Here is a 57,671-nt window from a genome sequence, read left to right on the forward strand (position 1 = left end):
ATTTATGAATGGTGACGATTTTGACCAACTCCCGCTCGCTTTCCAAACGAATGATTTCTTCCGTTTGCGAGATGCCGTGGACTTGCTTTTCAAACCAACGCAATAACGCCGCTTCCCCTTCGTTCAGGCGCGCCGCTTGCTGTAATAATTCCGCCAAATGCAGCAAATCCGTGATCATTCGTTCGCCGTTCGGATTTTGTAGCAGACGCTCGTTCAGTTGCTTGTCTAATAATAAGTTATGCAACATTACTAACACGCCTTGCTTTTGCCAGATTTGACGGTAATGCATAAAACGATCGACAATTTGTTCCCAGCCGTCTTGCTTGATGGCATAAATTTCCGCCGCCGTTAAGCCGAATAATTCGCCAGCAATGGCATTCAAAATCAATTTTTCATTAAAAGGATCCAAACAGGCTTTTAAAATCACCAATAATTCTTGCGCAATAGTGCCTTCATAAACATTACTTTTATCCGATAAATACACCGCCGTAATGCCTAATTTTTGCAATTCGATTTTGACTAATTCCGCTTCTTTCCAATCTTTCACCAATACGGCGATGTCTTTTGCCTGCAGCGTTTTTTCGCCGAAAACAGCTTGATTTTTCACCGCACTTTTCAGCCACCGGTAGATGGATTGTGCGCAAGCCTGAGCGAGCTCGCGTTTATCGCCGCTTTCCGATAAGTAACAACGTAACGCCGGTTCGATTTTTCCGTCTAACACAAAAGGCGACAGCGTTTTGCCGGCTTTCACCGGTAAAAAACGGATCTCATCAAATAAAAACGGCGAGGGTTCGTCAAAATGAAATAGCGCATTCACACAATCGATCAAAGCTTGTCCGGAGCGCCAGTTGTGTTCTAAGGTGAAACTGTTATTCGTTCGGCGCGAGGCTTGCAAATAAGTAAAAATATCCGCACCTCTGAATTTATAAATCGATTGTTTTGGATCGCCGATCATCATAAATCCGGTCGGCGTTTCCGTTTGCACCATATAAACACTGGAAAAAATCCGATATTGCAAGGCGTCCGTATCCTGAAATTCGTCAATCATCGCAAAAGGATATTGGCAACGAATTAATTGCGCCAATTCCGCGCCCTGTTCGCCGCCTAGCGCTTCGGACACCAAACGCAATAAATCGTCAAAACCTTTTTGATTATGATGGGCTTTATAGTCGATTAAACGCCGTCGAATATCGCGAATGCAATGATATAACAACATTGCTTCGTCCAATGTCGGATCGCCGATTTGTTCGATAAAATTTTCCGTTTCCGCCAATAAATTATGTGAAAAAGGCACCGCACTTTTCTTCGTGTTTTCATTTACCGCCGATTGGGTGAAATATTTTGCCAGCTGTTCGGGCAGGGTTGAACAATCCTCGCTTGCCGCCCATTGGCGAACCGCGTTAAAGCGCGAATCATTATGGTCGTCACGATAACGAGAAATCTGCGCGCGATTTTCCTGAAATAACGCTTTAAGTTCGTTTTCTTGTTTTAACCATTTTTTCTTAAAGGCTTGAACCAGCGTGAGCCGCGAATCTAAATAATCTTGCAAAAATTGCGCTAAGCTCATCGCCAATACATTCGTCGGCGCAATATCGACGCGTAATTCCTCCGCCGAAACATAAGCACGAATTTTCCCCAACAGCGCGCTCGGCGAATCGAAACATTTTTTGATAAATTCGGCAATATGCAAGGGTTGAGAATAAAAATTTTCCCGCCAAAATTCATTGGTTATTTGTTCGAACAATTCGCTTTCGTCTTTGACTAGCGCCAAATTAAAGTGAATGCCCGAATTAAACGCATATTGCATTAAAATCCGGTAACAGAAACCGTGAATGGTGTAAATCGCCGCCAAATCCATATTTTGTTCGGCAAGAGTTAAACGGTGTACGGCTTGTTCGATATCCGGAATATGGTCGATCAGATCCGCTAAAAACGCATCTTCGATCATAGTGCGATCGCCGCTATACCGATAACGAATCAGCTGTTGTTTTGCCGAATAAATTCGTTCGCGAATACGTTCGCGCAATTCTTGCGTCGCCATTTCGGTGAAAGTCACAACGAGAATTTGTTCGACGGTTAAAGGTCGCGCAAAACAATGTTCGCCCGCTTGTAGTAGCAAGCGAAGATACAAGGAAGCAATGGTATGTGTTTTTCCCGTTCCAGCGGACGCTTCGATTAAACTGACCGCGTTCAACGGAACGGTGACGGGATTGAGGGAAGTGGGTTCGTTCATAGCTTACCGAAAAATAGAAAAATCAGCGAAATCAATAAAACGGCGTAATTAGAAATTTAAGACTTTATCCGCTTCAACCGTCCAATCCGCCAATTCGACTAAGGTGCCGATTCGAACGCCTTCGGCAAGCGGTAAGTCGGTGATTCCGCGTGCATTGGTGCAAGTTTTGCATAACTTAACGGTTGCACCTTGTGCGGTTAAAATTTCGATCATTTGTTGTAAATGATAGCCTTCCGCCGGTTGTTGTTTCGCCAATCCGCCTGTCACTGCATCCGACATAAAAAATAATTTTAATTCCACCGCACTTTTATGCTGTTCTTGTAATTGCAACGCTAAGCGTAATGCACTGAAAAAGCTTTCGTTGCCATAAGGTGCGGAATGCACGATAAATAAGATTTTTTGCATAATACATTCTCCCTGTTGCAGATAGAAACAGTGGGCTAAATGCCCACTTAGTTTATTGACAAAGTATACTTAAGTAGGATGGGCTTTAGCCCATCATATTGAAATAATTATATTTTTTGATGGGCTGAAGCCCATCCTACACATAAAATAAAATACGATTTAAATCAGGTCTGTCATCAGTCTGAATGGGCTAAACGCCCACTGAATTAATTTAACCGACCCATACGAATTTTGCAATAAACAGTAACGCCACTACCAAAACCGGTGCGTTAATTTCTTTCCAGCGCCCTGTGCCGGCTTTCATTATGCAATAACAGATAAAGCCGAAGGCGATACCTTCCGTAATCGAATAGGTAAACGGCATCATCGCGGCGGTGATAAATGCCGGTGCGGCTTCGGTTAAATCGTGCCATTGCACGCGAATAAGGCTGGACGCCATTAAAATTCCGACGAACACCAAAGCGCCTGCAGTGGCATAAGGCGGCACCAAACCAGCTAACGGCGAGAAGAAGATTGTCAATAAGAACAATAATCCGACAACCACCGCTGTCATTCCGGTGCGTCCACCGACGGAAACGCCCGCGCCGCTTTCGATGTAGGTACTGATCGCCGAAGTACCGATGTATGATCCGGTGACAGCGCTGATACTATCCACATAAAGCGCTTGTTTCATTTTCGGGAAACGTCCGTTTTCATCGCTGATACCCGCTTTGTCCGTAACGCCTAATAAGGTACCGGAAGAATCGAATAGATTGACCAACAAGAAAGAGAAAATAATGCCTAATAAGGCGGTATCCAACGCACCGGCAATATCTACTTTGCCGACAACAGCATCTAAGCTCGGTGGCATTGACACTACGCCGTTAAATACCACGTTATCGTCAAAAATTAACGCAAGTGCGGTCACTAATGCGATAGAAACCAATACGCCGGAATAAATATTTCGCGCCGCGAACACAACGATAATAAAAAAGCCTAAGATGCCCATTAATACTTGCGGATTATGCAACTCACCCAAGGCGACTAACGTTGCCGGATTCGCCACAACCAAGCCCATATTTTTAAAGCCGATTAACGCGATAAAGAAACCGATCCCCGCGCCGATACCAACTCGTAGCCCAAGCGGAATGGACGCCATTAACCAATAACGCACTTGGAAGATCGTCAACAGCAATAATCCGACGGAGCCCCAAAAGATCGTTCCCATTCCCACTTGCCAAGAATATCCTAATTTTCCGACGACCACATAAGCGAAAAAGGCGTTAAGCCCCATTGCCGGCGCCAGTGCAATCGGCAAATTGCTGAATAATCCCATTGCGATGGTTCCGAATGCGGCGATTAAACAGGTGGTGACGAACACCACTTGCTTATCCATTCCCGCATCGCCCAAGACCGAAGGGTTGACGAAAACAATATAAACCATTGTGAAAAACGTCGTAATACCGGCGATGATCTCCGTTTTCGGCGTAGTGTTGTGCTGATTTAACTTAAACAGTTTTTGTAGAAAAGATTGATTTTCCATTTTTATTCCAATTCGATGTGTTGAGAAAAAAAGATGAAAAACAATTCGTGAAAGAAGGGTGTTTTTCTTACCGATTTTAGCAAAATAACTCGGCTTTCGCGATCTGTTTTTCAAAAAATCTTATTTTTTCCACCGCACTTTCGAAACCTGCAAAAGCTGACGCGATCCAGTTCAAATTTTTTATTCATATCAATTTGGAATATAAATTTTTTGTGAAGTGTATAGCAAAATTTACATTTCGATATTTACGAAAAAATACTTCTAATATATAAATTTAAAGGAATAATTCTTCAACAACAAAGGGAATCACTATGAAAAAAACAAAAAAGACAAACCTACTTAGAAAAACTGCGTTATCACTCCTAATTTCTTCAGCCGTTTTATCCGGAGCATACGCATCAACTGCCATATTAGACTTCTCCAGTGTCGAGAGCTTTCAGCCCGTCGATATGACGGAACATTTCACCAGCAATAATGTGTTTAGTTTGAGTTCGGGTACATTAACGTTTCGTGTGAATCCGAATTCAGGTTTCAGCACCCTACTCGGCGTCAGTGATAACACGGCGGATGACAGATACATTATGTTTTACACGAATGTCACCGCCGCCGGTCAAACTTACGGGATTGAAATTAGAGACCGCACCAATTTGATTCCGAACAGTCAATTAGTCACACAAGCGCTTCCGGCTTCAAGTGACGGCTTTAGAACCGTTACTTACAGTTTCGATAAGGAAAATCAAACCATTAAGATCTATGTTGACGGTCAACTGCGACAAACATCGACCCAATCCAAGTTCTTTGAAGATATTTCAGGGTTGAATACCGCTTCATTAGGTTCGTTAAAACGTCCGAATAATCGTACGAATACCTTTACCGGCGCAATTTATCACGCGGGCGCGACGGATGAAGTGTTAAGCGATTCGGCGATTTTAAAATTGCACGAAGATATTGTGGCAAGACATAGCGTCGATTTGGCAAAACAGGCGGAAAAACTCGCTTATTTATCCGAAAAACGCGAGCGTATGGGCGCGTTTATGAGTGAAAAATACGAAATGTTTAAACCGGGTCAAGGCGGCGCGGCAAGTTATCGTATTCCGGGGTTATTAGCGACCCAAGAAGGTGTCGTTATCGCCGCGATTGACAAACGTAATCAACACGCTTCCGACTGGGGTAATATCGACCTTGCGATTCGTCGCAGCTTAGACGGCGGTGTTACTTGGCAAGATGATCAAGTGGTGGTCGATTTAGCCGAACAAACCTATTCTTCCTTAGGTGCTGCGGAATCTGCTTTGGTGATTGATGCCGTAATGGTGCAAGATAAACAAAACGGTCGTATTTCGATGGTTTTCGATATGTTTCCGGAATCTCAAGCTTTATTCGGAATGTTCAGTAACTCGCAAGCCAGTTTTGAATCCGAAGGCAACGGACATATTCAAGTGGACGGCAAGTGGTATCGCTTAATCACCGATGAAAGCGGCGCAAGATATACGGTTCGCGAAGAAGGTATCGTTTATAACCGAATGGGCGAGGCGCAAGATTATCGCGTAGTCATCGAAGGCGATCCTAACCGCTCTTTTAAAGATCTGGGCGATATTATTCAAATCAGCACCGGTGAAAGGGTCGGTAACATCTTTTTAAGATCCAGAAAAAGCGGTCACGACAGCGGTCCGTTTAACGCGCATTATACCAGCTATTTGTGGATGACTTACAGTGAGGATCAAGGTGCGACTTGGGCGAGCCCGATTGATATTACCACGCAAGTCAAAGCGGACTGGATGCGTTTCCTCGGCACCGGCCCGGGTACCGGTATTCAGTTGAAAAACGGCAATTTAGTCGTGCCGGTTTACTTCACCAATCGCGATAACAAACAATCCTCCGCAGTAATTATCAGTAAAGACGGCGGTAAAACGTGGGAACGCGGCGATTCGCCGAACGATGCCTATTTGGATGAAATCGGCGGTGCGAGATATTTAAATACTTATGATTATGAAATTACCGAATCCCAAGTGGTCGAAATGGATAACGGCGACATCAAAATGTTCTCGCGTAACCGCAGCGGCGCGGTGATTATTTCAACCAGTCACGACGGCGGGATGACGTGGGATAAAGGCGCAAGACTAAGAGAAGCCGCTTTATTGGATCCGTATTCGCAAATGTCGGTGATTCATTATTCCAAACGGATCGACGGCAAAGAGTATCTCGTTTTCGCCAACCCGCACGCAACCGGCTCTCGTAGCAACGGTATGGCTTGGTTAGGCGAAGTGCAAGAAGACGGTTCTATCCAATGGAAATATAATACCACTATCGACGCAGGCACTTATTCTTATAACAGTTTAACCGAATTACCGAACGGCGATATCGGTTTATTATACGAACAAGTGCAAGGTCAAAACGTTCAATACGTTCGATTCAATTTACAAGAATTATTCTGGAAAGATAATATTATTTATCGCGACAAACGTAATACCTCAAACCCGAATGTGTCACTTAACAGTATAGAAAGCGTGGAAGAAGAAACTTTCTATAAAATCGGCGACGGTGAAATGGTTAAAGTCGGCAGCGGCGTCAATAATGCAAAATTAGTGGTGAAAGAAGGTATCGCAACTTTAAATCAAACCGCCAATGATCAAGGTGAAAAACAAGCCTATCGCGAAATTACCGTCAAGGAAAACGGATTGGTTCGCCTTGGTGATGCGGAACAAATTAATTTCAGCAATTTAATCCTTGAACAAGGTACCTTAGATCTCTACGGTAATGATATTACCTTGGATAATCAGGGTGAAAATTCGGGATTACGCGCCGAAATCGTGAACGGTAATATTATCAACACGCAAGGCGATGTCACCCTCACCTATCGGCTTGACGATAATCACACCATCAAAGGTAATCTTGCTCAGGTCGGCGACAATAGTGCGCTTAACCTTATTTATTCACCAACTAATGCGGATTCCGCTTTGCGTTTGGAAGGCAATACCGCGTTGAATGCGCTTGATGTAAAAACCGGCACGCTCACTTATACGCCTAATACGTTCAACTTAGCGGAAAAAGCGACGGTTCGCACTAATGCAAATTTAGTGATTGAAGATGCCGTTCTTTCCGTCGGTAGCGTTTCCTTAGAAAATAATTCGAATTTAATCGCCGAGGTTAGCGAAGGTAAAACCGCAGCGTTATATGCGGATCAAATTGACGGCGAAGGTAACTTGATTAAACGCGGCGCCGGCGTACTCACGCTTTCCGGACAATTAGATCACAGCGGTAATACGGAATTGCAAGCGGGTAATATTCATCTGGATGACGCAACATTCAGCGCAAGCACCTTACGCCTTGCTGCCGATACCGCGTTAACCGGCTCGGGCGAAGTTAACGGCAAAACCGTTTGGCAAAACGGTAGCTTAATCGTACCGGGGTATTATTCATCCAATACCGGCTCGCAAACACGTTCCGCATCCGGCGGATTCACCGCACAACGTCTAGTATTTAATGATGTGGAAAATCAAGGCGGTACGGTCGCATTGCGTGTGAATAACAATGTAGCGGATATTACCCGATGGGGTCACGATGAAATCGTAATTAAAGGCAATCTTACCACCGAAAGTGCGGTGCCCGTCAGCATTAAATTAGCCGGAACCCAACAAGGTAAATCCGATACGAACGGCGACGGACAATATGATGCGGAAGAAGGTTTATCCCTCATTAAAGTCTATGGCGACGGAACAGTCAGCCAATTCGCCTTAAGCGAAGCCATCGATAGTCTAAACAGCCCTTATGATTTAACCTTAGTCAGCTTTGATAAAGGTGTTGCCGGCGACTATTACGATTATCAACTTCATAACACCCTGATTACCGAATCCGGCGCATTAGTCACTCCGGTGGTGTATAAAAAATCAACCGAAACGCCTGTAGAGGATGAACCGACCACCGAACCGGAAACTCCAACAACGGATAACGGTACAACTGCCGAAGCGGAAACTCCGGTAACGGATAACGGCACAACCACCGAAGCGGAAACTCCGGCAACAGATAACGCTACAGCCGTCGAACTGGAAACTCCGGCAACGGATAATAGCACAACCGCCGAACCGGAAACTCCGACAACGGATAATGCGACAACCGTCAAACCGGAAACTCCGACAACGGATAATGGTACAACTGCCGAAACTGAAACTCCGGCAACAGATAACGGTACAACTGCCGACACGGAAACTCCGGTAACGGATAACAGTACAACCGCCGAAGCGGAAACTCCGACAACGGATAACGCTACAACCGCCGAAGCGGAAACTCCGGCAACGGATAACGGTACAACCGCCGAAGCGGAAACTCCGGCAACGGATAACGGTACAACCGCCGAAGCGGAAACTCCGGCAACGGATAACGGTACAACCGCCGAAGCGGAAACTCCGGCAACGGATAACGCTACAACCGCCGAAGCGGAAACTCCGGCAACGGATAATAGCTTGGTAGAAGAAAAACCTACTACAACAGTAGAAGAAAAACCGGCTACGAATAACGCGACAAATAATGCGGCAACAAGTCCTGCGCGGACGAAACTTAACGATCACGTTCCGTCTTATTTAGTAGCGGGTACGGCGATGGTGAATCAAGGTAATACTGTAAGAGATATGTTCACCGACAATTTGTGGGCAAAACATAAAAAAGGTTTCTATGTCATTCAAAAACATAGTAACGCCGATTACACAACGGATCTCAGCTTCGTGAATTACGGTTATAACTATGATTCCAAACAAAACACCACATTATTCGGCGGTTATGTTCCGGTTTCAGCGAATACCGAATTACACGCAGGTCTCGGTTTCAGTAACCAAAAAGTGACACCTAAAGCGGTGGACGGTTATAGCTACGCACGTTATAAAACAACCTCGTTGCTTTTAGCGGTACATAACGAATGGGATAACTTACTGCTTAATACGCACGTCGGTTTACATTGGCATCGCGGTAAAGTTTCGACTCACGAGGTTTCCGATATCGCCCGAATCAAAGGTAATCAATATCAAATCGGTTCGGAATTGGGTTATAAATTTAACCTCGGTCAATTCTCCGTTACTCCGGTTGCCGGATTGAGTTACCAATATTTCGATATGGACGTCACCGATAAATCCCGTTATCAGTTGAATGTCACCGCCGAACCGTATCGCGTATTCACGCAATATGCGGGATCTTACGTCGGTTGGGATAATGAGATTGTCGCTTTACGCGTCGGTGCTTTATACGAACACAACAATGAAAGTCGAGATCAACTTGTCATCAACAATGAAGGCTTTACCACAGGTCGATTAGGCAATTCCGTCGTGCTTAAAGCGAATGCTGATTTCAGTATTTTGCCGCAACTAAAATTAGGCGTTCAATTCGAACACAGACACGCAGTGTCCGACGCGAAATTGAAACAAACCGATATTGCGGCGAAACTGGAATATAAATTCTAGTAGAACGTAGAAAACAAAACGGTAACTGTTCGTCAGTTACCGTTTTTTATCTTCATCAAACACAAAAACCGGATTTAATAACCCGCACGATAAATCGCTTCGGTCAATTTCACCGCCATTAACGCCAAGCTAAAGCGCTGTTCGTCGGCAACCGTCCAAAAACTGACCGCACTTTCCGTTGTCGCCAGATTACCGACGTGCAAAAACGCTTCGTCCGTTTCATTCTCCATTTCACCGTTAGTGACCGGTGTCGGTAATTTTTCCGGTTGGTATCGAATCCATTGATTTTGTTGCCACAAGGCAATTAATTTGTCCGCATCGATCGCATAATCGGAAAGTGCGGTGATTTTTTGCCCTGTTCCGTAAAAAACCGGTACTTGAATCGAATGAAAAATAAAATCCTCCGCTTGCGGGAAAATTTTACCGAGTTGCGAGGATAAATTCGCCGTTTGCAACGGGAATACATCAAACGCTAAACGTTGTTCTTCATCTTCTAACGGAATACCGTTTAACAGGCGCGCGGTTTGTCCGGCAAGTTTGCCAACCGCTTCTTCATTGTTATAAGCCGCCGGCAACAACGACGTAACCGTCGCGTGTTTTAGCGGAACTTCCTGCAATAAAGGCGCCAATGCCAACGCCGCTTGCGTTACTTGCGAATCCGGCAACGCGACGATATTACGCTGACGTAATTCCGTTAATTGTTGTTCGTTAATCCCCGGAATCACCACCGGTACATCGGATAAAGAGGCGCAAATTCCGCGCATATCCACCACAACAGTGCCCGCTTCCGACGCTTTCGCCGCAATGGAAACCTGATTAATATCACCGGCAAACAACAAATATTGAACATCGCTCCAATTCATTTCATCGGCGGCATATTGCGCAACGGCTTTATTCCGAAACCGAATGCCTTGCTCCTCATTAAAGGGATAAATCTCCGCCACGGAAAGTCGTTCGATTTCTAATTCGCTTTTTTCTAAGGTTTCTGCAATTTTTTCGCTTAATTCAAATTCTGCCGCAATCGCAATATGTAACATTTTTCTCCCATCCTTTTTCTAATCGGCGTAAAATAATCGGCACATTGTACAGAATAATAAGCGGAAAAGAAAATGACACCTGCGATTGATTTACTTAAAAAACACAAGATTCCTTTTACTTTGCATACTTATGATCACGATCCATCGAATACACACTTCGGTGATGAAGCGGCGGAAAAGCTCGGCATCGCGCCCGAACAATCTTTTAAAACCTTATTGGTTGCAGAAAACGGCGATCAGAAAAAATTGGCGTGTTTCGTGCTGCCGACCGCGCATATGTTAAGCCTAAAAAAAGCGGCAAAAGCACTCGGCGTGAAAAAAGTGGAAATGGCGGATAAAGATGCGGCACAAAAAAGCAGCGGATATTTGGTCGGCGGGATCAGTCCGTTAGGACAAAAGAAACGACTAAAAACTGTGATAGAACAGACCGCACTTGAATTCGAACACATCTACGTTTCCGGCGGAAAACGCGGATTAAGTGTCGAACTGGCACCACAAGCCTTGGCGGAAATCTTAAGCGCCGAATTCGTCGATATTGTTGATCACGAATAATAAAAAAGGCTCAAGCACAAAAGGGAAATGTCACTTGAGCCGAAAGGGAAGATTAACTAATCCCTTAGAATTCGATTTTAGAAGGCGGAAGTGTCTTGGAATAAGCCGACTTTCAGATCCGTTGCAGTATAAATAACGCGACCGTCCACTTCCACTTCGCCGTCCGCCATTCCCATTACCAATTTACGATTGATCACCCGTTTCATATTAATGCGATAAATCACTTTTTTCGCAGTCGGCAAAATTTGTCCGGTAAATTTCACTTCGCCGACGCCAAGCGCTCTGCCCTTGCCTTGCCCGCCGATCCAACCGAGATAAAATCCGACTAGCTGCCACATTGCATCCAAGCCCAAACAGCCCGGCATAACGGGATCACCGATAAAATGGCAACCGAAAAACGGTAGCGACGGTTTAATATCCAACTCCGCTTCAATATAACCTTTGTTAAACAAGCCGCCTTCTTCATTCATTTCAACGACGCGATCCATCATCAACATACTCGGCGCAGGTAATTGCGGGCCGTTTTGACCGAACAATTCACCGCGCCCCGATGCCAATAAATCTTCATAAGAATAACTGCTTTTCTTATTTGGTGTACAACTGTTCATAATTTTAAATTCTCCCGCTAATTGTTAATGCGATATTCATTAATCTAAAACGCATTGTAGCAAGATATTTTATTGATTAAAACAGCTAACACGTGTTAGCCTAACTTATCCGATCAGTTATCTCTTTTAGATTGATTTATTTTAACGGCATAAAAAAACGGCATCTTGCGATACCGTTTATGATTTAACGTTTGCGAAACAGTAGATCCCACAAACCGATTCGTTGTTGCTGTTCGGCACGAAGTTCGATTCGCCGTGAAATCACGCGTGAAAGCGGCTGATTTTCTTCCGTATAAGTCACGTTTTCTTCCTCGGTTAAATGGCGTTTAAACAGGATTTCGCAGGCTTGATATACGTCATCTACCGTCCAAATAGAAAATTGTCCGTTTTTGACCGCACTTATCACCGCTTCCGATAAACTCAGTTGGCTGACAACGGTAGAAGGAATGATCACGCCTTGCTCGCCGCTTAATCCGCGTCGCTCGCAAATGGTGAAAAATCCTTCGATTTTATCGTTCACACCACCGACGGAATGTACCAAGCCGAATTGATCGATCGCGCCGGTGATCGCGACGGATTGCGGCAACGGTAAATCCGATAAGGCGCTGGCAAGCACACAAAAGCTTGCTAGAGACGCACTGTCGCCGTCAATTTCGCTGTAAGATTGTTCAAACACAATCGACGCGGAAAACGGTAACTGACTCGGAAAATCCAAAATATTCGCCAAACACACTTCGGCGATCATTATGCCTTTGCCGTGAATATTGCCCGCCAGCTCGTTTTTGCGCTCCACGTCCACCACTTCGCCGTCACCGAATTGCACGATACAGCTAATACGCGAGGGTTCGCCGAAAGACAGCGGCGTGCCCGGATATTCGATGACGGACAAGCCGTTAATCTGCCCGACGATCTCGCCTTCCGTCGCCACATAAACCTGTTCGCGCAAAATATCCGCATAAGTTTGTTCGCGTAAGAAACCTTGTTGCTGCGATTTGGCGTGAAAATATTGCTCGAAATCCACCGCACTTAATTCGGATTTTGCCGTTAATGCGGCGGTATCGGTTAAAATTTCTTTCAGTTTTAGCGGCGAAACGTTAATTAAATCACGATCTTCGCTTTCGCGCACTAATAATTGATACAAACGATTCAAACCGTCCGGCGTCGGTTGGGCAAGTTGTCGCGCACGCGCATAGCCGACGACGAAATTCGCCCATTGCTGTTGTTTTTGTGCCGATTCGACGGAAAAATAACTGTCGATTTCCGCATAATCCGCTAAAGAATACAACCCCTCGTCCAGTTCTTCAAACATTGCCAGTTCCGTGCGGTTGCCCAATAAAATCACTTTTAGCGATAACGGACAGCTCGGAATATCGCAAGGCAAGGCTTTATACGGATGCAAGGCATACCAATCGAAGGTTTTCGTGGTCAATATATGTTTCAAACGAATCCATAAATCAAACTGCGCCAATAGGGTTTCGACGCTCAAAATCAGCACGCCGTTATTCAGTTGATGCACCAAACCGGGATGTAATTGAATATCTTGCGAACCGGGATGAACACGCACGGCGCCGAATAAGCGAGTGTGATCCGTGTGTAACGCCGTTGCGACGGATTGGGTTGCGGCAAAATTATCCTCATAAGATTGCGCCGGTTCGACAGAAACCGTCGGAAAAGAAAAGCTGTCTCCTTGTTCCACCACATAACGCACGCCGGAAAGCACCAAATCCTGTGCTTGTTGAGAACGAATATAATCTGCCAATAAAGGCGCATATTCGCTTTGATCGTCCGCTTTTAGCACCAATAAAGTGCGGTGATTATTTTGTAAGAATTGTTGAACGGCACAAACCGCGCGGGGTTGCAATGCAAAAAAATCCGCGTTCGGATCATTCACGGCGTCAACGGCTAAATTCGGCCGTAAGTCTTGCCAAGATAACGCTTGTTCGGATAAGGAAGATAAAATCACGCTGCCTCTCTCTGTTACAATAAGAACGGGCATTATCGCATATTTCCGTTCAAATAGAATCAAAATTTACTGGCAAAAATCGAAAGAGACGCGTATATTATGACGAGGTTACAATGTCACTTTAAACTGTTAAAAAACGATGAAATATCAAAAATTAGAAAACCAAGAAGCTCAGTGGAAATGGCTTTATTTGACCAAAAAACACCGTGAAGGCGAAAATATTACGCGCTATGAAGAACGCAGTTTAGCGCAAGATGTCGCGCAGCGCCTTGTGGAAGCACAAAATTATCCGCAACAAATCGAGGAATGGATCGCAACTCATATGTCCTTGGATTTGGTGATTAAATTGGATCAGGCGATTCGCGCCAGAAGAAAACGCTTTTTCAACGCTGAAAAACAATCCACCAAGAAAAAATCCATTGATTTGGAATATGCCGTTTGGCTACGGCTGTCGAAATATTCGCGCAAAATGAAGATGACCTTATCGGAAACCATTATGTATATGATTGACGAACGCGAAAGCAAAGCCTTATACGAAACGCAAATGTCCGCGATGAAAGCCGGATTGAAGGATTTGTTGAAATAAAATTTGTTAAACACTTCACAATTTTTGCATTTCGACCAAGCAGTCCGGTTTATTGTTGTTATAATGTTGTTAATTTATTGTAAAGGAACCACATTATGTCAACACAACACATTATTACAACGCTGACAAATATTGTCGGCGCCTCTTATATCATCACCGATCCGAGTAAAACCGAATCCTACCGCAGCGGCTATCGTTTCGGTACGGGAAATGCCATCGCCGTGGTGCGTCCCGGTTCTCTAGTGGAATTTTGGCAAGTGCTGAAAGCCTGCGTCGCTGCGGATATTATCGTTATCGCCCAAGCCGCCAACACCGGATTAACCGGCGGTTCCACACCGAGCGGTAATGACTACGATCGCGATATTGTGATCATCAATGCGATGCGCATTAACGGTATTCAGTTAATCAATCACGCCAATCAAGTGGTTTGCCTACCCGGTTCCACATTAAACGAATTGGAAAATCAGCTCAAACCGCACGGACGAGAACCTCATTCGGTGATCGGCTCCTCTTGTATCGGCGCGTCGGTTATCGGTGGAATTTGTAACAATTCCGGCGGTGCATTGGTTCAACGTGGTCCTGCTTATACGGAAATGGCGCTTTACGCCCAACTCAACGAGCAAGGCGAGCTTGAATTAAAAAATCATTTAGGCATTGCGTTAGGCAATACGCCGGAAGAAATTTTGACCAATTTGGAACATCAACGTTATCAGCCAAAAGATATTACGCAAGATTGCGGCAAAGGACACGATCACGCCTATTGCAACCACGTTCGCCAAGTGGATGAAGATACGCCGGCGCGCTTTAACGCCGATCCCGCCCGTCATTACGAAGCCTCCGGTTGTGCGGGAAAATTGGCGGTTTTTGCCGTGCGTTTAGATACTTTCCCGCTGGAAAAAGATACCGCTGTTTTTTATATCGGCACAAATCATACTTCGGTGCTCAACGATCTGCGTCGTCATATGCTGGCGCAATTCAAACAACTGCCGATTTCCGGCGAATATATTCACCGCGATGCCTTTGATATTGCCGCCGAATACGGTAAGGATACCTTTTGGGTAATCCAAAAATTCGGCACGCACCGTTTGCCGCAATTATTCGCCTTAAAAGCCAAAGTGGATCGCATTGCAAAGAAAAGTGCGTTTTTACCGAACGGATTAAGCGACAAAATAATGCAGGCTTTCTCGAAAATTCTGCCGAATCATTTACCGAAAAGCCTGTGGGATTATCGTCATCAATACGAACATCATTTGATTGTCAAAATGGGCGGCGACGGTATTCACGAAGCGCAAGCCTATCTGAAAGATTATTTTGCCGATAAACAAAAAGGTGCTTATTTCCAATGTGACGCACAGGAAACGCAAGCAGCAATGTTACACCGTTTTGCCGTCGCTTCCGCCGCCGTGCGTTATCGTGCCATTCACGAAAAAGAAGTGGAAGACATTGTTGCCTTAGACATCGCCTTACGCCGAAACGAGCAAGATTGGTTTGAAACCTTACCGCAAGAAATCGATGACAAACTCAGTCACAAACTGTATTACGGGCATTTTATGTGCCACGTTTTCCACCAAGATTATATTGTGAAGAAAGGCTATGATTGCGTCGAATTGGAGCACGAAATGCTGAAATTATTGGATAAACGCGGCGCGCAATATCCGGCGGAGCATAATGTCGGTCATTTATATGAAGCCAAACCGACCTTGCGAAAATTCTATCAACAGCTTGATCCGACCAATAGTTTCAACCCGGGAATCGGACAAACTTCAAAGAAAAAATATTGGAAATAATCGTTTCGCATAAAAAATCGCCCTCCGAATTTTCGAAGGGCGATTTTATCGAATCGTTAAGTCAGCCGATAAGCCGGGTTCTGTCGTGGACAATCATTCCTCTAGGCGCACATTTACACATACGCTCAAGCAACCTACCCGAACTCTGAGCGGGCCACCCATTGAGTTCCTATTTGGTCTTGCTACGAGTGGAGTTTACCCTGCCGTAAAATGTTACCACTTACGCGGTGCGCTCTTACCGCACCCTTTCACCCTTACCTGATCTCTTACGAGCCATCGGCGGTTTGCTCTCTGTTGCACTGGTCGTAGGCTCTCGCCTCCCGGACGTTATCCGGCACTCTGCCCTGCGTAGCCCGGACTTTCCTCCCGTTTACTTGTCCCGCTAGGTCGTCGTTCCTATCGGATTGACGGTTAAGGGCTTCAATAAACCGGCGATTGTCTGGCTGACTCGGGCGAAGTATAACTCAAAGCGGAGAGAAAATATAGAGTTAAACAAAAACTTGCGTTAAAATAACCGCACTTTTTAATCGAGGGATTCAACTATGGATTACTTACAAATCGCGCGCAATACGCTTAGCGTCGAACAAAACGCATTGGCGCAATTAAGTCAACATTTAGACGCTGAATTTAATGAAGTCATCGAACTGATTTTGAAATGTGAAGGTCGCTTAGTTATCGGCGGTATCGGAAAATCCGGCTTAATCGGCAAAAAAATGGTAGCGACCTTTGCCTCCACCGGCACGCCGAGCTTCTTTTTACACCCGACGGAAGCCTTTCACGGCGACTTAGGAATGTTAAAACCTATCGACATCGTAATGTTAATTTCCTACAGCGGCGAAAGCGACGACGTAAATAAACTCATCCCAAGCTTAAAAAATTTCGGCAATAAAATCATCGCCTTAACCGGCAATCGAAATTCCACCCTCGGCAGACACGCGGATTATGTGTTGGATATTAGCGTAGAACGCGAAGTTTGCCCGAACAATCTTGCACCGACAACCTCCGCCTTAGTCACCTTAGCCTTAGGCGATGCGCTGGCAGTTTCCCTTATCACCGCGCGAGATTTTCGTCCGGCGGATTTTGCCAAATTCCATCCGGGCGGCAGCCTAGGTCGTCGTTTATTATGTCGCGTGAAAGATCAAATGCAAACCCGCTTGCCGATTGCCGCGCCCGACACTAATTTTACCGACTGTTTAACCATTATGAACGAAGGCAGAATGGGGGTTGCTTTGGTAATGGAAAACGAGCGATTGAAAGGTATTATCACCGACGGTGATATTCGTCGAGCCTTAAGTGCCAACGGTGCGGAAACACTGAACAAAACGGCGCAAAATCTGATGACATCCAATCCGAAAACCGTTCATCAAAACACTTATCTTGCCGAAGCGGAAAACTTTATGAAAGAGAAGAAAATCCATTCTTTAGTCGTATTAGATGACGAAAATCACGTTGTCGGTTTAGTTGAATTTTCGAGTTAACTCTATGATTAGCAATGAAAAATTACAAAAAATAAAATTTGTCATTACCGACGTGGACGGCGTATTAACCGACGGTTTATTGCATTATAACGAACACGGCGAAGCGCTAAAAAGTTTCCACGTTCGTGACGGATTGGGCATAAGAATGTTAATGGAACACGGCATTCAAGTCGCCGTGCTGTCCGGACGCGATTCGGCGATTTTACGCAAACGGATCGCTGATTTGGGCATTAAACACTTTTTCCTCGGAAAATTAGAAAAAGAAAGCGCGTGTTTCGATTTAATGCGACAAGTGGACGTCACGCCGGAACAAACTGCTTATATCGGCGACGACAGCGTCGATTTACCGGCATTCGCCGTGTGCGGGTTATCTTTTGCCGTCGGCGACGCGCCGAGTTATGTGCAAGATTGCGCCGATTATGTGCTGGAACGCCAGGGCGGCAAAGGCGCTTTTCGTGAAATGTCGGATATGATCCTCACCGCCCAAGGCAAAACCGACGTTTACGCCACCGCGCAAGGTTTCCTCAAAACCGTTGAAAATATGAGTCAATAACGTTTCTTTTTTACACTGCACTTTGAGATAAACTGCAAAATTATTCTTTAAAGTGCGGTCGTTTTTTGTCGCGTTTTAACAGCCCCAAAGCATATAAACACCCCATAACCACCACCGTGCCGCTTATCGCCTGCGTGTAATTCAGTCGCTCGTCAAGCCATAAATAAGCGAATACGGCGGCGGTAAAAGGCACGCAAAGCTGCAACAAATTATAGGTCACAATACCCTGCCGCTGCACGATATGGAACGACATCAACATTCCGGTAATGATGCCGTAAATGCCGGCGAAAACCAATCCCAGTAATAATTCGCTGGAAACCGTCTCCAGCTGCGCTAGTTTTTGCGTGGATAAACTGATCAATAAATTGAAAATGCCCGCAGATAATGCGGTCAAGGAACTCAACACAATCGCATTAACGCGGTTATTCAGCCCTTTAATCAGTAAACTTTGAATGCTTTGCAGTGAAATAGCAATAAATAAAAACAATGCGCCGAGACCGAATGCCGCGCCAACTAACGAATCGGTGCGCACATTTTGCCAAACAAAATACAACGAACCGCACAAGGCGATAGCGCTTCCGAAATAAAAAGCGCTATTTTTCGTCTTTTGCCGTTCATCCGGATAAAAAATCGCCGCCAATCCGATCGCCAAAGGCATTGCTAAAATCGCAAACAGACTGCCCGTGACCGCATTGGTATAAGCCAAACCTTGCATAAAAAAATACATATTCAAGGTCATCAATACACCCAACAGCAACACGCGAACGGCTAAACGATAATCGGTAAATAAAATGCCGTATTGGTTACGAAAGCGCAGCATTCCGATCAGCAACAACACACCAGCGCCACTAAGAAACCGTACCGCGTTGTTATTATTGACATCAAAATGCAAACTCATATAACGCAGAATCGGAAAACCGGCGCCTAATAACATAATATAGGCAAAATTATAAACAATCAGGCTATTGGCTTTCATAGCGCAATATATTCAAGTTCAACCTCGCCCAAATACGCCAAAAGTTCTTGCACCGCACCTTGATAAGACAAGGTTAAAGGCTGTTCGACCATCACTACGCGCGCGATATTTTCCACTTCGTTACCGCTTAAAAGAAGATAATTGAGCGCTGTTTGCAACGCCGGTAAAGACGGATTAAAAGCAGCGTTTTCCGCATAGCTACCGGTGAAAATTTGTTGATCTTGTAACTGAATCGCCACGCCGGAACAACTGCGCGAATAAGGCGAATGGGAACGATTAGCGGCATTTAGCGCGCTTAATATTAACGGATCCGTCGTATCAAAAATTAAGCCGTTATCCTTCGGATCGAACAAGCGATTGTGTACTTTCAAATCTTTCGGTCCGAATCCGTTCGGTAAATATTGATCCAATAAATTATTTTGATCGTGCGGTAGATGAATGCGCAAACGCTCTGCCGTATTTAATTCGTTCAAAAACTGGCGACAATGCCCGCACGGCGTATAATTCACCGTAATATCGGTAACACCGCTTTCGCCGCGCATCCACGCGTGTGCGACGGCGCTTTGTTCCGCGTGAATGGTTTGCGAAACCGCTACGGCGCAAAATTCTTGATTCGCGCCGAAATAAAAGCTGCCGCTTTCGCCTTTCGCCACGGCACCGACGCTAAAATGCGAAATCGTCGGATTGGCATAACAAGCGGCGATCGGTAATAAAATCAGTGCCAGCCGTTTATCGGAAATTTGATGTTTTTCACATAAATGATTGACGACAAAGTGCGGTAGAAATCCTTGAAAATGTTGCTCGCTCAAAATATTCCAAATATCTTGCGCCAAGGCGGTATGTTCGATTTGATTTAATGACTGCCGAATACGTTCCGACATATGTTTGTTGCGAAAAATGCTCATCATCACCTCCCAAAGACGGAATAACACGCTATCTATCATAGAAGATTAGCCGATAAAAATCTTTCGCCGAAATGAAATTCTGTGAGACGTATCAAAGATTTAGCCCGCAAATGCGAGAGAATGAGGTATTTTTGACCGAACTTGAAAGCGTTCGGTCAAAATAAAATCAACCGTGACGATAGTCGTTGGCTTGTTGCAATAATTGGCGGCTTTCTTTTAAGAATTGCTCCGAATATTCGCCGAACCATTCGCGAACTTGGTTAAAACAGTCGATAAATCCTTGTTTATCACCGTTTTCAAAGAATTTTAAACTTTCTTCGTAGCTTTGTTTTAAGCTTTCGATGACCGCCAAATTTTCCGGCTTATCCATAATAATATCGGCGTAAAGCGCGCCGTCTTGCGCGAATAATCGCCCGATCATTGCTAATTCCAAGCGGTAAATCGGCGAAGACAACGCCAATAATTTCGCCAACTGAATCGGCTGTTTGGATAAATGGAAACCGTTCGCAAAGGTGGCGAAATGGCGCAACGCTTGTATATACGTCATACTTTGATCGTGTTCCGCCGCGTCCACTTGATAAACTTTCGCGCCCCACATTTGAATCTGTTCCAGCAACCACGCGTATTGTTCCGGATAACGTCCGTCGCAACGCACCACAACCTGTTTCGCCATACTGGCAATATCCGGCCCGAACATCGGATGCAATCCGACCACCGCACCGCGATGAACTTCTAACATTTTCGCCAACGGCGCGCGTTTAACCGAAGTTAAATCGGTCAACAACATATTCGGTTTAAGGTAAGGTTGAAGCCGTTCGATGGTTTCCACGGTTTTATCAATAGGCACGGACACGATTACCACGTCGGCGTCGGACAAAATTTGCTCCGCTTGTGCCCAATCCGTGCGCCCTAAGGCACAAACCGCATAGCCGGATTCCGTTAAATAACGGGCGAATAATCCGCCTAATTTACCTTTTCCGCCGACGATAACGATTTTTTTAATCGCCGGATTAACGGTCTTAAATCCGAATTGATTTTCACGCGTATAAGATTCGCGCATTAAACGACGCAAAACGTCCTCGATTAAATCCGCCGAAACGCCCATTTTTTCCGCTTCGCAACGTCTTGCCTGCAGCATTTCCGCTTCACGTTCCGGCACATAAATCGGCAACCCTTGTCGATGTTTCACTTCGCCGACTTTTCTCACCAATTCCAAACGTTTGGCAAATAGCTGTAATAATTCGCGATCTAACTGATCGATTTCGGTTCTTAATTCTTTTAACGCTTCCACCCGATAATTCCTTTCGTTTTTTACCCGCACTTTTCGCCGAATTATAGCAAGAACGGATAAATTACACCGCTTTTAATTTATTTATTGCGTAATTTTTCCGCCATTTGACGCAATAAGGTTTCCGTTGTGTCCCAATCGATACAAGCATCGGTAATGGATACGCCGTATTGCATTTCGCTTACCGGCTGCTCTGCGCTTTGATTGCCGGCAAATAAATTACTTTCGATCATTAAGCCGATAATAGAACGATTGCCGTTGACGATTTGTTGCACGGCATCTTCCGCCACCGACGGCTGACGGCGATAATCTTTATTCGAATTGCCGTGGCTGCAGTCGATCATAATTGCGGTTTCCAATCCGGCTTTGCTTAATTCCGCCTCGCATTGGCTAACAAATTCCGCTTGATAATTCGGCGCTTTACCGCCGCGTAAAATAACGTGTCCGTTCGGGTTGCCCGCGGTGTGTAATAAATTTACCTGACCTTGCTGGTTAATCCCGATAAAACTATGTCCCATTGATGCCGCTTTCATCGCATTAATCGCCGTCGCTAGACTTCCGTCCGTACCGTTTTTAAAGCCCACTGCCATTGATAAACCGGATGCCAATTCGCGGTGGGTTTGCGATTCCGTCGTTCTTGCGCCGATCGCCGACCAGCTGAATAAATCCGCCATATATTGCGGCGTAATCGGATCTAAGGCTTCGGTCGCCAACGGTAAACCCATCTCGGATAATTCTAATAAAAGTTGACGCGCAATGTGCAATCCGTGTTCCACATCAAAACTGCCGTCGATTTTCGGATCGTTAATCAAACCTTTCCAGCCCACCGTCGTTCTCGGTTTTTCAAAATAAACCCGCATTACCACATATAACTGATCGCGTAATTCATCGGACAAGGCTTTTAATTTCTGCGCATATTCCACCGCAGCAAGCGGATCGTGAATGGAGCAAGGGCCGATCACCACAAGCAAACGATCATCTTTTTTATGAATAATATCGGCGATTTCTTGACGAGATTGTTCGATTTGACGGCGCAATCCTTGCGGAAGCGGTAATTTTTCCTTTAATTCGTGCGGTGTGATCAATACTTTTTCGTTAACGATATTGACGTTATGGATGCTATCTTTATGATTCACAGTATTCATTTTGCTTTCCTTATTTGTTTTAAATTTTATATGTAAATTTTTATGTACATTAAATGTAATAAATAAATTACACTTTAAATTTTTAAAATTCAACCTTTTTATTCGGTTTTATGCATAAAAATAAAGCCGAACGGTTAATTCGGCTTAAATTGACAACAATTTTGCGCATAAAACGCCTTTAATCGCACCGAACAGCTTGTTTACGCACTGTTGCGCGCAAGTAATTTTACCGGTAGCGAAATAAAGTGCGGTTCGATTTCTTTATTTTTTTGGCGTAAACATTCGATTAATTTTTGTCCGGCGATTTTTCCCAGTTGTGCATAGGGTATTTCAATCGTCGTTAGCGTAGGATAAGAAATACTCCCGACCTCCAACCCGCCCAATCCTACTACGGCGACATCGTAAGGAATCGAAATATGTTTACGTTGCGCCTCGAATAGCGCACCGCACGCTAATTCATCCGATAAAAAAACCAAGGCGTCAACCTTTCCCCAAGTCGCCAACGCATCACTCAATAATTTCGCACCGGTGGAAAAATTCATCGGATCGGTACTGTGCAAAATTAAATGCGGATTTAAATATTTTCGTAATAAGGCTTTGTGCCAATTTTCCAAATATTGCTGCGAAATGGATAAATTTTGCTGTGCCGAAAGCAAGCCGATCTCTCGATAGCCTTTCCGAGCCAGATAATTCAACATAAGTTGCATTGTTTCTAAGGTGTCTATTCCCACATTAATCGCAAAGGAAGAAGGGCGTTTGGCACCGATATCGATGCAAGGAATATTGCTTTTCACCAACCACGTCATATCAATGTCGCTGTAATCCAAGTTCAGCAAAATAACCGCCAACGGCGCGTAGTTAATGAGTTCTTTCAGCCACTGCGAATTATTAGCGATGAGAATGACGAGTTGAACGTCCATTTGCGCAAGCTCTTGTTGTAATGCCGCTAAAATCAACGCATTTTCGGTAGAATGAATCGAGGACGTAATAATCACTATATTTTTGGACGAAACCGAGGCTAATTCCCTTGCCGCAAGGTTAGGAACATAACCCAATTCGGCGACCGCTCGCTCGATTTTTTCACGCAATCCGGCGGAAACTAATTCCGGCGTTCTTAAGGCGCGAGAAACCGTCATCGTACCGACGCCGGCATATTTGGCGACATCGGCAAGCGTGACTTTTTCCGTACTACGGCGTTTTCGAGTTAAATTCATCATCATAATCCTTCTTGCTCTAAATGCATTTTACCTGATAAATTTTATTCGACATATTTTTTTAACGAATTTGTGATAGCGCTCACATTTCAGTTAAATAGCTATTGATAGCGTTATCACAAATACACTAAACTGCGCTAAAAATCGTTATTCGGAGTGTGCGTATGCTAAATCAATATCTTCCACCGTCTCATATTCAAATCATCGAACAAGTCGCCGATTGGCAAAGTGCGGTGAAAATTTCCGCCGAACCGCTTTTACAAGAAGGTCTCATCGAACCTAGATATGTCGAGCATATTTTTGCGGCGCACAACGAAATCGGCCCTTATTATGTCATTGCGCCGCAAATCGCAATGCCCCATTCCCGTCCGGAAAACGGCGCCTTAGCTCAAGCGTTATCATTAGTTGTGATTAAGCAAGGGATCGACTTCGGCTCGGAAAATGATCCGGTTAAACTGGTTTTAATGCTCACCGCCAAAGACAACCATTCGCATATCGAAATGTTATCCGCCGTCGCCGAGCTATTTTCCGACGAAGAAAATATCGAAAAAATCATTCAATCATCAAGCGTGGCTGAAATTTCAGACATTCTTGCAACTTACTAACCTTTATTGAGGAGAATATATTATGAAAATTTTAGCCGTTTGCGGTCACGGTATCGGTAGTAGCTTTATGATGGAAATGAACATCAAAAAAGCCTTGAAAAATATCGGTGTTGATGCCGAAGTGGATCATACGGATCTCGCTTCCGTCACGCCGCACGACGCCGATGTATTTATTATGGGACAAGATATTGCCAGCAGCGCAACCAGTCTGCCGAGCGATAAAGTAGTCGTCGTGAAAAATTTAGTCAGCGTGGCAGAATTCGAAGAAAAATTAAGCGCTTATTTTAATAAATAAGTAAAAAGCGGAGGTGAATAATGGATTCCTTACTTTTCTTTATCCTTGATATTTTAAAAGTGCCCGCCGTACTGGTCGGTTTAATCGCCCTAGTCGGCTTAATCGCACAAAGAAAATCCTTACCGGATATTATTAAAGGCACGGTTAAAACGATTTTAGGTTTTATCGTATTGGGTGGCGGTGCCGGTGTATTGGTCGGCTCGCTCACACCTTTAGGCGGTATGTTCGAACATTCGTTTAACGTACAGGGTATTATTCCGAACAATGAAGCTATCGTTTCTATGGCATTGGAAAAATACGGTACGGCAACCGCATTAATTATGGCGTTCGGTATGGTCGCGAATATTATCGTCGCTCGTTTTACTCGCTTAAAATTTATCTTTCTCACCGGACACCATACATTCTATATGGCGTGTATGATTGGCGTAATCTTGACGGTTGCCGGCTTTGAAGGTGTGCAACTAATTTTCGTCGGTTCTCTTACATTGGGCTTGATTATGGCATTTTTCCCTGCTCTCGCGCATTTCTATATGAAAAAAATTACCGGTAGCGACGATGTGGGATTCGGGCACTTCGGCACATTAGGTTATGTACTTTCCGGCGCAATCGGACAAGCTGTCGGTAAAGGTTCCAAATCGACGGAAGAAATGGATTTGCCGAAAAACTTAAGTTTCTTGCGAGACAGTTCCGTCTCCATTTCCCTCACAATGGCGGTTATCTATTTTATTCTTGCCATTGCCTCCGGTAACGAATATGTACAAACCAATTTTAGTAACGGTCAACATTACTTGGTTTATGCGCTTATCCAAGCCATTACGTTTGCTGCCGGCGTATTTATTATCCTTTCAGGGGTTCGCCTAATTTTATCGGAAATCGTACCGGCATTTACCGGTATTTCGGAGAAATTAGTCCCGAATGCCAAACCTGCCTTGGACTGCCCGATTGTCTTTCCTTATGCACCGAATGCCGTATTAATCGGTTTCTTATCCAGTTTTGCCGGCGGTGTGGTCAGTTTGATTATTTTAGGTCAATTAAGTTGGGTCTTAATTTTACCGGGTGTCGTTCCGCACTTCTTCTGCGGCGCAACGGCGGGTGTGTTCGGTAATGCAACCGGCGGACGTCGCGGCGCGATTATTGGTGCCTTCGCACACGGCGTATTGATTACATTCTTACCTGTATTCTTACTGCCGGTTCTCGGCTCGCTCGGTTTTGCCAACACAACCTTCTCCGATGCCGACTTCGGCGGTGTAGGTATTATTTTGGGCTATATGGCGCAATATTTATCTACTAATATGATTACCGCAGCGATCATCGGACTTTTCGTGTTATTAGTCGCCCATAACTATTTAAGCAAAAAATCCGTCGAATAAACCTTAATTAGATTAATCATAAACCCGCTGTAAAAGGCGGGTTTAGTTTATTGAAGTAGGATGGGCTTTAGCCCATCATATTGAAATAATTATATTTTTTGATGGACTTTAGCCCATCATATTGAAATAATTATATTTTTGGATGAGCTAAAGCCCATCCTACACATAAAATACGATTTAAATCAGGTTTACCACCAGTTTGAAACCTCAAAAAATCATCAGAGGTTTTTGCGCCCGATACAACTAAAGTGCGGTGATTTTTTGATACATTTAACGCACTTTTCCGCAATTCACACAATATAAATATTGCCCTTTCGGATCGTTAAAACGGTTTAATAATCCGAGCGGATTATCGGTTTTTGTCAGTGCGTTCGGTAAACCGAATAATTCCGCCACCGCCGTTTTTAATTCGGTGCGAGAACTTTGTTTAAAATCTCTCATTAAACTGCCAAGCAAGGAATCATCTTCTTCCGTAAGCCATTCCAAAGAGAAATCGCTGATTTTTTGCGAATCCTCGCGTTTTTGATTCACCAATTCGCCGGCTTTATTCACCGCCGTATCAAAATCGCCCAGTTCGTCCACCAATTTATGTCGATAAGCTTCGCTTCCCAGCCAAATTTGCCCTTGGGCGACCTCGTCCGCTTGTGCTTTAGAAAGCCCGCGACCTTTGCTGACTAAGGATAAAAAGCGATCATAACCGTTTTCGATTTCTAGCTGCAGAATTTCACCTTGTGTTTTCGGCAAGGCGGAAAGTTGAGACATCGTGAGTTCCGTGGTGGAAACGCCGTCCGCCGACACACCGATTTTCTTAATGCTTTTCTCAAAGGTCGGGAACAAGGCGAAAATGCCGATAGATCCGGTGACGGTATTCGGATCGGCGATAATATAATCCGCCGTAGAAGCAATCCAATAGCCGCCCGATGCCGCCATTGCACCCATTGATACGACGACCGGTTTGCCTTTTTGCTGCAAGTGATCGATTTCTTGTCGAATGACTTCCGAGGCAAATGCGCTTCCGCCCGGGCTGTTTACTCGCAAAATCACCGCTAAAATATCATCGTCGAGATAAGCTTGACGCAATAACGCGGCAACCGAATCGCCGCCGACGCTTTCTTCTTCGCTTTCACCGTCGATAATCGCCCCTTCCACGTTAACGACAGCAATTTTATGCGCGCTCTCTGCACTCATTCTATCCGGCAACGCTGCTAAATAGGTATCAAATTCTAATAATTTGGCTTCATCGTTTTCATTTTTACCGAAAAGTGCGGTCAGTTTTTGGTCTAAAGTGAATCTATCCGCCGTTTGCGTAACCAATCGACGTTGTTTCACATACGCCGTCACATCGCCGTTTAAACCTTTCAATTCGGCTAAATAACGGGAGGCTTTCGGTAATACGTCATCATTTTTAATGTCACGATTGGTTGCGATCGTCGCTTTATAACTTTGCCACATTTCGCTTAACCAACGCTGTGCATTGGCTTTCGCTTCCGGCGACATATCGTCGCGCAAAAAAGGTTCGACGGCGGATTTATAAGTACCGACGCGGAAAATATGCGGCGTTACCTCAAGTTTATCCAGCAAGGTTTTAAAATATAAATTTTCCACCGCCATTCCTTCAATGCTGACTTGCCCGATAGGGTTCAGGTAAATTTCATCGGCGTAACTTGCTAATAAATACTGCTGTTGCGTGTAGTTATCCGCATAGGCGATTACCGGTTTTCCGCTAGTTTTAAATTCTTGGATAGTTTTACCAATATAATTCAACGCCGGCAAATCCGCCCCTTCGAATCGATTTAAATCCAAAACCAGCCCTTTAATACGCTCATCTTGCGCGGCGGAGAAAATCGCATAAACCACGTCAAAGGTAGAAATTTGACGCGGCACATATTGATTATCCAATTCTTTCAAGGTGTTACGCCAAGATAACGCATTTTCCCGATTATCCGTCAAATAACCGTCTAAATTCAGTAATAATGCGCCTTGATCACCGGTTAAATTCACCGATTCTTTCGAATGAAAATTCATCACCAGCCCGACGATTACCGTGAGTAATAAGACAAAAAATAGAAAAACCAGATTCATTACCGCGTCGCGGATGAAATTGAGTATGCACCAAAAAAATTTGATTAACCGAATAATGGGTTGCATAGAGACCTTACGTTTTTTGCTAAAAAATAAGTCGTTACCATAACACAAAGTCGCGACGCCATAAATCCGATAAGTTAAAAATTCCCACAATCTTCGGCGAAAGACGGAAGTTTATCGAACGCCTTAAATCCCTTTCTGAAATTATGCTATAATCGACCGCACTTTTAAGAGAATATTAGGAGATAAAATATGGATGCTTTAACCTTATTGACCGCTCGCCGTTCGGAGAAAAAACTGGCGGCGCCGGCGCCGAATAAAGCGCAACTGGAAACCATTTTTCAAGCCGCATTGCGCGCACCCGATCACGGTAAATTACAGCCTTATCGTTTCGTGGTGATTGAACAAAGCGGATTAGCAAAATTAGCCGATTTGCTGAAAAGTGCGGTTACGGAGTTTGATCTCGGCGAAGAGCGGTTAAAAAAAGCGGAGAATTTAGCAAGCAAAGCGCCAATGATTATCGGTGTGGTGGCGAAAATTAATCCGCATATCGCCAAAGTGCCGGGCTGGGAACAAATGTTAACCGCCGGTTGCGCCGCCTATTCCATTCAACTTGCCGCCAATGCGCAAGGATTCGATAACGTTTGGTTGACCGGCCCGTGGGTGGACGGCACGACATTGCGTCAGGCTTTTCAATGCGAGGCATCCGATAAAATTATCGCTTTAATTATGATCGGAACCGGCGAAGAAAAACTCGAACGCGAAGGGAAAAAAGCCGATATTAACGAATTCGTGCGTTATTTATAAGCACAAAACGCTGAACGATTGAGTTCAGCGTTTTTTGTTTTTATTTATTAATCAAGGTCAAAAATTCTTTGCGCGTTTCGCGATCGTCCAAGAAAACACCGCCGAATGCCGATGTCACCGTGTAACTATTGGTGTCTTTGATACCGCGACATTTTACGCAGAAATGCGTCGCTTTCACATACACCGCCACGTCTTCCGTTTCCAAAATCGTTTGAAACGCCAATAAAATCTGCTCGGTTAAACGTTCTTGCACTTGCGGGCGTTGAGCGAAAAAAGACACCACGCGATTAATTTTTGACAAGCCGATCACCCATTTTTTCGGATAATACGCCACCGACACCGTACCGTCGATGGTCACGAAATGATGTTCGCAAGTGCTGGTTAATGTAATGTCGTTCACCAACACCATTTCGCTGACTTTCATTCGATTTTCAATGTTCGTGATTTTCGGGAAATTGGCATAGTCCAAACCGCTGAAAATCTCATCGATGAACATTTTCGCCAGTCTGACCGGCGTTTCTTCCAAACTGTCATCGGTTAAATCCAATCCGATTAACCGCATTACTTCGCGCATATGCCGTTCGATTTCGGCTCGGCGCTGATCTTTGCTTTGCTGAAGCGCGATCATCGGGGTTTCGATACCTTTTTCCGCTAACGCCCGACGAACTTTTTCCGCTTCCGGTGAAATATTATTCATTTACCGCTCCCAAAATTATTCGTTCGGCTATTCTATCAAACTCTAAAACAATAATAAAATGAGAATAATCATTACAGTTTATCGACAAAGTATATTTAAGTAGGATGGGCTTTAGCCCATCATATTGAAATAATTATATTTTTTGATGACCTAAAGCTCATCCTACACATAAAATACAACTTAAATCAGGTTTGTCATCAGTCTAAAATTAGAATAATCATTAGTTATTATGAAATAAATTAGCGTAAAATAGTCGGGTTTATTATTTTTACATAAGGAAAGGTTATGCTAAGTCTTGAACAGGCGCTGGAACAAATGCTGGCGCAACTTCCCTCCCCTGCTGCGGAAAACGCACAAATATTACCTCTAACGCAAGCCGCCGAGCGCATTTGTGCGCAGGAGGTGATTTCGCCGATTAATGTTCCTTCTTTTGATAATTCGGCGATGGACGGTTATGCGGTGCGATTAGCGGATTTAGCCGCGTCAATGACCCTTAGCGTTGCCGGAAAATCCTTTGCCGGTCAACCGTTTCAAGGCGAATGGGCGCCGCAAAGTGCGGTCAGAATTATGACCGGCGCAATGATTCCGACGGGTGCGGATGCCGTAGTGATGCAAGAAAACGTGACGCTTAATCAAGACGGCACAGTGACCTTTAGCGAATTGCCGAAACAAGGACAAAATATCCGTTATATCGGTGAAGACGTCAAACAAGGCGATGTGGTGCTGAAAATCGGCGAAAAACTGACCGCACTTTCGCTGCCGTTACTTGCCTCTCTCGGCATTGCCGAAGTCGCCGTTTTTCCGCGCGTAAAAGTTGCCGTGCTTTCCACCGGCGACGAATTAGTGCCGGTCGGCAAGCCTTTGGAAAAAGGCAAAATTTACGACACGAACCGCTTTGCCGTCACCTTAATGTTACAAAAATTAAATTGCGAAATTTTGGATTTCAGTATTTTGCCGGATAACGAAGAACAATTCGAACGCGCTTTCCAAGCCGCGCAAGCGCAAGCGAATTTGGTGATCACCAGCGGCGGCGTTTCCGTCGGCGAAGCGGATTTTACCAAAACCGTACTGGAAAAAATCGGGCAAGTGAATTTTTGGAAAATCGCAATGAAACCGGGCAAACCTTTCGCCTTCGGTAAATTAGAAAACGCGTGGTTCTGCGGATTACCGGGCAATCCGGTTTCCGCCTTGGTGACATTTTATCAATTAGTTTATCCGGCGATTGCCAAATTAAGCGGTTATAGTGCTTGGCGACGCCCGCAACTTCTTCCTGCGTTTGCCGCAACAAAATTGAAAAAAGCCGTCGGCAGACAAGATTTCCAACGCGGTTTCTATCAAATCAACGCACAAGGACAAATCGAAGTTTCGCCCGTGGGTTTTCAAGGCTCGCATTTATTCGGATCTTTTGTGAAAAGCAACTGTTTTATCGTGTTGGAAGCGGAGCGCGGCAATGTGAATGCCGGCGAAACCGTGATGATCGAACCTTTTGACGCCCTATTAGGTTAAGCCGATGAGCGAATTATCTGCGCAAGAAGAACTCCGTTACAATCGACAAATCGTGTTAAAAGATATTGATTTCGACGGGCAAGAAAAATTAAAAGACAGCAAAATGCTGATCGTAGGCTTAGGCGGATTAGGCTGTGCCGCCGCGCAATATTTGGCGGCGGCAGGCATCGGCACACTCCTTTTAGCGGATTTCGATCGCGTTTCCTTATCGAATTTACAGCGACAAGTGCTGCACAACGACAGTCGGCTGGATATGCTGAAAGTCGAATCTGCCAAAATTGCCTTGCAACAATTAAATCCGTTCGTCCGGATTCAAACTTTCGACAAGGTGTTAAATGATGAAGAACTCGCCTCAATCATACAAACCGTGGATGTCGTGCTGGACTGCACCGATAATGTCGCTACGCGTAATCAATTAGATCAATGTTGCGAAAAAATGAAAGTTCCTTTGATTTCGGGGGCAGCGATTCGTCTGGAAGGTCAAGTTTCCGTCTTTACCTATGAACCGAACAGCCCGACTTATCGTTCGTTAAGTCGTTTATTCGGTGAAAACGCCTTAAGTTGCGTGGAAGCCGGCGTGCTTTCGCCGATTGTCGGCGTAGTCGGTGCGATTCAAGCCTTGGAAGCCATAAAAGTGCGGTTAAATATCGGCAAGAATTTATGCGGTCGATTATTAATGATCGACGGTTTGAATATGAGCGTGCGGGAAATGAAATTACCTGCGTAATTATTTCGCGTTTCTTAAGATTTTCTTCAGATTTGAGTGATGTAATCAACGAGTCAATACAAGACGATTCATTTTATGTTACTCGGAGGCAGTATGAAAAAATTTTTAGCGGTTGCAGTATTAACCGTTTTTTTAAGCGCGTGTTGTTTGCCTTGGCACGGTCACTGGGACGGCAGACCGGGCGGCGATCAAATGCAACAAGGTGGACATCACGGCGGCGGACAGGGTGGTCATCACCGATAAATAAAAAAGCAAAAGGGAACGAAATGCTCCCTTTTCACTTATTATTTCAAAAACATATCAATCGGATTTTTGTTCGTTTTCGCCCCAACGAGTGAAAAGATCCTGTTCCAATTTAATGCCGAATTGATCGCATAATCGATTTACGCTTTGATCAATAATATCTTCAATCTTTTGTGGTCGGTGATAAAACGCCGGCATTAAGGGCACGATTTGCCCGCCGATTTCGGCAACTTGTGTCATTAAACGCAAATGCCCCAAATGTAGCGGTGTTTCGCGCACGCACAAAACAAGCGGTTTGCGTTCTTTTAAACACACATCCGCCGCACGCGTAATGAGATCGTCCGCATAGCTGTGAGCAACGGCGGAGAGGGTTTTTATCGAGCAAGGCAGGATAATCATCCCTAAAGTGCGGTAAGATCCCGAAGATATTGCCGCACCGATATCGCGCACGTCATAACAATAATCCGCCAAGGCTTTAACCGCTTGCAGCGAATAATTGGTTTCGGCGGAAATCGTTTGTTTGGCAGCTTGGCTGAGGATTAAATGGGTTTCTGTATTGTCCGTTTGTTGTAAAACTTCCAATAAACGAATCCCATAAATTACGCCCGAAGCGCCGGTTATGCCGATAATCAGTCGTTGTTTATCGCTCATTATGAATTTCTAAATTGGTTGCGTCTTTCTCGCGTTTTTTCTTCGCGCCGTCGTTACGCAAGCCGGCAATGTTGTCCAAATATTCCGCCGTAATGTCTCCGGTGACATATTCGCCGGTAAAGACGGAACAATCAAAGGCTTTAATAGCCGGATTTTCTTGCTGAACGGATTCGGTTAAGGCTTGCAAATCTTGGAAAATCAATTTATCCACGCCGATTAAACGGGCGATTTCATCCACATTGCGTCCGTAAGCGATTAATTCGTGTTTCGTCGGCATATCAATACCGTACACATTCGGATAACGAATTTCCGGTGCGGCGGAGGCAAAATAAATTTTATTCGCGCCGGCGGCTCGCGCCATATCGACGATTTGTTCTGAGGTTGTGCCGCGCACGATCGAGTCATCCACCAAAAGCACGTTTTTGCCTTTAAATTCGGAAGAAATGGTGTTCAATTTACGGCGAACAGCACTCACTCGCTGAGTTTGTCCCGGCATAATGAAAGTGCGTCCGACATAACGGTTTTTCACGAAACCTTGGCGATAAGGCTTGCCTAAGGTATGCGCGATACGCAAGGCGATGTCGTTTGAAGTTTCCGGTACGGGAATAACGACGTCAATATCCAAATCCGCCCATTCGCGCGCAATTTTTTCGCCCAAACGTTCGCCCATATGCACCCGCGCCGCATACACGGATACGCCGTCGATATAAGAATCCGGACGAGCAAAATACACATATTCGAAAATACAAGGCGTTAATTGCGGATTAACAGCGCATTGTTCGGCATAAATTTCACCGTCGAAAGTCACATAAACTGCCTCACCCGGTTGAATATTGCGCACCAATTCGAATCCGACCACATCCAATGCGATACTTTCCGAGGCGAACATATATTCGGTTTTGCCGTTATCTTCACGTTTTCCCAATACCAACGGACGAATGCCGTGCGGATCGCGAAAAGCGACCATTCCGTGACCGATAATCATCGCCACGCAAGCATAAGCGCCGCGAATATCCGCGTGAGTTTGTTTAATCGCGCCGAAAATATCTTGCGGTGATAAATGTTGCGTATGCGTTTGATCCAAATGATAAGCCAAAATATTTAATAAGACTTCCGAATCGGAATTGGTATTGACGTGGCGTCTTGCTCGGTTAAACAATTTTTCTTTCAATTCATCGGAATTAGTTAAATTGCCGTTGTGCACCAAGGTTAAACCGTAAGGCGAATTGACGTAAAACGGCTGCGCTTCCGATACGCTGGAACTTCCCGCCGTCGGATAACGAACGTGACCGATGCCGGCGTTACCTTGCAAACGTAACATATGCACCTGTTGGAACACGTCACTGACCAAACCGTTCGCTTTGCGTAAACGGAAACGGTTTTCATCGTCAACGGTGACGATTCCGGCGGCGTCTTGCCCGCGGTGTTGTAATAACGTCAATGCGTCATAAATAGATTGGTTAACCGGACTTTGGCTAACGATACCGACAATACCACACATAGCTGTGTCTATCCCCTATTGATTGAGTGTTGAATTTAGTAAACTTGAATTCTCTTTCAGTTGTTGGAAAAACCATTCGACGATAAAACCAAAGTGCGGGATTAATTTGGATTCTTTCCACCAATCGCTTTGGCTGAAATTCGTAAAGGTATCCACAAAAAATAGCAACGCGGCGACAATCAACACCCCGCGTAATAAACCGAAACACGCCCCCAACACGCGATCCGTGCCGCTTAATCCGGTTTTGTCCACCAACTGACCGATAACATAATTGACCACGGCGCCGACAATCAACGTAGCAACGAATAAGATCCCGATTGCCGCACCGTTTCGAATATAGAGCGATTCGATTTGCGTTAAATAGTTTGCCAAATAAGGATAGAACTGATTTGCAACTAAAAATGCGACAACCCAGCTGGCAAGCGACATCACTTCACGCACAAAACCGCGTAACAAACTGATAATAATAGAAAAAGCAATAATTCCGATGATAATAAAATCAATATAACTGTTCATTAAAGACTCTCGAAAAAACGGAATAATTTACGACCGCACTATTCTAGCAAAAAACGAAAACGTTTGCGCAACTTTTAATGCGGTAAATTATCTTCTTTAGGTGAAAAAAGAAATCACTATAACATAATCATAAACGGGAAAAAATTAACTTAAAGATTTTGCCAAAAATCGCGATCCAATTTTTGTTGCGTCTTGCGTAACACTTGCGCCAAATCCAAATAAGTCGGTGCGCCGTTAAGCGGCATAATCACTTCGTTTTGTTGACGCAATAACACACAAATTTTCTCAAACCAGACCGCACTTTGTGCCGATAAAGGCGTATCGGCACGTTTTCCCAACCAATAAAGCCCTTGCAACGGCAAGCACAAAGCAAATACGGCAGTCAACACCGCAACGGCGAGCGCACCGATATCGCTTTTGGCATAAATTTGCTGCCAAACAACGGCGAAAACGGCAAAAAAAGGCATTAATTTTTGGGCGAATCCCGTTGCGCGGATAATGCGATTTTCCGGAAAAATCATTCCTAATTTAGGTTCTAACGGCCATAATTTCAGATAACGCTGTCCGGTTTTCAAGGTGGTAAAAAATGACATTGCAATTTCCTTAATTTACACTTTCCCCGCCATAATTTACCTTAAAATCATTTGCGCGTCGTCTTTTTTATTATCCTTTAACCCGCCGTTAAGCGGCATTAGCGCCTTGACGCTGCCGAATTCAGCCGCCGGCTAATCGTAACCGAATCAAGACGTTAGCGCATTAGAATAAGAAAATACGGATTTTCAAACTCACACAATCGGCACTTTCTACAAAGTGCGGTCGAAATTTTATAATTTTTTTTGAATTTTTAACAAATTTTTTGATAAAGATCGTATTTTTTGAACTTCATAATTTATTTTATCGTTCGAAAGGTGTATTCTATATTCATTAATAGACTTTTTATGTCTGGCTCTTAGGAGCTTATTCCTTTAACTTCAATCAAAGATAGGTCATTTATGTCTCAAAAATTAGTCCTAGTTCTTAACTGCGGTAGTTCTTCATTAAAATTCTCCATTTTAGATCCGGTCTCCGGCGAGGAAAAACTATCCGGTTTAGCGGAAGCCTTTCATTTACCCGATGCACGCATCAAATGGAAACTACACGGTGAAAAAGGTAACGCGGATTTAGGCGCCGGCGCGGCTCACAGCGAAGCGCTCGCATTCATCGTCAACAACATTTTCCCGTTGGATCCGTCATTAAAAGACGGCGTTGCCGCGATTGGTCACCGTATCGTTCACGGTGGCGAGAAATTCACATCTTCAGTGATTATCACCGATGAAGTTATCAAAGGTATCGAAGATGCCATTCAATTCGCTCCGTTACACAATCCGGCGCATTTAATCGGTATTCAAGAAGCGTTTAAAATGTTCCCGCATTTGAAAGATAAAAACGTAGTGGTTTTCGACACAGCATTCCACACCACAATGCCGGAAGAAGCTTATTTATACGCCGTGCCTTATTCTTTATACAAAGAACACGGCATTCGTCGTTACGGCGCACACGGTACTAGCCATTTTTACGTCAGCCAACAAGCGGCGCAACGCTTAAATGTGCCGGCAGATAAAGTGAACGTAATCACTTGTCACTTAGGTAACGGCGCATCCGTTGCAGCGGTTCGTCACGGTCAATGTATCGACACCTCAATGGGTTTAACTCCATTGGAAGGCTTGGTAATGGGAACCCGTTCCGGCGATTTGGATCCGGCGATCATTTTCTATTTACACAATAACCTCGGTATGTCCGTTGAAGAAATCAACACCCTATTAACCAAAAAATCCGGTTTACTCGGTTTAACCGAAGTAACCAGCGACTGCCGTTATGCGGAAGATAATTACGACACCGAAGTGCCGGCAAAACGCGCATTAGACGTATTCTGCTATCGTTTGGCGAAATACATCGGTTCTTATATGGCGGTTATCGGCGAACGTTTGGATGCGATTGTATTTACCGGCGGTATCGGTGAAAACTCCGCGCACGTTCGTGAAATTACCTTAAATCACTTAAAATTATTCGGTTATAAATTGGATAATGAGAAAAACTTGGCGGCACGTTTCGGTAATGAAGGTGTAATTACCGCAGACAACTCACCTGTCGCTCTTGTCATTCCGACTAACGAAGAATTAGTTATCGCACAAGATACAGCGCGTCTTTGTATCTAATAAAACGAACGAACTGCCGATATTCTCGGCAGTTTCTTTTTAATCATATAGTAAGGTTGATTATGTCTCGCACAATTATTCTTATTCCTATCAGCGCCGGTGTCGGTTTAACCAGTGTTAGCCTCGGTTTAATCCGCTCTTTGGAACAAAAAGGCGCTAAAATCGGTTTTATGAAACCGATTTCCCAGCCAAGCACGGATGAAGATAAATTAGATCGTACCACTTCGATTGTCCGCACTAGCACCGCGCTGGAAACCGCCGAGCCGTTTATGTTAAGCGTGGCGGAAAGTCTAATCGGTCAAAACCAATCCGATGTATTATTGGAAAAAATCGTTGAAAATCATCAACAATTAACCAAAAACAATGAAATCATTATTGTCGAAGGCTTAATTCCGACTCGTAAACACAGTTACGCGAACAGTATAAACTACGAAATCGCCCAAGCCCTTGATGCGGAAATTATTTTAGTCGCCGCACCGGCAACCGAAACACCGGCGGAATTAAAAGAACGCATTGAAGCGGCGGCATCGCAATTCGGCGGCAAAAATAACCCGAATCTTTTGGGTGTGGTTATCAATAAATTCAACGCACCGATCGATGAAACCGGTCGTACACGTCCGGATTTAAGCGAAATTTTTGATGCGTATCAACACAGCCATAACAATTCCGTTGAAGTTTATAAATTATTCGAAAAAAGCCCGATTAAAGTCTTAGCTTGCATTCCTTGGAATGCCGAGTTAATCGCAACTCGCGTAGTGGATCTAGTCAATCATCTGGGCGCGGCGATCATTAATGAAGGCGAAATTACTTCGCGTCGTATTCGCGGTATCACCTTCTGCGCCAGAACCTTACCGAATATGGTAGAACATTTCCGCACCGGCAGCTTATTAGTCACTTCCGCCGATCGCCCTGACGTTTTAGTGGCAGCAGCATTAGCGGCAAGCAACGGTATTGAACTCGGCGGTTTATTGCTCACTGGCGGTTATCGTATCGACAGCCAAATCAAAAAATTATGCCAACCTTCTTTCGAAGGCTCCGGTTTACCGATTTTCCGAATCGAAGGCAACACTTGGCAAACCGCATTAACCTTGCAAAGCTTCAATTTGGAAGTGCCGGTTGACGACAAAGAACGTATCGAAAATATCAAACAATACACCAGCCAACAATTCGACGCGCAGTTTATCGACTCCATCGTTGCGGCATCTTCTCGTTTACGTCGTCTTTCTCCACCGGCGTTCCGTTTCCAATTAACGGAATTGGCGCGTAATGCGAAAAAACGCATTGTATTACCGGAAGGTGACGAACCGCGTACCATCAAAGCGGCGGCATTATGTGCCGAACGCGGCATTGCCGAATGCGTATTGTTAGCTAATCCGGCGGATGTAAAACGCGTTGCCGAAGCACAAGGCGTACAATTAGGTCAAGGTATCACCGTGATCGATCCGGCGACCGTGCGCGAAAACTATGTGGATCGCTTGGTCGAATTGCGTAAAAACAAAGGTATGACCGAAGAAGCGGCTCGCGAACAATTAGAAGACACCGTTGTACTCGGTACGATGATGTTGGAAGCCAACGAAGTGGACGGTTTGGTCTCCGGCGCAGTACACACCACTGCCAACACCATTCGTCCGCCGATGCAAATTATTAAAACCGCACCGGGCAATTCGATCGTTTCTTCTATCTTCTTTATGTTGTTACCGGATCAAGTGCTTGTTTACGGTGACTGCGCGGTGAATCCGGATCCGACGGCGGAACAATTAGCCGAAATCGCGATTCAATCCGCCGATTCCGCTAAAGCCTTCGGTATCGATCCGAAAGTAGCGATGATCTCCTACTCCACCGGTACTTCCGGCAGCGGCGCAGACGTGGAAAAAGTGAAAGAAGCAACCCGTATCGCACAAGAAAAACGTCCGGATTTAATCATCGACGGCCCGTTACAATATGACGCAGCCGTAATGGAAGATGTGGCGCGTTCCAAAGCACCGAATTCACCGGTTGCAGGTAAAGCCACCGTGTTTATCTTCCCTGATTTGAACACCGGTAACACTACTTATAAAGCGGTTCAACGTTCCGCAGACTTAGTTTCTATCGGCCCGATGTTACAAGGTATGCGTAAACCGGTGAACGACTTATCACGCGGCGCATTAGTTGACGATATCGTTTACACCATCGCATTAACCGCAATTCAAGCAACACAATAAGTTTTGTCGATAAAAATACCGCACTTTGATTAAAAGTGCGGTCAAATTAATGGCAAACTTTCATTTATTGTCTTTACGGACGCACTGGTTGCGTCCGAATATACAATTCTCTCTGTCAATAAATCGACTATTTATTTAAGCAGTCTTTTTTATCCAATCTTTAGAAAAGTACAAAAAACGCTCGACATTTGTTTTTTTTTTGCTCAAATATGCCTGTTTTTTAATCTTATCTAAACAGGAGTTTTCTATGCAATTTTCTCGTATTTTTCGTTTAACTGCCTTGGCAATGTTATGTTTTAGTAGCGTTGTTCAGGCAAATGAATCTGCAGAGCCAATGTCTTTTGAGGATGCAGTAAAGGCTTATGAAGATAGACAATATGATAAAGCCTTAGAGGGTTTCCGATATTACGCGGAAAAAGGAGATACAGCAGCTCAATTTTATTTAGCTTTTATGTATGATGATGGGCGAGGTGTTACAAAAGATGATAAACAAGCGGTTTATTGGTACGAAAAAGCGGCGGAACAAGGAGATGCACAAGCTCAATTCAATTTAGCCGTTATGTATAGAAAAGGGCAAGGTGTCACGAAAGATGATAAACAAGCGGTTTATTGGTATCAGAAAGCTGCGGAACAAGGAGATGTAAAAGCTCAATTTAGTTTAGCCGTTATGTATAGAAAAGGGCAAGGTGTCGCAAAAGATGATAAACAAGCGGTTTATTGGTCTCAAAAAGCGGCGGAGCAAGGAAATGCAAACGCTCAATTTAATTTAGCAATTATGCTTGAGGATGGTCAAGGCGTCGTAAAAGATGATAAACAAGCGGCTTATTGGTATCAAAAAGCGGCAGAGCAAGGAAATGCAAACGCTCAAAATAATTTAGCTTTTATGTATGGGAATGGGCTGGGTGTTGCAAAAGATGATAAAGAAGCGGCTTATTGGTATCAAGAAGCAGCAAAGCAAGGAAATTCGGATTCTCAATTTAATTTAGCCATTATGTATAAGAAAGGACAAGGTGTCACAAAAGATGCTAAACAAGCGGCTTATTGGTATCAAAAAGCGGCGGAACAAGGAGATGCAACAGCGCAATTTAATTTAGGCTTGATGTATTTTAATGGACAAGGTGTAAAAAAAGATACTAAAAAAGCTAAAGCACTTTTTAAACAAGCTTGTGATGGTGGTGAAAGTGACGGTTGCAAAAACTATCAAATTTTATCTAAATAATTATTAATAGGTGTATTTATAATACGGACGCCCGCAGTGCGTCCTAATATACAACCCTCTTTGTCAACAACCTAACCGCACTTTGATTAAAAGTGCGGTATTTTTTTATATTTTTTTATAACAAGTTAACTAATGCTTGCCCGAATTCGCGGCGCCAATCGCATAATAATAACGGCAAACAATTCGGGTCTTGCTGTTGTAACCAGTGCCATTTCATTAGTTCTTCCAACGCACGTTTTCCCGCAATAACTTCCGCGGCTAGATCCGGCGGTGCGATGTCTTTAAGTTTTTGCTGCAAACTTTTTAGCGCTTTTCGATAACGCGGATCATCGGCAAGGCGGGTAACAAGCGGCGGATAATCCTTTTCATCAATACGCTTGACCTGATCCGCCAGTTGTAACAATTTTTTGCCGTGAATACGCACCTCGGCGGTCAACAATCCCATCGCCAACAATTCGGAGGTATGTTTCGGGTTGTTTTTCGCCACCAGCCATAAATGTTCTTCTTTCACCACGAAATTAACCGCCAAATCCCGTTTTATCGCTTCTTCCAAACGCCATTTCGCCAACACTTTCAAGCGCATTAATTCTTCGCGATTTAAACGCCACGCATTAGCAACGGATAAATAAGCGTTTTCCGTATCCCGCTGTTTTTCACGTTTTTGCACTAAAAAATCGCAATCGAATTCCACCGCACTTTGCCAGCGCGTTTCCGCCAATACCGTCCGTATTTGATGATATAAAGGCAATAAATACCACACGTCCGCCGCAGCGTAGCGTAATTGTTTTTCCGATAACGGACGCGCCAGCCAATCGGTGCGCGACGCACCTTTATCGATTTCCAAATAAAAATAATGTTTAATCAATGCGGCAAAACCGACGGAATGTCCGAATCCTAAAAATGCCGCGGCAACTTGGGTATCAAACATCGGATTCGGTAATTGATCGAAATAATGTTGAAACACTTCCAAATCTTCGCTACAAGCGTGCAAAATTTTCGTCACTTTGTTATCTGCCAATAGTCGAACGAAAGGCGAAAAATCTTCAATATCATTGGGATCGATCAAACTGAGGTTTTCACCGTCATATAGCTGAATCAAGCCTAATTTCGGGAAAAACGTGCGGGTGCGAATAAATTCCGTGTCTAATGCCACCGCACTTTTTTCTTGCGCTTTGGCACAAACTTCGGCGAGCATTTCATCCGTTGTAATCAATGAAAAGTGCGGTACGTTTTGTAATTCTTTTAGTTGAGAAATCATTTGCTTTAACTCAAATCAACGCGATATGTTCATTCGCTTTATTGATAAATACAGAAATCGGTAAATACAAAAATAATCGGCTCAAAGCCTGACACTCGAGCCGATCATTAATCTTTTGGCAAACTGTGCGTTATGCACTTTGACGTTTTGCCAATTCTTCGTCTCGCAGCACGCGGCGTAAAATTTTGCCCACATTGGTTTTCGGCAATTCGTCGCGAAATTCAATATCTTTCGGCACTTTATAACCGGTTAAATGCTGACGACAATGTTGACGCAATTCGTCGCGGGTTAAGCTGTCGTCTTTTTTCACTACAAAAATCTTAATGGTTTCGCCCGATACCTCGTGCGGTACGCCGATCGCCACCACTTCCGCAACTTTGTAATTTAACATTACGACGTCTTCGATTTCGTTCGGATAGACATTGAATCCGGACACCAAAATCATATCTTTTTTACGATCCACAATGCGCAAACTGTAGGTTTCGTCCATAATCACGATATCGCCGGTCGCCATCCAACCGTCTTTCAACACTTCCGCCGTCGCTTCCGGACGTTGCCAATAACCTTGCATTACCTGCTCGCCTTTCACCCAAAGTTCGCCCGGCTCACCTAGTGCGGCTTCCGAACCGTCGTCTTTCACGATTCGAATGTCCGTATTCGGCACGGGTACACCGATCGTGCCGTTATGTTTCTCTACATTAATCGGGCAAGCGGCAATCAACGGCGAACATTCGGTCATTCCGTAACCTTCGATAATGCTACATCCGGTTAATTCGTGCCAGCGCGTTGCTACGGATTGCTGAATCGCCATTCCGCCGCCGACGGAAAGTTTTAACGCGGAGAAATCCACTTCTTTAAAATTTTCGTTATTTAATAACGCGTTAAACAAAGTATTCACGCCAGTAATCGCCACAAAACGGTATTTTTTCAATTCTTTGACGAATCCGTCGATATCGCGCGGATTGGTGATTAACACCGCCGTAATCCCTAATTCGATAAACAATAAACAGTTCACCGTTAAGGCAAAAACGTGATACAACGGCAACGCTAAAATGGCTTTACGCTCTTTGGTGTGATCACCGACGAAGGGATAGCCGATCCAACGGGATTGGAAAACGTTGGTGATAATATTACCATGCGATAGCATTGCGCCTTTCGCCACGCCGGTCGTGCCGCCGGTATATTGTAAAAACGCCAAGGTATCGCGATTTAAACTCGGACGCACATATTGGCGGTGTTTGCCGATCGCCAAAACTTCGCGAAAAGTGACGGCGTGCGGTAATTTATATTTCGGTACGAGTTTTTTAACGTATTTCACCACAAAGTTAACTAAAGTACGTTTGCCGAAAGAAAGCTGATCGCCCATACGAGTTAAAATAACGTGTTTTACCGCCGTATTAAACACCACTTTTTCCAAAGTAGAGGCGAAATTCGACACCACGACGATAGCTTTCGCGCCGCTATCTTGTAATTGATGTTCCAACTCGCGCGGCGTATAAAGCGGATTCACGTTCACCACCACCAAGCCGGCGCGCAAAATTCCGAATAATGCGATCGGATATTGCAATAAATTCGGCATCATCAATGCGACGCGATCACCGCGCTGTAATTTTAATTCGTTTTGCAAATAAGCGGCGAACGCTCGGCTGCGTTCTTCCAATTTGCGGAATGTCAGCACTTGCCCCATATTGATATATGCCGCGCGATCAGGGTGTTCTCTGATTGCCTTATCAAACATATCGAGAATATTGTCGTATTTCGACGTATCCAATTCAAATTCAGAACCTTCCGGATAGTTCTTAAACCAAGGTTTTTCCATTATTTATCCTTATTATTGCGGGAAAATCGGCGATGATTTTAACACTTGAAACGACATTAATACAAATTATAACGCAAGCGCGGTTCCGGACGCCAAAACGGAGATCCCCAACCCCAGCCCCAACGGGAATGACGTGCGCCCCAATAATCGTCCCAATCGTCGGGATCGTAATAATATTCTTGCACGAGTCGCCATAGCTTATAGCGCTCCGTATTCACCACGGGATACGCATAATCCGCTTGATCAATCTTGCCGTTTTCCGGCCCGCTAAGCGCACCGGCGACGGTGATATAACGATCTTTCAGCATTGCAGGATCAACAAAGCCGGGTAAATAGGCGATAAAACGTCCGTCAACGGAACTGTCCAATAAGGGTTTGGCGGAATAGGTCGAAATCGATAAACTTAAAATTTCCAGTTTGGTTTTGTCTTTCAATGCGGTTGCCGCGAGGATCTTGCCGCCTAAGCGTGCTTTTTTACATTGGCAGGCATAATCTTCCGCTTGAATTTGCGCAAGGCGTTGAATCGTAAACGGACTGCGTTCCAAGCCGGGCGGTGCGGAAATACAGGCGGTTAAGCTTAAGGCTGCGATTGATAGAAAAAGATATTTTTTCATTTTTTCCTCCGAAATCTCGGTTGCTATTCTCTGCCGGGTAATTTTTTCCACGTTACTTCGTTGCGTAAATAAACCGGCTCGATTTCCACCGCACTTATCCATTGTTTTTGTCGATATAACGGCAATGCCAAGGAAAGCATATATTGCGCGGAAGGCAATTCGATAGCGGAACGATTATCCAATTCACGTTGGGTGAATTCCGTATAAGCGTTCCAGCCGGTGCCGACGCGCAGAAAATCACCTTGTAGCGAGTCGATTAATTCAATCGCTTGTTGCGGACGGCAGACTTTTTCTTCGATAATCGCCCGCCATTGAATAAATTCTTCGTTTTCCCACCGCACTTTTTCCGCTTGCAAACCGCTGAAATAAACTTCGTTCATCCGTGCATCGATAGCACAAAGCACACGTTCTGCGCCGCAAGTTTCATAGCCCTGTTGCGCCATTGCGGTTAAATTCGAAATGGGAATCACCGGCAAATCCGCCCCTAGCGCCAAACCTTGTGCAATGCCCGCGCCCACGCGCACACCGGTAAAACTGCCCGGTCCACGTCCGAACACCAACGCATCCGTTTGTGCCAAGCCGATTCCCGCTTGCGCCAAAATTTCATCGATCATCGGCAAAATGCGTTTGGTGTGCGTGCGTTGCGCCATTTCGTCCAGATGAATTTTTTCCCCTTTATGTAATAAAGCCACCGAACAGGCTTCCGTCGAGGTATCTAAAGCTAATAAAGTCGTCATTATTTTTATCCGTGTTGAATCGTCGTTAAGAATTGTATCACTTTGTTTAAATCGCGGGTACGTTTTGCATTCGGTAAACTTTTTAAAAAGGTTTCACCGTAAGGGCGCGTCACCAATCGTCCGTCGCAAATGATTACCGCGCCGCGATCTTTTACGTCGCGAATTAGTCGCCCGACTCCTTGTTTTAGTGCGATGACTGCTTCGGGAATTTGAATGTCGTTAAAGGGCTCGCCGCCTTGTAAGCGACAATCTTCGATTCGCGCTTTTAATAAAGGTTCGTCCGGCGAGGTAAACGGCAATTTGTCGATAATCACCAAGGATAACGCCTCGCCGCGCACATCCACGCCTTCCCAAAAACTGGACGTCGCCACCAATACGCTATGTTCCTCCGCAATAAATTGCGCCAGCAATGTGCTTTTCGGCATTTCGCCTTGCAATAAAACGTTCAGCCCGCTTTGTTCGCGCAGAAATTCCGCTAAGCCGCGCATCATTAAATAAGACGTGCAAAGCACGAAACATCGCCCGCGATTGGCTTCGATCAGCGGTAACAACATCGTGCCTAATTTTACCGCCGTATGCTGTTGATTGCTTTCCGGCAAATAGCGCGGCACACATAATAAAGCTTGATTCGGATAATCGAACGGGCTGTGTAAAATTTTTCGTTCGCCGTTTTCTTCAATGCCTAAACGTCGGCAAAAATGATCAAAAGTTCCGCCCACTTCCAAGGTTGCCGAGGTAAAAATCCACGCGCTTTCTTTTGCATTCATTTGTTCGCCGAATTTATCGGCAACGGTTAACGGCGTAATGTGCAAGCCGAAATATCGACCGAGGGTTTCATACCAATAACAATAACCGACGATCGCCGTTTCCTGCAAGCGAAGCAACATCGTTTTCAGTCCGGCGATTCGTTCGAAAATACTGTCTAAGGTTTGCGACCGCCCCAAGCCTAATTTCACCACTTCGGCGGTAAATTCCAGTTTTTCTTGCAATAATTCGATGCCTTTTTTGACCACACTTTGAGCGAATAACTCGCGCCAATTTCCGCGTTGATTTCCTTCGCCCAGCAACAGGCGAAAATCTTGCACCACTTTTAATAAATTATCCGCTGCGACGCCTAATTGCGCCATATCTTTCACTTCCGTGCGGTAAACGATTTGAATATCTTTGCATAAATCGAAAAATTGCCGCGCGGTAAGCGATTGTCCGAAATATTGCGCGGCGATATCCGGCAACTGGTGCGCTTCGTCAAATACGATGACTTCGGCATTGGGAATCAATTCGCCGAATCCACTTTCTTTCACCGCCATATCGGCAAAAAACAAATGATGATTCACTACCACCAAATCGGCATTCAGCGCTTTTTTACGCGCAGCGGCGACATAACAATCGCCGTAATTCGGACAATCGCTGCCTAAACAGCTTTCCGCCGTGCTGGTCAGTTGCGGCAAAATCGGGCTGTCTTCCGCCAGTTCGATACATTCGGTCAAATCGCCGCTTTTGGTTTCATTATTCCATTTGCGCACTTTGGATAAATCCGCCAACACGGAACGATCGCCCAAAACGCCTTGCGCAATCACTTGATCCAAACGTTCCAAACAAAGATAATTCGCCCGTCCTTTTAACAAGGCGATTTTGCCCGTGTAATTCAAGGCTTTTTTTATCGCCGGCAAATCGCGATTAAACAGCTGATCCTGCAAGTTTTTCGAACCGGTGGAAATAATGGTTTTCTTACCGGACAGCAACGACGGCGCTAAATAAGCGAATGTTTTGCCCGTACCGGTGCCCGCCTCCACCACCAGCGTTTTTTTATTTTCGATCGCCTTTCCGACGGCCAACGCCATTTCAAGTTGTTCCGCGCGCGGATGAAATCCTTGAATCTGTCGGCTTAATGCGCCGGCTTCCGAAAAGATCTTGCTTATTTGTTCAATCTTCGCCATTATCGTTGATAAATTTCGTTTATTTTGCCGATAGTTTACCAGACTTCGGCGAGATACTGAATAAAGAAACAGTATAAGGAAAATTGAAATGACAAATATTACCCGATTACAACAAATTAGCCCTGAAATCAGTTTGTTGCAATATAACGAATTGCCGGTTATCAAACTGAATCATTCCGTCGGTCGCGCATTAATTTCGCTACAAGGCGCACATTTATTTTCTTGGACGCCGAAAGCGGCGCAGCAAGACGTTTTTTGGCTCAGTGAAATCGAACCGTTCACGCAAGGCAATGCCATTCGCGGCGGCGTGCCGATTTGTTATCCGTGGTTCGGGCCGGTGCAATCGCCATCGCACGGTTATGCGCGCATTTCGTTGTGGACATTAAGCGATTATGCGGTCAGCGATGAAAAAGTGCGGTTGGAATTTTCGTTATTTTCTGAAAATCATTTGATCGAAGCGAAAATCGCAATGATCTTTTCTCAACAATGCGAACTGATTTTCACTCATTACGGACAACAACCCGCCCAAGTCGCTTTGCACAGCTATTTTAATATCAGCCATATTGACGATATTTCCGTCCAAGGCTTGCCGACAAGCTGTTTTAACTCCTTAACCAAACAAACGGAAAGCGTGCTTTCGCCGCGCCGAATCGGTGAAAACGTCGATTGCATTTATAGGATTTCGGGTCAACCGACACATACAATTCTTGACCCGAATTATGCTCGCCAAATTCAAATTACGCATCAAAATGCCAGCGATGTGGTGTTGTGGAATCCGTGGCACAAACCTACCGGCGGAATGAGTGAACAAGGTTATAAAACAATGGTGTGCGTGGAAACCGCCAGAATCGCAACCCTATTAAGCCCAAACGAACAGGTTTCGGTGATTATTCGTACTCAACCGCAAGAATAAGCGACGATATTAACGGCGGAGATATAACAATCCGCCGGTTAAATCCAACCCATTTGACTTAAAATCAGCAATCCCAAGGCGGAACCGAACATTGAACCGAAGGTGGTTAAGCCGATAATATTCGCTACCGTCACCGCATTTCCGCCCATTCCGCGCACCATTGCATAGGTTGCGGCGGCAAGCGGCGTCGAAGAAATTAATAGCACGACGCCCAAATTCATTCCCGTTAAACCGAACGCTTTGCCGATAAAAACCATAAAAATCGGCGCGACAATAATTCGCCCGATAGTCGCCCATAAGGACACTTTCGAGGTTTTGAATAAATTTTTCAAATCAATGCTGGCGCCCGCGCAAATTAACGCAAGCGGTAAGGTGACATTGGCTAAATAATTACCCGTGGTCATCAAGATTTTCGGCACGCGGAGCTCTAACCAGCTCGCGATTAATGCCGCAACGATCGCGATAATTAACGGATTTTTGCTAATATTCAGCAACATTTTCTTCACGCCGACCCGCCCGTCCGATAAGGATCGGCTGATTGTGATCACGCCGAGCACATTATAAAGCAGCACGGAGACCGCGGTATAAAGCGATGCCGGCGCTAATACGGCGTCGCCGTAAGCATTCACGCAAAACGCCAAACCCAAAATGCCCGCGTTGCTGCGATAAACGCCTTGCACGAACGTGCCGCGTTCTTTTTTCTCGGCAATAAATTTCGCCGCAAACCACTCGGCACAGAAAAATAATAACAACGTGCCGGTAACGCCCGCACTTAAAAGACGAACTTGCGTCTCAATATGCTCGATCGGATTATTGAAAATATTGAAGAACAATAAAACGGGCAAGGTGAGATTAAAAATGATCTTGCTCGCTTGTTCGCAAAATTTATCATCAATAAAACGCCGTTTGCGTAAAATAATGCCGAGGCATAACATTAATAGAATCGGCAAGGTGACGCCGATAGAAAACATTAATGATGAGAAAAAATCGGTATTGCGCATTTTTTTGCTCCGATAAAAGAAAAAGTGCGGTCAAAAATCTTCGAATTTTTCACCGCACTTGAAGGTGTTAGGCTTTGGCTGCCAAATAACGTTCCACCGTATCCACGATCGCTTGGGTTTGCGGATCGATTTCAATATTCACCGCATCACCGATTTGACGTGTGCCGATTAAGGTGCGATGAAGGGTTTCCGGAATTAAATTTACGCAGAAAGATTGCGCCTCCACTTCGCCGATTGTCAAACTAATGCCGTCCACTGCGATAAATCCTTTGGTTAAAATATATTTCATTACCTCGGCGTTCGGCAGTTCGAACCAAATTTGCACATTATTTTCCGACAAGATGCGCTCCGTCACGCGCGCGGTGCAATAAACGTGGCCGGATAAAATATGTCCGCCGATTTCATCGCCCATTTTCATCGCGCGCTCGATATTCACGCGATCGCCGACCTTCAATTCGCCTAAATTGGTAATTCGTAAGGTTTCCGTCATTAAATCGAAACTGACCGAATCGCCGTCAATCGCAGTCACGGTTAAACATACGCCGTTATTCGCCACCGAGGCACCGATTTCCAAGCCTTGCATTAATTCCTGTGGCATTTTTAACGTCTGTGTTCTAAAATGAGTTTTTTCATCAATCGAATGAATTTGTGCCGTACCCTGTACGATTCCCGTAAACATAATACTCTCTCTTATCTGATAATAATTTTTTTCATTATAACAAAACTCGGATTTTTATGAAATTTACTCTAATAAAAGAATATCAAGCGGAAGCGAAAAAATTAATCGCGATTGCGTTGCCGATTTTATTTGCGCAAATCGCGCAAAATTCAATGGGTCTGGTGGACACCATTATGGCTGGACGCGTCAGTGCGGCGGATATGGCGGCGATTTCCGTCGGCGCCTCGATTTGGATGCCGTTAGTTTTATTCGGTCACGGTTTATTGCTTGCACTTCCGCCGACCATTTCGTATTTAAACGGCTCCGGACAGCGTCATCGTATTGCGCACCAAGTTCGACAAGGTTTGTGGATTATTTTGCTCGCTTGTTTGCCTTTAGGTTTAATGATTTATCACAGCGACATTGTGATTCGCCATATGCAAATGGAAGAAAAACTGGCGCGCATTACGATTGATTATTTACACGCAATGCTTTGGGGACTGCCCGGTTATTTATTGATGATCAATTTCCGTTGTTTGAACGACGGCATTGCCAAAACCAAACCGGCGATGATCATAACCTTTATCGGCTTAATGTTGAATATTCCGTTGAACTACATTTTTATTTACGGCAAATTCGGCGTGCCGGCGTTCGGCGCGGTGGGATGTGGCATCGCGACCGCAATCGTGAATTGGGCGATGTGTTTGATGATGATTTTATACAGCCGAAAAGCGCGCAATCAACGGGATCTGAAAGTATTCGCACAGCTTATCGAAAAACCGAATTTCGCCACCTTAAATAAACTCTTGCGCCTAGGCTTTCCTATCGCCGTCGCATTATGGTGCGAAGTGGCGTTGTTCGCGTTAACTTCGCTATTTCTTGCACCGCTCGGCACTAATGTGGTGGCGAGCCATCAAATCGCCTTAAACACTAGTTCCTTCGTGTTTATGTTACCGATGTCCTTAGGAATGGCGACCACAATTTTGGTCGGTCAACGATTGGGCGAAGGTTCGGCGCAAAATGCGAAAAAAGTATCCTACGCCGCGCTTGTCGTGGGATTATCCTTAGCTTGTTTCACAGCGCTGGCGACGGTTTTGTTACGTTTCGATATTGCACAAATCTTCGTTAAAGATCAAGAAGTTATTGCAATGGCGTCGAGCTTGCTGCTGATTGCCGCGTTATATCAATTCTCCGATACCGTGCAAGTGGTGTCCGGCGGCGCGTTACGCGGTTATAAAGACACGCAAGCTATCTTATATATCACCTTATTTTGTTACTGGATCGTCGGGATGCCTATCGGCTATACATTAGCCCGCACGAATTGGCTGATACCGAATATCGGCGCCGCCGGTTTTTGGACGGGATTTATCGTCAGCCTGACGCTCGCTGCGATCTTGCTGTTGATTAGAATGAGAAAAATCCAATCGCAACCCGACGAATTATTATTGTCACGTCTAGAAAAATTGAAATAGGAAATCACGATGAAACGAATTAACACCGCAATCGCCGGTTTCGGAATGTCCGCCAAAACCTTTCATATGCCGTTTTTAGCTTTGGATCCGCGCTTTCGCCTTTGCAAAGTGTTGGAACGCAGCGGCGAAACCGCCAAACAATTTTATCCCGATGTTGTGATCGTTCATCAATTCGAACAACTCTTAACCGACGACATTGATTTGGTGATTATCACCACGCCGAACCAAACCCACGCGCAACTGGCGGAACAAGCCGTTCGCGCGGGAAAACACGTTATCGTGGAAAAACCGCTCGCCATTCACGCCGCACAAGCCAAGGAATTGGCGCAATTAGCCGAGGCACATAATGTGATGTTGTCCGTTTATCAAAATCGTCGCTGGGATAACGGTGCGTTGACAGTGAAAAAATTATTGGCGGAACAAACTTTGGGCGATATCGTCGATTACGAAATTCGCTACGAACGCTACAGCAATAAACCGAACGCAAAAATATGGAAAGAAACCGGCGAATTCGGCACGGGATTGGTGTATGACTTAGGCGTGCATTTGATCGATCAGGTCGTCGATTTGTTCGGAATTCCGACCGCACTTTATGCGGACGTATGTATTCAACGCCCGGACGGCAAAACCGACGATAATTTCCGTATTACTTTTTATTATCCCGATAAAAAGGTCGTGATGTCCGCCACCAAATTCGCCCGCGAACCGGCGCCGCACATTATATTGCAAGGCACAAAAGGATCTTACATTAAACCGACTTTAGATAATCAAGAAAACTTACTTGTCTCAGGCGTTAAACCGCAAGATGACTGGAATAAAGAACCGCAAAGTCAATGGGGGCTGCTACATACGGAAATCGACGGACAAATCGTTCGCGAGCAAATCGAAAGCGTACGCGGCAACTATCAGGGATATTACGATAATATTTACGACGTATTAGCCAATCAAGCCGCCCTACTCGTCACTGCCGAGCAAGCCGTCCGCGTGCTGGAATTGATCGAAGCGGTGTATGAAAGCGCACGGGAAGGACGTAAAATCTACCTCTAATTCAAATGAGAATAATTCCTATTGTTATATTGAGAGCTTTCCGCTATAATCTCGCGGTTTTTCTCCATATGACAGTAGGTTTTGTATGACATTTAAATTAAATCTTATTTCCACCGCACTTTTTGCCGCAGGGCTTTCTTTCGGCGCCTTAGCTGAAACCAATCAGCCGAATAATGACGAATTGGAACAAATTGACGTCACTTCGGCAGAATTAAAACAAATGGGCTATCACGCTATCGGCACCTCCGCCGTATCAAAAGTCGATGTACCGATTATTGACACACCGACCACCGTGAACGTCGTCACGTCACAATTAATCGAAGATCGTAAGCCGAACGATTTGGTCGATGCCCTTTCCAGCGTCAGCGGCGTGAGCCAAGCCAACACCTTAGGAGGCATTTTCGATGCCGTGCAAAAACGCGGATTCGGCGGCAATCGCGATAATTCTATTATGCGCAACGGCAGCCAAGCCGGTCCGTCGCACAATTTCGGCGCCACCACCGAAGCAGTCGAAGTATTAAAAGGTCCGGCATCCGTTCTTTACGGTATTCAAGATCCGGGCGGCGTGATTAATGTGGTGACGAAAAAACCGTTAAAAGAAACCAAACGCAGCATTAGCGGTACCCTCGGCAATCACAATGCGTGGGGCACGCAGTTGGATTTCACCGGTCCGTTAACCGACGGCTTCGCCTATCGTTTTATTTATGATAAACAAGAAAAAGATTATTGGCGTAATTTCGGCAAGATCAATACGACTACTTACGCGCCGTCTTTATCTTGGGAAAACGACAACACGAAAATTTTAGTCGCTTACGAACATTTGGACTACACCCAACCTTTCGATCGCGGTACGCAATTAGTCGGCGGTTCGGTGGTGAATATTCCGGCGGAACGTCGTTTGGACGAACCGAACAATCAAACCACCGGTAAAACGGATAATATTCAAGTAAAACTTGAACAAAAACTCAATGATCAATGGAAATTGAACTTCACTTACGGTTATGCGAGAGATAAATACAACTATCGCCAAACTCGCGTGGTTGCCGTAAATACGGACTATGAAAACAGCTTAACCTATAAATCCGGCAATACGACACGCACCTTAGCGCCGAGAACGGCGTTACGTCGTTTAGAAAAACAAGCGGCGGATCAACGTATTCACAGCGCTTCATTAAATTTAGTGGGCGAATTTGCCATCGGCGAAATCGCTAACCGCTTTATTATCGGTGCCGACGCCAGCCGTAACTACCGCACCACCGGTCCGGTGTATAACAATGGCGGTTGGAGCACGCTCAATATCGATAATCCGGTTTACAGCGATCCCGATGTAAAAGAAACTACGGCAGCAAATAATTACCAAATTAACAACATTAAAACCCTCGGAGTTTATATTCAGGATACCGCCTATTTAACGGATAAATTAATCGTCACCGGCGGATTACGCTATGAATATTTCGATCAAATCGCCGGTCGTCACGCCATCGGTAAAAGCTTTTCGCCGAATACGGATCAACGTTCCGGCAAATTCTTATATCAATTCGGCAGCGTCTATAAATTTACCCCGAATTGGGCGCTTTACGGCAACTATGCGGAATCCTTCCGTCCTCAATATAGTATCGCCAATCGCGTAGATTCCGGTTTGCCGCCGGAAGAAGGTAAATCCGTCGAACTCGGTACGAAATACGAAAGCCACAATATTAACGCCACTGTTGCGTTGTTTAATATTAACAAAAACAATGTTGCCGAAACCGACGCCAACGGTGATGTTTATATTGCCGGCAAGCAACGTTCGCAAGGGATCGAGGTGGATATTAACGGCTATATCACCGATAAATTAAGCGCCTCCGCCACCTATACTTACACCAAAGCGGAACATCGCCAAAACGACAGTTATCCTGACGCGGTGGGCAAACAGTTAATCGGCGTACCGAAACATCAGGCTGCGTTATTTTTAAGTTATGATCTCGGTTCATTCCTTAACGGCGAATGGCGAATCGGCGCCGGCGCGCGTTATTTAGGTTCGTGGAACGCTTATACGTCCAACTATAAAACAGGCTACAAAATTCCTGACGCGGTGATTTACGATGCGTTTTTAGCTTACGACACGCAAATTTCCGGCAAAAAAGTCAGCTTGCAGTTAAACGGCAAAAACCTATCCGACAAAGTGTATTATCAATCCACCTCGGGCAATGCGGACAGCTACATCATTCCGGTTTCCTTGGGCTACGGTCGCGAAATTCTCTTTAACGCAAAAGTGGAATTTTAATTAACCTTTCGTTTTAGGGCGGTGAAAACTGCCCTTTTGTCGTTTTAACGGAACCTTATGATGAACTGGCAAACCGAACTGAATACAAGTTTTTCGTGGATTTTGACCGCACTTTTTTGGGTCAGCCTGATTTTCGCACTAACCGCTTTCGCCTTAAGCAAAACCGCCTTCGGCGAAAAGTTTCGTTTGATTATTCAACCTTGCATCGCACAATCCGACAAATTCAAAATCATCGGTTTAATATTGATTTTGTTCACGTTAATTTTATTGGAAGTGCGTATCAGTGTCTTAAACACCTTTTTCTACAACGGCTTATACAGTTCACTGCAAGATAAAAAAGCCGATGCGTTTTGGTTTTTCGCCACGATCAACCTAATGCTGGTGATCTTTAAAATCATTCATTCCGTGATCAACGACTTAATGCGCCAAGTGTTTGAAATTCGTTGGTTAGAAAAGCTAAACGCCGAAATGTTAAATCGTTGGCTGGCGCATAAAAATTATTACTGCTTAAAATACAGCGAAGAATTACCGGATAATATCGATCAACGTATCGAACAAGACGCGCGCGAATTTATCAGCGGCACGGTGGAGCTAGTGCGCGGAATAATCAATTCCGTGGTGTCCACCATTGAATTTACCCTAATTCTTTGGCAACTGTCCGGATTATTCGTATTATTTCACATCGAGATTCCGAAAGGCGTGGTGTTTTTCATTTACCTGTTTATTATTGTCGCCACCGCACTTTCCGTTTGGATCGGCTATCCGCTGATTAAACTGAATTTTAACAAAGAACGTTTCAACGGCGATTATCGCTATTCTCTTATTCGCGTGCGCGATAACGCCGAAAGTATCGCCTTTTATAACGGCGAACAAAAAGAGCGGTCGAATTTACACGAGAAATTTAACGCCGTAATCAAAAATCGCTGGGCGATTGTGCGCCGAATGCTGGGATTGGACGGTTTCAACACCGGTGTAACACAAATCGCGATGATTCTGCCGCTAATGCTGCAAGCGCCACGTTTTTTCGCCGGACAAGTCACATTAGGCGATATGCACCAAACCGTGCAGTCCTTTAACCGCCTAATGCGCGCGTTATCTTTTTTCCGTTTGTTTTATGAAGAATTTACGTTGTATCAAGCACGTCTCAATCGTTTACACGGCTTTATATATAAATTAAACGAGCTGGATAATATTGAGGTACATCACCCGATTGAATGCGCCGAGCGGGTTGTTTTGCGTAATTTCGGTATTAAAGATCAACATCAACGCATTATTCTGCAAGATATTAATATCGCTTTACGCACCGGCGATGCGCTATTGATCCAAGGGGCATCCGGTGCCGGCAAAACTACATTGCTCAAAGCCATTGCGGGAATTTATCCGTTCGATACGTTAGGTTATGCCGAACGTCCGTGCAATAGCCTATTTTTACCACAGCGTCCTTATATGCCGCAAGGTTCGCTACGCGAAGCCATTTGCTATCCGAATATTGATACCGAACATCCCGAACTCGTGCACGCAATGCGTTCTTGTCGCTTGGAAAAATATGTGTCGGCGTTAGATGTTGAAAACGATTGGCAAGTGATCTTATCACCCGGCGAGCTGCAACGCGTTGCCTTTGTACGGATTTTATTAACTCAACCTGAGGTGGTTTTTCTGGATGAAACCACATCGGCATTAGACGAACCGACAGAAGCGCAACTTTATCAATTTATTCGCGAACGTCTGCCAAAAATGATTATTCTCAGTATCGGACACCGCTGCACCTTACTGCAATTTCATAATACCTTATTAAAATTAGGATAGAAATTTTTCTCAAAAAAAACGGTGCCGAAAGGCACCGCTCTTTATCATAAAATAGATAATCGTGATTATTCTACCACTAAAGTACGACAAGTATTCGTGCCGCCAGAGGTTAATAAATCACCTTGGGTCAACAACACAAGGTCGCCGCTGACCAAGTAGCCTTTTTCTTTCAATAATTGAATCGCCGCTTTCAAACCGTCGATTGTACGGCTTTCTTGATCAAAATGAACCGGTACGACACCGCGATATAAAGCACAAAGATTTAAGGTTTCTTGGTGACGAGACAAAGCGAAAATAGGCAATCCGGAACTAATACGGGACATTAATTTCGCCGTATGACCGCTATTTGTCATTGCGATAATTGCTGCGACGCCTTTCATATGGTTCGCTGCAAACATTGCCGACATCGCTACGGATTCTTCAATCGTATCGAATTGTTTATCAACACGGTGACGAGAAACGTTTACGCTAGGCATTTTTTCCGCACCTAAACAAACTTTCGCCATTGCCGCAACAGTTTCGGAAGGATATTGTCCCGCCGCTGTTTCCGCAGAAAGCATTACTGCGTCGGTTCCGTCTAATACCGCATTCGCTACGTCCATTACTTCCGCACGGGTCGGCATCGGATTGCTGATCATTGATTCCATCATTTGAGTCGCAGTAATTACAACGCGATTCAACTGACGAGAACGACGAATTAATTTTTTCTGTACGCCGACTAATTCAGGATCACCGATTTCAACCCCTAAGTCACCACGCGCCACCATAATTACATCGGAAGCTAAAATAATATCGTCCATTGCTTCGTCATCCACCACGGTTTCCGCACGTTCTACTTTCGCCACGATTTTCGCATTTAAACCTGCTTCTTTAGCTAATTGGCGCGCATAATTCAAGTCCGCACTGGAGCGTGGGAAGGAAACCGCCAAATAGTCCACGCCGATACGCGCTGCAGTAATAATGTCGGCTTTATCTTTTTCGGTTAATGCATCCGCAGATAAACCGCCGCCTAATTTATTGATACCTTTATTGTTTGATAAAGGACCGCCGACAGTCACTTCGGTAAAGACTTTCGCACCTTCGGTAGATAATACTTTTAATTGTACGCGACCGTCATCCAATAAAAGAATATCGCCCGGAACAACATCTTGCGGTAAGGTTTTATAATCTAAACCGACCGATTCTTGCGTACCTTCACCTTTCGGTAATTCCGCATCTAAAATAAATTTATCACCGATATTTAAGAAAATTTTGCCGTCTTTAAATGTAGAAACACGAATTTTAGGACCTTGTAAATCCCCTAAGATAGCAACGGTTTTACCTAATTTTTTCGCGATTTCACGCACGCGTTGCGCACGACCGATATGATCATCAGGCGTACCGTGAGAGAAGTTCATACGAACAACGTTTGCACCTGCGGCAATAATTTTTTCTAAATTATTACCACGGTCTGTGGAAGGACCCATAGTACATACGATTTTTGTTCTTCTTAGTCTTCTGGACATTATTTACTCCGTCAATAGTTACGATTTATATAATTAAAAATTTTTATTTGAGCACAAAAAATCGCCCTCACTTAAAACTGGGCGTATTATACGCTGAAAATAAAATTAGATCGAGATCACAAACTAGAAAAAAAATGGAAAAAAATTGAACGATTGATTAAATTTTTCGCAAATAAAATGCAAATAGTAAAAACTCCTTGTCTTGCCAAATAAAACACTATATTATTGCACCCGAATTAACGGCGCGACTATAGCTCAGTTGGTTAGAGCACCACCTTGACATGGTGGGGGTCACTGGTTCGAGTCCAGCTAGTCGCACCATCA

46 protein-coding genes, 1 tRNA gene and 1 other RNA gene (1 of these 48 only partly in view) are annotated in these 57,671 nt (G+C 44.7%); 22 read left to right on the forward strand and 26 right to left on the reverse strand.

The genetic code is table 11. The features are described 5' to 3' along the window. The 3 genes from recB to CVP04_RS07800 form a co-directional block, all read right to left on the reverse strand. On the reverse strand, positions 1 to 2,233 hold the 5' portion of the coding sequence (gene recB / locus CVP04_RS07790; RefSeq protein WP_100296955.1) for an exodeoxyribonuclease V subunit beta. It extends 1,406 nt beyond the left edge of the window; the window shows 2,233 of its 3,639 coding nt (coding positions 1-2,233); its start codon is at positions 2,231 to 2,233; the stop codon falls past the left edge of the window. A gap of 48 nt (positions 2,234 to 2,281) precedes the next feature. Then, entirely contained in the window at positions 2,282 to 2,638 is a 357-nt protein-coding gene (locus tag CVP04_RS07795; RefSeq protein ID WP_100296956.1) for a DsrE/DsrF/TusD sulfur relay family protein, read from the reverse strand. Positions 2,639 to 2,849: 211 nt separating this feature from the next. Continuing rightward, positions 2,850 to 4,160 carry an NCS2 family permease gene (locus tag CVP04_RS07800; protein ID WP_100296957.1) on the reverse strand — a complete coding sequence of 437 codons (1,311 nt, stop codon included), beginning with the start codon at positions 4,158 to 4,160 and terminating at the stop codon, positions 2,850 to 2,852. A 311-nt stretch (positions 4,161 to 4,471) separates the two neighbouring features. On the opposite strand from CVP04_RS07800, the gene CVP04_RS07805 reads away from it, so the two are divergent. Next, positions 4,472 to 9,604: an exo-alpha-sialidase gene (locus CVP04_RS07805; protein WP_100296958.1), complete on the forward strand. Its 5,133-nt coding sequence runs from the start codon at positions 4,472 to 4,474 to the stop codon at positions 9,602 to 9,604. 74 nt (positions 9,605 to 9,678) lie between these two features. On the opposite strand, the gene CVP04_RS07810 is transcribed toward CVP04_RS07805, so the two are convergent. Further along, positions 9,679 to 10,641 carry an oxidoreductase gene (locus CVP04_RS07810; RefSeq protein ID WP_100296959.1) on the reverse strand — a complete coding sequence of 321 codons (963 nt, stop codon included), beginning with the start codon at positions 10,639 to 10,641 and terminating at the stop codon, positions 9,679 to 9,681. Positions 10,642 to 10,713: 72 nt separating this feature from the next. Between CVP04_RS07810 and ybaK the strand changes: the two genes are divergently transcribed. Next, positions 10,714 to 11,193: a Cys-tRNA(Pro) deacylase gene (gene ybaK / locus CVP04_RS07815; protein ID WP_100296960.1), complete on the forward strand. Its 480-nt coding sequence runs from the start codon at positions 10,714 to 10,716 to the stop codon at positions 11,191 to 11,193. A 77-nt stretch (positions 11,194 to 11,270) separates the two neighbouring features. On the opposite strand, the gene fabA is transcribed toward ybaK, so the two are convergent. Both fabA and CVP04_RS07825 read right to left on the reverse strand, forming a co-directional pair. Beyond that, positions 11,271 to 11,801 (reverse strand): bifunctional 3-hydroxydecanoyl-ACP dehydratase/trans-2-decenoyl-ACP isomerase, encoded by a 531-nt coding sequence (gene fabA, locus CVP04_RS07820; protein WP_165772782.1) that lies wholly within the window; start codon positions 11,799 to 11,801, stop codon positions 11,271 to 11,273. A gap of 184 nt (positions 11,802 to 11,985) precedes the next feature. Continuing rightward, entirely contained in the window at positions 11,986 to 13,797 is a 1,812-nt protein-coding gene (locus CVP04_RS07825) for an AAA family ATPase (protein ID WP_423738302.1), read from the reverse strand. A gap of 106 nt (positions 13,798 to 13,903) precedes the next feature. Here CVP04_RS07825 and matP point away from each other — a divergent pair, with 106 nt between their 5' ends. Both matP and dld read left to right on the forward strand, forming a co-directional pair. Then, positions 13,904 to 14,350, forward strand: coding sequence for a macrodomain Ter protein MatP (matP, locus tag CVP04_RS07830; protein ID WP_100296962.1), 447 nt, complete (start codon positions 13,904 to 13,906; stop codon positions 14,348 to 14,350). 95 nt (positions 14,351 to 14,445) lie between these two features. Beyond that, the gene (dld, locus tag CVP04_RS07835) at positions 14,446 to 16,137 is read left to right on the forward strand and encodes a D-lactate dehydrogenase (RefSeq protein ID WP_100296963.1); all 1,692 of its coding nucleotides are present in this window, start codon (positions 14,446 to 14,448) and stop codon (positions 16,135 to 16,137) included. 53 nt (positions 16,138 to 16,190) lie between these two features. Here dld and rnpB read toward each other — a convergent pair. Next, positions 16,191 to 16,588: RNase P RNA component class A (gene rnpB / locus CVP04_RS07840), an RNA gene on the reverse strand. 91 nt (positions 16,589 to 16,679) lie between these two features. On the opposite strand from rnpB, the gene CVP04_RS07845 reads away from it, so the two are divergent. Together CVP04_RS07845 and CVP04_RS07850 are read left to right on the forward strand one after the other, a co-directional pair. Continuing rightward, complete coding sequence (locus CVP04_RS07845; protein ID WP_100296964.1) at positions 16,680 to 17,615, forward strand: KpsF/GutQ family sugar isomerase; 936 nt, start codon at positions 16,680 to 16,682, stop codon at positions 17,613 to 17,615. Positions 17,616 to 17,619: 4 nt separating this feature from the next. Next, positions 17,620 to 18,168 carry a KdsC family phosphatase gene (locus tag CVP04_RS07850; protein WP_100296965.1) on the forward strand — a complete coding sequence of 183 codons (549 nt, stop codon included), beginning with the start codon at positions 17,620 to 17,622 and terminating at the stop codon, positions 18,166 to 18,168. Between the two features lie 40 nt (positions 18,169 to 18,208). Here CVP04_RS07850 and CVP04_RS07855 read toward each other — a convergent pair whose 3' ends face one another. The 5 genes from CVP04_RS07855 to CVP04_RS07875 all read right to left on the reverse strand — a co-directional run bounded on the left by CVP04_RS07855 (position 18,209) and on the right by CVP04_RS07875 (position 23,702). Then, on the reverse strand, positions 18,209 to 19,144 hold the full coding sequence (locus tag CVP04_RS07855) for a DMT family transporter (protein ID WP_100296966.1): 936 nt from the start codon (positions 19,142 to 19,144) through the stop codon (positions 18,209 to 18,211). Then, on the reverse strand, positions 19,141 to 20,049 hold the full coding sequence (cdd, locus tag CVP04_RS07860) for a cytidine deaminase (protein WP_100296967.1): 909 nt from the start codon (positions 20,047 to 20,049) through the stop codon (positions 19,141 to 19,143). Before cdd ends, CVP04_RS07855 begins: the two co-directional genes overlap by 4 nt. Before the next feature lie 166 nt (positions 20,050 to 20,215). Beyond that, the gene (tyrA, locus tag CVP04_RS07865; RefSeq protein WP_100296968.1) at positions 20,216 to 21,340 is read right to left on the reverse strand and encodes a bifunctional chorismate mutase/prephenate dehydrogenase; all 1,125 of its coding nucleotides are present in this window, start codon (positions 21,338 to 21,340) and stop codon (positions 20,216 to 20,218) included. A 77-nt stretch (positions 21,341 to 21,417) separates the two neighbouring features. Continuing rightward, positions 21,418 to 22,482 (reverse strand): 3-deoxy-7-phosphoheptulonate synthase, encoded by a 1,065-nt coding sequence (locus CVP04_RS07870; RefSeq protein WP_100296969.1) that lies wholly within the window; start codon positions 22,480 to 22,482, stop codon positions 21,418 to 21,420. A gap of 200 nt (positions 22,483 to 22,682) precedes the next feature. Beyond that, entirely contained in the window at positions 22,683 to 23,702 is a 1,020-nt protein-coding gene (locus tag CVP04_RS07875) for a LacI family DNA-binding transcriptional regulator (protein ID WP_100296970.1), read from the reverse strand. 158 nt (positions 23,703 to 23,860) lie between these two features. Here CVP04_RS07875 and CVP04_RS07880 point away from each other — a divergent pair, with 158 nt between their 5' ends. Genes CVP04_RS07880 through CVP04_RS07890 form a run of 3 tightly spaced genes read left to right on the forward strand, consistent with a single transcriptional unit; the run spans position 23,861 to position 25,966 of the window. After that, complete coding sequence (locus CVP04_RS07880) at positions 23,861 to 24,301, forward strand: PTS sugar transporter subunit IIA (RefSeq protein WP_100296971.1); 441 nt, start codon at positions 23,861 to 23,863, stop codon at positions 24,299 to 24,301. A gap of 22 nt (positions 24,302 to 24,323) precedes the next feature. Next, on the forward strand, positions 24,324 to 24,596 hold the full coding sequence (locus CVP04_RS07885) for a PTS sugar transporter subunit IIB (RefSeq protein WP_100296972.1): 273 nt from the start codon (positions 24,324 to 24,326) through the stop codon (positions 24,594 to 24,596). 20 nt (positions 24,597 to 24,616) lie between these two features. Further along, positions 24,617 to 25,966, forward strand: a complete 1,350-nt coding sequence (locus CVP04_RS07890) for a PTS ascorbate transporter subunit IIC (RefSeq protein WP_100296973.1) — start codon at positions 24,617 to 24,619, stop codon at positions 25,964 to 25,966. Between the two features lie 270 nt (positions 25,967 to 26,236). Here the strand turns inward: CVP04_RS07890 and sppA are convergent, their stop codons facing one another. Next, positions 26,237 to 28,114: a signal peptide peptidase SppA gene (gene sppA, locus CVP04_RS07895; RefSeq protein WP_100296974.1), complete on the reverse strand. Its 1,878-nt coding sequence runs from the start codon at positions 28,112 to 28,114 to the stop codon at positions 26,237 to 26,239. A gap of 189 nt (positions 28,115 to 28,303) precedes the next feature. Here sppA and CVP04_RS07900 point away from each other — a divergent pair, with 189 nt between their 5' ends. Then, positions 28,304 to 28,858, forward strand: a complete 555-nt coding sequence (locus tag CVP04_RS07900; protein ID WP_100296975.1) for an NAD(P)H nitroreductase — start codon at positions 28,304 to 28,306, stop codon at positions 28,856 to 28,858. 40 nt (positions 28,859 to 28,898) lie between these two features. Here the strand turns inward: CVP04_RS07900 and folE are convergent, their stop codons facing one another. Continuing rightward, positions 28,899 to 29,555, reverse strand: a complete 657-nt coding sequence (gene folE / locus CVP04_RS07905; RefSeq protein WP_100296976.1) for a GTP cyclohydrolase I FolE — start codon at positions 29,553 to 29,555, stop codon at positions 28,899 to 28,901. A 285-nt stretch (positions 29,556 to 29,840) separates the two neighbouring features. Here folE and moeA point away from each other — a divergent pair, with 285 nt between their 5' ends. The 3 genes from moeA to CVP04_RS12255 all read left to right on the forward strand — a co-directional run bounded on the left by moeA (position 29,841) and on the right by CVP04_RS12255 (position 32,031). Continuing rightward, on the forward strand, positions 29,841 to 31,061 hold the full coding sequence (moeA, locus tag CVP04_RS07910) for a molybdopterin molybdotransferase MoeA (protein ID WP_100296977.1): 1,221 nt from the start codon (positions 29,841 to 29,843) through the stop codon (positions 31,059 to 31,061). Positions 31,062 to 31,065: 4 nt separating this feature from the next. Beyond that, on the forward strand, positions 31,066 to 31,788 hold the full coding sequence (moeB, locus tag CVP04_RS07915) for a molybdopterin-synthase adenylyltransferase MoeB (protein WP_100296978.1): 723 nt from the start codon (positions 31,066 to 31,068) through the stop codon (positions 31,786 to 31,788). A gap of 93 nt (positions 31,789 to 31,881) precedes the next feature. Further along, on the forward strand, positions 31,882 to 32,031 hold the full coding sequence (locus CVP04_RS12255; RefSeq protein WP_165772783.1) for a hypothetical protein: 150 nt from the start codon (positions 31,882 to 31,884) through the stop codon (positions 32,029 to 32,031). Between the two features lie 57 nt (positions 32,032 to 32,088). Here CVP04_RS12255 and CVP04_RS07920 read toward each other — a convergent pair whose 3' ends face one another. From CVP04_RS07920 to yfbV, 4 genes are all read right to left on the reverse strand, one after another. Continuing rightward, positions 32,089 to 32,685, reverse strand: a complete 597-nt coding sequence (locus tag CVP04_RS07920; protein WP_100296979.1) for a UbiX family flavin prenyltransferase — start codon at positions 32,683 to 32,685, stop codon at positions 32,089 to 32,091. After that, positions 32,672 to 34,183 (reverse strand): amidophosphoribosyltransferase, encoded by a 1,512-nt coding sequence (gene purF / locus CVP04_RS07925; RefSeq protein ID WP_100296980.1) that lies wholly within the window; start codon positions 34,181 to 34,183, stop codon positions 32,672 to 32,674. The genes CVP04_RS07920 and purF overlap by 14 nt, the downstream gene beginning before the upstream one ends. A 15-nt stretch (positions 34,184 to 34,198) precedes the next feature. Continuing rightward, on the reverse strand, positions 34,199 to 34,699 hold the full coding sequence (locus CVP04_RS07930) for a CvpA family protein (protein WP_100296981.1): 501 nt from the start codon (positions 34,697 to 34,699) through the stop codon (positions 34,199 to 34,201). 149 nt (positions 34,700 to 34,848) lie between these two features. After that, positions 34,849 to 35,292: a terminus macrodomain insulation protein YfbV gene (gene yfbV / locus CVP04_RS07935; RefSeq protein ID WP_100296982.1), complete on the reverse strand. Its 444-nt coding sequence runs from the start codon at positions 35,290 to 35,292 to the stop codon at positions 34,849 to 34,851. A gap of 399 nt (positions 35,293 to 35,691) precedes the next feature. Here yfbV and CVP04_RS07940 point away from each other — a divergent pair, with 399 nt between their 5' ends. The 3 genes from CVP04_RS07940 to CVP04_RS07950 all read left to right on the forward strand — a co-directional run bounded on the left by CVP04_RS07940 (position 35,692) and on the right by CVP04_RS07950 (position 40,314). Then, entirely contained in the window at positions 35,692 to 36,894 is a 1,203-nt protein-coding gene (locus tag CVP04_RS07940; RefSeq protein WP_100296983.1) for an acetate kinase, read from the forward strand. 62 nt (positions 36,895 to 36,956) lie between these two features. After that, complete coding sequence (gene pta / locus CVP04_RS07945; RefSeq protein WP_100296984.1) at positions 36,957 to 39,095, forward strand: phosphate acetyltransferase; 2,139 nt, start codon at positions 36,957 to 36,959, stop codon at positions 39,093 to 39,095. Between the two features lie 247 nt (positions 39,096 to 39,342). Further along, positions 39,343 to 40,314 carry an SEL1-like repeat protein gene (locus CVP04_RS07950; RefSeq protein ID WP_100296985.1) on the forward strand — a complete coding sequence of 324 codons (972 nt, stop codon included), beginning with the start codon at positions 39,343 to 39,345 and terminating at the stop codon, positions 40,312 to 40,314. A gap of 115 nt (positions 40,315 to 40,429) precedes the next feature. Here CVP04_RS07950 and rnd read toward each other — a convergent pair whose 3' ends face one another. The 5 genes from rnd to yoaA all read right to left on the reverse strand — a co-directional run bounded on the left by rnd (position 40,430) and on the right by yoaA (position 46,679). Continuing rightward, on the reverse strand, positions 40,430 to 41,572 hold the full coding sequence (gene rnd, locus CVP04_RS07955) for a ribonuclease D (protein WP_100296986.1): 1,143 nt from the start codon (positions 41,570 to 41,572) through the stop codon (positions 40,430 to 40,432). A 130-nt stretch (positions 41,573 to 41,702) separates the two neighbouring features. Continuing rightward, positions 41,703 to 43,391, reverse strand: a complete 1,689-nt coding sequence (gene fadD, locus CVP04_RS07960) for a long-chain-fatty-acid--CoA ligase FadD (protein ID WP_100296987.1) — start codon at positions 43,389 to 43,391, stop codon at positions 41,703 to 41,705. 56 nt (positions 43,392 to 43,447) lie between these two features. After that, entirely contained in the window at positions 43,448 to 44,005 is a 558-nt protein-coding gene (locus tag CVP04_RS07965; RefSeq protein WP_100296988.1) for a Slp family lipoprotein, read from the reverse strand. Between the two features lie 23 nt (positions 44,006 to 44,028). After that, positions 44,029 to 44,742, reverse strand: a complete 714-nt coding sequence (gene tsaB, locus CVP04_RS07970) for a tRNA (adenosine(37)-N6)-threonylcarbamoyltransferase complex dimerization subunit type 1 TsaB (RefSeq protein ID WP_207761627.1) — start codon at positions 44,740 to 44,742, stop codon at positions 44,029 to 44,031. 5 nt (positions 44,743 to 44,747) lie between these two features. After that, on the reverse strand, positions 44,748 to 46,679 hold the full coding sequence (gene yoaA / locus CVP04_RS07975; RefSeq protein ID WP_100296990.1) for a DNA repair helicase YoaA: 1,932 nt from the start codon (positions 46,677 to 46,679) through the stop codon (positions 44,748 to 44,750). Positions 46,680 to 46,767: 88 nt separating this feature from the next. Between yoaA and CVP04_RS07980 the strand changes: the two genes are divergently transcribed. Continuing rightward, the gene (locus CVP04_RS07980) at positions 46,768 to 47,592 is read left to right on the forward strand and encodes a D-hexose-6-phosphate mutarotase (RefSeq protein WP_100296991.1); all 825 of its coding nucleotides are present in this window, start codon (positions 46,768 to 46,770) and stop codon (positions 47,590 to 47,592) included. 38 nt (positions 47,593 to 47,630) lie between these two features. On the opposite strand, the gene CVP04_RS07985 is transcribed toward CVP04_RS07980, so the two are convergent. Both CVP04_RS07985 and CVP04_RS07990 read right to left on the reverse strand, forming a co-directional pair. After that, complete coding sequence (locus CVP04_RS07985; RefSeq protein ID WP_100296992.1) at positions 47,631 to 48,593, reverse strand: AEC family transporter; 963 nt, start codon at positions 48,591 to 48,593, stop codon at positions 47,631 to 47,633. A gap of 67 nt (positions 48,594 to 48,660) precedes the next feature. Then, positions 48,661 to 49,272, reverse strand: a complete 612-nt coding sequence (locus CVP04_RS07990) for a riboflavin synthase subunit alpha (RefSeq protein ID WP_100296993.1) — start codon at positions 49,270 to 49,272, stop codon at positions 48,661 to 48,663. A gap of 56 nt (positions 49,273 to 49,328) precedes the next feature. Between CVP04_RS07990 and CVP04_RS07995 the strand changes: the two genes are divergently transcribed. The 4 genes from CVP04_RS07995 to CVP04_RS08010 all read left to right on the forward strand — a co-directional run bounded on the left by CVP04_RS07995 (position 49,329) and on the right by CVP04_RS08010 (position 55,842). Further along, a complete protein-coding gene (locus tag CVP04_RS07995; RefSeq protein ID WP_100296994.1) occupies positions 49,329 to 50,723 on the forward strand; it encodes an MATE family efflux transporter in 1,395 nt (464 codons plus the stop codon). Positions 50,724 to 50,732: 9 nt separating this feature from the next. After that, positions 50,733 to 51,770: a Gfo/Idh/MocA family oxidoreductase gene (locus tag CVP04_RS08000; protein ID WP_100296995.1), complete on the forward strand. Its 1,038-nt coding sequence runs from the start codon at positions 50,733 to 50,735 to the stop codon at positions 51,768 to 51,770. Positions 51,771 to 51,855: 85 nt separating this feature from the next. Next, complete coding sequence (locus CVP04_RS08005; protein WP_100296996.1) at positions 51,856 to 54,036, forward strand: TonB-dependent siderophore receptor; 2,181 nt, start codon at positions 51,856 to 51,858, stop codon at positions 54,034 to 54,036. 60 nt (positions 54,037 to 54,096) lie between these two features. Next, positions 54,097 to 55,842, forward strand: coding sequence for an ABC transporter ATP-binding protein/permease (locus CVP04_RS08010; RefSeq protein ID WP_100296997.1), 1,746 nt, complete (start codon positions 54,097 to 54,099; stop codon positions 55,840 to 55,842). A gap of 65 nt (positions 55,843 to 55,907) precedes the next feature. On the opposite strand, the gene pyk is transcribed toward CVP04_RS08010, so the two are convergent. Then, positions 55,908 to 57,347: a pyruvate kinase gene (pyk, locus tag CVP04_RS08015; protein ID WP_100296998.1), complete on the reverse strand. Its 1,440-nt coding sequence runs from the start codon at positions 57,345 to 57,347 to the stop codon at positions 55,908 to 55,910. A gap of 244 nt (positions 57,348 to 57,591) precedes the next feature. Between pyk and CVP04_RS08020 the strand changes: the two genes are divergently transcribed. Then, a tRNA-Val gene (locus tag CVP04_RS08020) sits at positions 57,592 to 57,668 on the forward strand. Positions 57,669 to 57,671 lie beyond the last annotated feature (3 nt).

The organism is Caviibacterium pharyngocola (assembly GCF_002795405.1).
Taxonomy (GTDB): domain Bacteria; phylum Pseudomonadota; class Gammaproteobacteria; order Enterobacterales; family Pasteurellaceae; genus Caviibacterium; species Caviibacterium pharyngocola.

What these genes read in the sequence shown, in the direction of transcription:
- CVP04_RS07795 (WP_100296956.1), bottom strand. Translation starts at nt 2,638, where the DNA reads ATGCAAAAAATCTTATTTATCGTGCATTCCGCACCTTATGGCAACGAA.
- CVP04_RS07800 (WP_100296957.1), bottom strand. Translation starts at nt 4,160, where the DNA reads ATGGAAAATCAATCTTTTCTACAAAAACTGTTTAAGTTAAATCAGCAC.
- CVP04_RS07805 (WP_100296958.1), top strand. Translation starts at nt 4,472, where the DNA reads ATGAAAAAAACAAAAAAGACAAACCTACTTAGAAAAACTGCGTTATCA.
- CVP04_RS07810 (WP_100296959.1), bottom strand. Translation starts at nt 10,641, where the DNA reads ATGTTACATATTGCGATTGCGGCAGAATTTGAATTAAGCGAAAAAATT.
- ybaK (WP_100296960.1), top strand. Translation starts at nt 10,714, where the DNA reads ATGACACCTGCGATTGATTTACTTAAAAAACACAAGATTCCTTTTACT.
- fabA (WP_165772782.1), bottom strand. Translation starts at nt 11,801, where the DNA reads ATGAACAGTTGTACACCAAATAAGAAAAGCAGTTATTCTTATGAAGAT.
- CVP04_RS07825 (WP_423738302.1), bottom strand. Translation starts at nt 13,797, where the DNA reads ATGCCCGTTCTTATTGTAACAGAGAGAGGCAGCGTGATTTTATCTTCC.
- matP (WP_100296962.1), top strand. Translation starts at nt 13,904, where the DNA reads ATGAAATATCAAAAATTAGAAAACCAAGAAGCTCAGTGGAAATGGCTT.
- dld (WP_100296963.1), top strand. Translation starts at nt 14,446, where the DNA reads ATGTCAACACAACACATTATTACAACGCTGACAAATATTGTCGGCGCC.
- CVP04_RS07845 (WP_100296964.1), top strand. Translation starts at nt 16,680, where the DNA reads ATGGATTACTTACAAATCGCGCGCAATACGCTTAGCGTCGAACAAAAC.
- CVP04_RS07850 (WP_100296965.1), top strand. Translation starts at nt 17,620, where the DNA reads ATGATTAGCAATGAAAAATTACAAAAAATAAAATTTGTCATTACCGAC.
- CVP04_RS07855 (WP_100296966.1), bottom strand. Translation starts at nt 19,144, where the DNA reads ATGAAAGCCAATAGCCTGATTGTTTATAATTTTGCCTATATTATGTTA.
- cdd (WP_100296967.1), bottom strand. Translation starts at nt 20,049, where the DNA reads ATGAGCATTTTTCGCAACAAACATATGTCGGAACGTATTCGGCAGTCA.
- CVP04_RS07870 (WP_100296969.1), bottom strand. Translation starts at nt 22,482, where the DNA reads ATGAATACTGTGAATCATAAAGATAGCATCCATAACGTCAATATCGTT.
- CVP04_RS07875 (WP_100296970.1), bottom strand. Translation starts at nt 23,702, where the DNA reads ATGATGATGAATTTAACTCGAAAACGCCGTAGTACGGAAAAAGTCACG.
- CVP04_RS07880 (WP_100296971.1), top strand. Translation starts at nt 23,861, where the DNA reads ATGCTAAATCAATATCTTCCACCGTCTCATATTCAAATCATCGAACAA.
- CVP04_RS07885 (WP_100296972.1), top strand. Translation starts at nt 24,324, where the DNA reads ATGAAAATTTTAGCCGTTTGCGGTCACGGTATCGGTAGTAGCTTTATG.
- CVP04_RS07890 (WP_100296973.1), top strand. Translation starts at nt 24,617, where the DNA reads ATGGATTCCTTACTTTTCTTTATCCTTGATATTTTAAAAGTGCCCGCC.
- sppA (WP_100296974.1), bottom strand. Translation starts at nt 28,114, where the DNA reads ATGCAACCCATTATTCGGTTAATCAAATTTTTTTGGTGCATACTCAAT.
- CVP04_RS07900 (WP_100296975.1), top strand. Translation starts at nt 28,304, where the DNA reads ATGGATGCTTTAACCTTATTGACCGCTCGCCGTTCGGAGAAAAAACTG.
- folE (WP_100296976.1), bottom strand. Translation starts at nt 29,555, where the DNA reads ATGAATAATATTTCACCGGAAGCGGAAAAAGTTCGTCGGGCGTTAGCG.
- moeA (WP_100296977.1), top strand. Translation starts at nt 29,841, where the DNA reads ATGCTAAGTCTTGAACAGGCGCTGGAACAAATGCTGGCGCAACTTCCC.
- moeB (WP_100296978.1), top strand. Translation starts at nt 31,066, where the DNA reads ATGAGCGAATTATCTGCGCAAGAAGAACTCCGTTACAATCGACAAATC.
- CVP04_RS12255 (WP_165772783.1), top strand. Translation starts at nt 31,882, where the DNA reads ATGAAAAAATTTTTAGCGGTTGCAGTATTAACCGTTTTTTTAAGCGCG.
- purF (WP_100296980.1), bottom strand. Translation starts at nt 34,183, where the DNA reads ATGTGTGGTATTGTCGGTATCGTTAGCCAAAGTCCGGTTAACCAATCT.
- CVP04_RS07930 (WP_100296981.1), bottom strand. Translation starts at nt 34,699, where the DNA reads ATGAACAGTTATATTGATTTTATTATCATCGGAATTATTGCTTTTTCT.
- yfbV (WP_100296982.1), bottom strand. Translation starts at nt 35,292, where the DNA reads ATGTCATTTTTTACCACCTTGAAAACCGGACAGCGTTATCTGAAATTA.
- CVP04_RS07940 (WP_100296983.1), top strand. Translation starts at nt 35,692, where the DNA reads ATGTCTCAAAAATTAGTCCTAGTTCTTAACTGCGGTAGTTCTTCATTA.
- pta (WP_100296984.1), top strand. Translation starts at nt 36,957, where the DNA reads ATGTCTCGCACAATTATTCTTATTCCTATCAGCGCCGGTGTCGGTTTA.
- CVP04_RS07950 (WP_100296985.1), top strand. Translation starts at nt 39,343, where the DNA reads ATGCAATTTTCTCGTATTTTTCGTTTAACTGCCTTGGCAATGTTATGT.
- rnd (WP_100296986.1), bottom strand. Translation starts at nt 41,572, where the DNA reads ATGATTTCTCAACTAAAAGAATTACAAAACGTACCGCACTTTTCATTG.
- fadD (WP_100296987.1), bottom strand. Translation starts at nt 43,391, where the DNA reads ATGGAAAAACCTTGGTTTAAGAACTATCCGGAAGGTTCTGAATTTGAA.
- CVP04_RS07965 (WP_100296988.1), bottom strand. Translation starts at nt 44,005, where the DNA reads ATGAAAAAATATCTTTTTCTATCAATCGCAGCCTTAAGCTTAACCGCC.
- tsaB (WP_207761627.1), bottom strand. Translation starts at nt 44,742, where the DNA reads ATGACGACTTTATTAGCTTTAGATACCTCGACGGAAGCCTGTTCGGTG.
- yoaA (WP_100296990.1), bottom strand. Translation starts at nt 46,679, where the DNA reads ATGGCGAAGATTGAACAAATAAGCAAGATCTTTTCGGAAGCCGGCGCA.
- CVP04_RS07980 (WP_100296991.1), top strand. Translation starts at nt 46,768, where the DNA reads ATGACAAATATTACCCGATTACAACAAATTAGCCCTGAAATCAGTTTG.
- CVP04_RS07985 (WP_100296992.1), bottom strand. Translation starts at nt 48,593, where the DNA reads ATGCGCAATACCGATTTTTTCTCATCATTAATGTTTTCTATCGGCGTC.
- CVP04_RS07990 (WP_100296993.1), bottom strand. Translation starts at nt 49,272, where the DNA reads ATGTTTACGGGAATCGTACAGGGTACGGCACAAATTCATTCGATTGAT.
- CVP04_RS07995 (WP_100296994.1), top strand. Translation starts at nt 49,329, where the DNA reads ATGAAATTTACTCTAATAAAAGAATATCAAGCGGAAGCGAAAAAATTA.
- CVP04_RS08000 (WP_100296995.1), top strand. Translation starts at nt 50,733, where the DNA reads ATGAAACGAATTAACACCGCAATCGCCGGTTTCGGAATGTCCGCCAAA.
- CVP04_RS08005 (WP_100296996.1), top strand. Translation starts at nt 51,856, where the DNA reads ATGACATTTAAATTAAATCTTATTTCCACCGCACTTTTTGCCGCAGGG.
- CVP04_RS08010 (WP_100296997.1), top strand. Translation starts at nt 54,097, where the DNA reads ATGAACTGGCAAACCGAACTGAATACAAGTTTTTCGTGGATTTTGACC.
- pyk (WP_100296998.1), bottom strand. Translation starts at nt 57,347, where the DNA reads ATGTCCAGAAGACTAAGAAGAACAAAAATCGTATGTACTATGGGTCCT.